Source organism: Serratia sp. SM04, assembly GCF_040280225.1.
Taxonomy (GTDB): domain Bacteria; phylum Pseudomonadota; class Gammaproteobacteria; order Enterobacterales; family Enterobacteriaceae; genus Serratia; species Serratia sarumanii.
Genome location: NZ_JBEOQT010000021.1, coordinates 686,528 through 742,891, shown reverse-complemented (window position 1 = coordinate 742,891; position 56,364 = coordinate 686,528). Strand labels below are relative to the sequence as shown.

Annotated in this window: 53 protein-coding genes and 1 tRNA gene (2 of these 54 only partly in view); 24 read left to right on the top strand and 30 right to left on the bottom strand. The window is 60.0% G+C overall.

What is annotated here, in order from left to right; translation table 11 throughout:
* The 4 genes from ABTW55_RS17945 to ABTW55_RS17930 all read left to right on the top strand — a co-directional run.
* Positions 1-815, top strand: the 3' portion of a protein-coding gene (locus ABTW55_RS17945) for a serralysin family metalloprotease (RefSeq protein ID WP_043147680.1). The gene continues 568 nt to the left of window position 1, outside the view; 815 of the gene's 1,383 nt are visible here — the last part of the coding sequence; the start codon falls outside the window, past its left edge; its stop codon occupies positions 813-815.
* A gap of 417 nt (positions 816-1,232) precedes the next feature.
* A complete protein-coding gene (locus ABTW55_RS17940) occupies positions 1,233-2,372 on the top strand; it encodes a tail fiber domain-containing protein (protein ID WP_039565187.1) in 1,140 nt (379 codons plus the stop codon).
* A gap of 242 nt (positions 2,373-2,614) precedes the next feature.
* Positions 2,615-4,699, top strand: a complete 2,085-nt coding sequence (locus tag ABTW55_RS17935; protein WP_230199925.1) for an S-type pyocin domain-containing protein — start codon at positions 2,615-2,617, stop codon at positions 4,697-4,699.
* 15 nt (positions 4,700-4,714) lie between these two features.
* Positions 4,715-4,990 (top strand): hypothetical protein, encoded by a 276-nt coding sequence (locus ABTW55_RS17930; protein WP_071796825.1) that lies wholly within the window; start codon positions 4,715-4,717, stop codon positions 4,988-4,990.
* Positions 4,991-5,157: 167 nt separating this feature from the next.
* Here the strand turns inward: ABTW55_RS17930 and ABTW55_RS17925 are convergent, their stop codons facing one another.
* The 6 genes from ABTW55_RS17925 to ABTW55_RS17900 form a co-directional block, all read right to left on the bottom strand.
* Complete coding sequence (locus ABTW55_RS17925) at positions 5,158-6,210, bottom strand: nitronate monooxygenase family protein (RefSeq protein ID WP_060421799.1); 1,053 nt, start codon at positions 6,208-6,210, stop codon at positions 5,158-5,160.
* Between the two features lie 96 nt (positions 6,211-6,306).
* Complete coding sequence (locus ABTW55_RS17920; RefSeq protein ID WP_060421803.1) at positions 6,307-7,917, bottom strand: MFS transporter; 1,611 nt, start codon at positions 7,915-7,917, stop codon at positions 6,307-6,309.
* Positions 7,910-8,335, bottom strand: coding sequence for a DoxX family protein (locus tag ABTW55_RS17915; protein ID WP_033635204.1), 426 nt, complete (start codon positions 8,333-8,335; stop codon positions 7,910-7,912). The genes ABTW55_RS17920 and ABTW55_RS17915 overlap by 8 nt, the downstream gene beginning before the upstream one ends.
* A gap of 9 nt (positions 8,336-8,344) precedes the next feature.
* Positions 8,345-9,175, bottom strand: coding sequence for an alpha/beta fold hydrolase (locus tag ABTW55_RS17910; RefSeq protein ID WP_060421806.1), 831 nt, complete (start codon positions 9,173-9,175; stop codon positions 8,345-8,347).
* A gap of 142 nt (positions 9,176-9,317) precedes the next feature.
* Positions 9,318-10,712 carry an MFS transporter gene (locus ABTW55_RS17905; RefSeq protein ID WP_181423047.1) on the bottom strand — a complete coding sequence of 465 codons (1,395 nt, stop codon included), beginning with the start codon at positions 10,710-10,712 and terminating at the stop codon, positions 9,318-9,320.
* A gap of 174 nt (positions 10,713-10,886) precedes the next feature.
* On the bottom strand, positions 10,887-12,077 hold the full coding sequence (locus tag ABTW55_RS17900; RefSeq protein ID WP_060421811.1) for a sugar transporter: 1,191 nt from the start codon (positions 12,075-12,077) through the stop codon (positions 10,887-10,889).
* Positions 12,078-12,345: 268 nt separating this feature from the next.
* On the opposite strand from ABTW55_RS17900, the gene ABTW55_RS17895 reads away from it, so the two are divergent.
* Entirely contained in the window at positions 12,346-13,032 is a 687-nt protein-coding gene (locus ABTW55_RS17895) for an aspartyl/asparaginyl beta-hydroxylase domain-containing protein (protein WP_033647951.1), read from the top strand.
* A gap of 29 nt (positions 13,033-13,061) precedes the next feature.
* Here the strand turns inward: ABTW55_RS17895 and ABTW55_RS17890 are convergent, their stop codons facing one another.
* The 5 genes from ABTW55_RS17890 to ABTW55_RS17870 all read right to left on the bottom strand — a co-directional run bounded on the left by ABTW55_RS17890 (position 13,062) and on the right by ABTW55_RS17870 (position 18,102).
* Positions 13,062-13,778: an ABC transporter ATP-binding protein gene (locus ABTW55_RS17890; RefSeq protein WP_033647952.1), complete on the bottom strand. Its 717-nt coding sequence runs from the start codon at positions 13,776-13,778 to the stop codon at positions 13,062-13,064.
* Entirely contained in the window at positions 13,775-14,650 is an 876-nt protein-coding gene (locus tag ABTW55_RS17885; RefSeq protein WP_033635209.1) for an ABC transporter ATP-binding protein, read from the bottom strand. The genes ABTW55_RS17890 and ABTW55_RS17885 overlap by 4 nt, the downstream gene beginning before the upstream one ends.
* The gene (livM, locus tag ABTW55_RS17880; RefSeq protein WP_060421814.1) at positions 14,647-15,933 is read right to left on the bottom strand and encodes a high-affinity branched-chain amino acid ABC transporter permease LivM; all 1,287 of its coding nucleotides are present in this window, start codon (positions 15,931-15,933) and stop codon (positions 14,647-14,649) included. The genes ABTW55_RS17885 and livM overlap by 4 nt, the downstream gene beginning before the upstream one ends.
* A 10-nt stretch (positions 15,934-15,943) precedes the next feature.
* Complete coding sequence (locus ABTW55_RS17875) at positions 15,944-16,858, bottom strand: branched-chain amino acid ABC transporter permease (protein ID WP_004928592.1); 915 nt, start codon at positions 16,856-16,858, stop codon at positions 15,944-15,946.
* A 125-nt stretch (positions 16,859-16,983) separates the two neighbouring features.
* Positions 16,984-18,102 (bottom strand): branched-chain amino acid ABC transporter substrate-binding protein, encoded by a 1,119-nt coding sequence (locus ABTW55_RS17870; protein ID WP_033647954.1) that lies wholly within the window; start codon positions 18,100-18,102, stop codon positions 16,984-16,986.
* 454 nt (positions 18,103-18,556) lie between these two features.
* Here ABTW55_RS17870 and ABTW55_RS17865 point away from each other — a divergent pair.
* Positions 18,557-18,632 (top strand) — tRNA-Asn (locus ABTW55_RS17865).
* A 73-nt stretch (positions 18,633-18,705) separates the two neighbouring features.
* On the opposite strand, the gene ABTW55_RS17860 is transcribed toward ABTW55_RS17865, so the two are convergent.
* The 3 genes from ABTW55_RS17860 to ABTW55_RS17850 all read right to left on the bottom strand — a co-directional run bounded on the left by ABTW55_RS17860 (position 18,706) and on the right by ABTW55_RS17850 (position 20,983).
* A complete protein-coding gene (locus ABTW55_RS17860) occupies positions 18,706-19,914 on the bottom strand; it encodes an aldose 1-epimerase family protein (RefSeq protein ID WP_041035902.1) in 1,209 nt (402 codons plus the stop codon).
* Between the two features lie 408 nt (positions 19,915-20,322).
* Complete coding sequence (locus ABTW55_RS17855) at positions 20,323-20,625, bottom strand: XRE family transcriptional regulator (RefSeq protein ID WP_033635213.1); 303 nt, start codon at positions 20,623-20,625, stop codon at positions 20,323-20,325.
* Positions 20,626-20,629: 4 nt separating this feature from the next.
* Positions 20,630-20,983, bottom strand: coding sequence for a type II toxin-antitoxin system RelE/ParE family toxin (locus ABTW55_RS17850; RefSeq protein WP_033647956.1), 354 nt, complete (start codon positions 20,981-20,983; stop codon positions 20,630-20,632).
* A gap of 440 nt (positions 20,984-21,423) precedes the next feature.
* On the opposite strand from ABTW55_RS17850, the gene ABTW55_RS17845 reads away from it, so the two are divergent.
* Both ABTW55_RS17845 and ABTW55_RS17840 read left to right on the top strand, forming a co-directional pair.
* On the top strand, positions 21,424-22,719 hold the full coding sequence (locus tag ABTW55_RS17845; protein ID WP_033647957.1) for an MFS transporter: 1,296 nt from the start codon (positions 21,424-21,426) through the stop codon (positions 22,717-22,719).
* A gap of 27 nt (positions 22,720-22,746) precedes the next feature.
* The gene (locus tag ABTW55_RS17840) at positions 22,747-23,553 is read left to right on the top strand and encodes a substrate-binding domain-containing protein (protein WP_060421819.1); all 807 of its coding nucleotides are present in this window, start codon (positions 22,747-22,749) and stop codon (positions 23,551-23,553) included.
* Here ABTW55_RS17840 and ABTW55_RS17835 read toward each other — a convergent pair.
* From ABTW55_RS17835 to ABTW55_RS17825, 3 genes are all read right to left on the bottom strand, one after another.
* Positions 23,528-24,427 (bottom strand): LysR family transcriptional regulator, encoded by a 900-nt coding sequence (locus tag ABTW55_RS17835; protein WP_060421821.1) that lies wholly within the window; start codon positions 24,425-24,427, stop codon positions 23,528-23,530. The genes ABTW55_RS17840 and ABTW55_RS17835 overlap by 26 nt on opposite strands.
* A 92-nt stretch (positions 24,428-24,519) precedes the next feature.
* Positions 24,520-24,912 carry a diacylglycerol kinase gene (locus tag ABTW55_RS17830; RefSeq protein ID WP_230200053.1) on the bottom strand — a complete coding sequence of 131 codons (393 nt, stop codon included), beginning with the start codon at positions 24,910-24,912 and terminating at the stop codon, positions 24,520-24,522.
* Between the two features lie 192 nt (positions 24,913-25,104).
* Positions 25,105-26,229 carry a hypothetical protein gene (locus ABTW55_RS17825; protein WP_033635219.1) on the bottom strand — a complete coding sequence of 375 codons (1,125 nt, stop codon included), beginning with the start codon at positions 26,227-26,229 and terminating at the stop codon, positions 25,105-25,107.
* 737 nt (positions 26,230-26,966) lie between these two features.
* On the opposite strand from ABTW55_RS17825, the gene ABTW55_RS17820 reads away from it, so the two are divergent.
* The 4 genes from ABTW55_RS17820 to ABTW55_RS17805 are packed head-to-tail and all read left to right on the top strand — an operon-like array spanning position 26,967 to position 31,068.
* Complete coding sequence (locus tag ABTW55_RS17820; RefSeq protein ID WP_033655213.1) at positions 26,967-28,706, top strand: fatty acyl-AMP ligase; 1,740 nt, start codon at positions 26,967-26,969, stop codon at positions 28,704-28,706.
* Complete coding sequence (locus tag ABTW55_RS17815) at positions 28,703-29,617, top strand: NAD(P)-dependent oxidoreductase (protein ID WP_049195347.1); 915 nt, start codon at positions 28,703-28,705, stop codon at positions 29,615-29,617. The genes ABTW55_RS17820 and ABTW55_RS17815 overlap by 4 nt, the downstream gene beginning before the upstream one ends.
* A 31-nt stretch (positions 29,618-29,648) precedes the next feature.
* Complete coding sequence (locus tag ABTW55_RS17810; RefSeq protein ID WP_015378483.1) at positions 29,649-29,909, top strand: acyl carrier protein; 261 nt, start codon at positions 29,649-29,651, stop codon at positions 29,907-29,909.
* Entirely contained in the window at positions 29,896-31,068 is a 1,173-nt protein-coding gene (locus ABTW55_RS17805; protein ID WP_004935542.1) for an aminotransferase class I/II-fold pyridoxal phosphate-dependent enzyme, read from the top strand. The genes ABTW55_RS17810 and ABTW55_RS17805 overlap by 14 nt, the downstream gene beginning before the upstream one ends.
* Before the next feature lie 69 nt (positions 31,069-31,137).
* On the opposite strand, the gene ABTW55_RS17800 is transcribed toward ABTW55_RS17805, so the two are convergent.
* Positions 31,138-31,869: an ATP-binding protein gene (locus tag ABTW55_RS17800; protein ID WP_041035915.1), complete on the bottom strand. Its 732-nt coding sequence runs from the start codon at positions 31,867-31,869 to the stop codon at positions 31,138-31,140.
* 373 nt (positions 31,870-32,242) lie between these two features.
* Between ABTW55_RS17800 and ABTW55_RS17795 the strand changes: the two genes are divergently transcribed.
* The 8 genes from ABTW55_RS17795 (at position 32,243) to ABTW55_RS17760 (ending at position 39,531) form a co-directional block, all read left to right on the top strand.
* Positions 32,243-32,968 carry a hypothetical protein gene (locus ABTW55_RS17795; protein WP_060421824.1) on the top strand — a complete coding sequence of 242 codons (726 nt, stop codon included), beginning with the start codon at positions 32,243-32,245 and terminating at the stop codon, positions 32,966-32,968.
* 30 nt (positions 32,969-32,998) lie between these two features.
* Complete coding sequence (locus ABTW55_RS17790) at positions 32,999-33,793, top strand: hypothetical protein (protein WP_060421827.1); 795 nt, start codon at positions 32,999-33,001, stop codon at positions 33,791-33,793.
* Between the two features lie 72 nt (positions 33,794-33,865).
* Positions 33,866-35,203, top strand: coding sequence for a lipopolysaccharide biosynthesis protein (locus ABTW55_RS17785; protein ID WP_033655209.1), 1,338 nt, complete (start codon positions 33,866-33,868; stop codon positions 35,201-35,203).
* On the top strand, positions 35,200-36,069 hold the full coding sequence (locus tag ABTW55_RS17780) for a hypothetical protein (RefSeq protein WP_060421830.1): 870 nt from the start codon (positions 35,200-35,202) through the stop codon (positions 36,067-36,069). The genes ABTW55_RS17785 and ABTW55_RS17780 overlap by 4 nt, the downstream gene beginning before the upstream one ends.
* A 20-nt stretch (positions 36,070-36,089) precedes the next feature.
* Positions 36,090-36,656, top strand: a complete 567-nt coding sequence (locus tag ABTW55_RS17775; RefSeq protein ID WP_033635227.1) for a YtfJ family protein — start codon at positions 36,090-36,092, stop codon at positions 36,654-36,656.
* Positions 36,657-36,684: 28 nt separating this feature from the next.
* On the top strand, positions 36,685-37,755 hold the full coding sequence (lptF, locus tag ABTW55_RS17770; protein WP_060421834.1) for an LPS export ABC transporter permease LptF: 1,071 nt from the start codon (positions 36,685-36,687) through the stop codon (positions 37,753-37,755).
* The gene (gene lptG, locus ABTW55_RS17765) at positions 37,752-38,831 is read left to right on the top strand and encodes an LPS export ABC transporter permease LptG (protein ID WP_060421837.1); all 1,080 of its coding nucleotides are present in this window, start codon (positions 37,752-37,754) and stop codon (positions 38,829-38,831) included. Before lptF ends, lptG begins: the two co-directional genes overlap by 4 nt.
* Positions 38,832-38,988: 157 nt before the next feature.
* Positions 38,989-39,531: a DUF3916 domain-containing protein gene (locus ABTW55_RS17760; RefSeq protein WP_060421839.1), complete on the top strand. Its 543-nt coding sequence runs from the start codon at positions 38,989-38,991 to the stop codon at positions 39,529-39,531.
* A 149-nt stretch (positions 39,532-39,680) separates the two neighbouring features.
* On the opposite strand, the gene ABTW55_RS17755 is transcribed toward ABTW55_RS17760, so the two are convergent.
* Positions 39,681-40,988, bottom strand: a complete 1,308-nt coding sequence (locus ABTW55_RS17755) for a serine hydrolase (protein WP_060421842.1) — start codon at positions 40,986-40,988, stop codon at positions 39,681-39,683.
* Between the two features lie 107 nt (positions 40,989-41,095).
* Between ABTW55_RS17755 and ABTW55_RS17750 the strand changes: the two genes are divergently transcribed.
* Complete coding sequence (locus ABTW55_RS17750) at positions 41,096-42,007, top strand: LysR family transcriptional regulator (RefSeq protein ID WP_060421845.1); 912 nt, start codon at positions 41,096-41,098, stop codon at positions 42,005-42,007.
* 309 nt (positions 42,008-42,316) lie between these two features.
* Here the strand turns inward: ABTW55_RS17750 and ABTW55_RS17745 are convergent, their stop codons facing one another.
* Positions 42,317-43,129, bottom strand: coding sequence for an abortive infection system antitoxin AbiGi family protein (locus tag ABTW55_RS17745; protein WP_072265029.1), 813 nt, complete (start codon positions 43,127-43,129; stop codon positions 42,317-42,319).
* A gap of 382 nt (positions 43,130-43,511) precedes the next feature.
* Between ABTW55_RS17745 and ABTW55_RS17740 the strand changes: the two genes are divergently transcribed.
* Entirely contained in the window at positions 43,512-44,516 is a 1,005-nt protein-coding gene (locus ABTW55_RS17740) for a LacI family DNA-binding transcriptional regulator (protein ID WP_043136352.1), read from the top strand.
* 6 nt (positions 44,517-44,522) lie between these two features.
* Here ABTW55_RS17740 and araD read toward each other — a convergent pair whose 3' ends face one another.
* The 8 genes from araD to ABTW55_RS17700 all read right to left on the bottom strand — a co-directional run bounded on the left by araD (position 44,523) and on the right by ABTW55_RS17700 (position 53,451).
* A complete protein-coding gene (gene araD / locus ABTW55_RS17735) occupies positions 44,523-45,215 on the bottom strand; it encodes an L-ribulose-5-phosphate 4-epimerase (RefSeq protein ID WP_033632583.1) in 693 nt (230 codons plus the stop codon).
* A complete protein-coding gene (locus tag ABTW55_RS17730; protein ID WP_060421848.1) occupies positions 45,209-46,078 on the bottom strand; it encodes an L-ribulose-5-phosphate 3-epimerase in 870 nt (289 codons plus the stop codon). Before ABTW55_RS17730 ends, araD begins: the two co-directional genes overlap by 7 nt.
* Positions 46,065-47,552: an FGGY-family carbohydrate kinase gene (locus tag ABTW55_RS17725; RefSeq protein WP_060421851.1), complete on the bottom strand. Its 1,488-nt coding sequence runs from the start codon at positions 47,550-47,552 to the stop codon at positions 46,065-46,067. The genes ABTW55_RS17730 and ABTW55_RS17725 overlap by 14 nt, the downstream gene beginning before the upstream one ends.
* An 8-nt stretch (positions 47,553-47,560) precedes the next feature.
* Positions 47,561-48,550, bottom strand: a complete 990-nt coding sequence (locus ABTW55_RS17720; protein ID WP_033655114.1) for an ABC transporter permease — start codon at positions 48,548-48,550, stop codon at positions 47,561-47,563.
* Positions 48,547-50,037: a sugar ABC transporter ATP-binding protein gene (locus ABTW55_RS17715; protein ID WP_033655112.1), complete on the bottom strand. Its 1,491-nt coding sequence runs from the start codon at positions 50,035-50,037 to the stop codon at positions 48,547-48,549. The genes ABTW55_RS17720 and ABTW55_RS17715 overlap by 4 nt, the downstream gene beginning before the upstream one ends.
* A gap of 54 nt (positions 50,038-50,091) precedes the next feature.
* On the bottom strand, positions 50,092-51,009 hold the full coding sequence (locus tag ABTW55_RS17710) for an ABC transporter substrate-binding protein (protein ID WP_015378502.1): 918 nt from the start codon (positions 51,007-51,009) through the stop codon (positions 50,092-50,094).
* 135 nt (positions 51,010-51,144) lie between these two features.
* The gene (locus tag ABTW55_RS17705) at positions 51,145-52,212 is read right to left on the bottom strand and encodes a zinc-binding dehydrogenase (protein ID WP_033655121.1); all 1,068 of its coding nucleotides are present in this window, start codon (positions 52,210-52,212) and stop codon (positions 51,145-51,147) included.
* A 285-nt stretch (positions 52,213-52,497) separates the two neighbouring features.
* Positions 52,498-53,451 carry a LysR family transcriptional regulator gene (locus tag ABTW55_RS17700; protein ID WP_060421856.1) on the bottom strand — a complete coding sequence of 318 codons (954 nt, stop codon included), beginning with the start codon at positions 53,449-53,451 and terminating at the stop codon, positions 52,498-52,500.
* A gap of 138 nt (positions 53,452-53,589) precedes the next feature.
* Between ABTW55_RS17700 and ABTW55_RS17695 the strand changes: the two genes are divergently transcribed.
* Together ABTW55_RS17695 and ABTW55_RS17690 are read left to right on the top strand one after the other, a co-directional pair.
* Complete coding sequence (locus ABTW55_RS17695; protein WP_060421859.1) at positions 53,590-54,771, top strand: M20 aminoacylase family protein; 1,182 nt, start codon at positions 53,590-53,592, stop codon at positions 54,769-54,771.
* Between the two features lie 22 nt (positions 54,772-54,793).
* Positions 54,794-55,582 carry an ABC transporter substrate-binding protein gene (locus ABTW55_RS17690; RefSeq protein ID WP_060421862.1) on the top strand — a complete coding sequence of 263 codons (789 nt, stop codon included), beginning with the start codon at positions 54,794-54,796 and terminating at the stop codon, positions 55,580-55,582.
* Positions 55,583-55,740: 158 nt separating this feature from the next.
* Here the strand turns inward: ABTW55_RS17690 and tmaR are convergent, their stop codons facing one another.
* The gene (tmaR, locus tag ABTW55_RS17685) at positions 55,741-56,058 is read right to left on the bottom strand and encodes a PTS system regulator TmaR (protein WP_004935612.1); all 318 of its coding nucleotides are present in this window, start codon (positions 56,056-56,058) and stop codon (positions 55,741-55,743) included.
* Between the two features lie 160 nt (positions 56,059-56,218).
* On the bottom strand, positions 56,219-56,364 hold the 3' end of the coding sequence (locus ABTW55_RS17680) for an FUSC family protein (protein ID WP_033647985.1). The gene runs 922 nt beyond the window's last position; only the last 146 of its 1,068 coding nucleotides appear in the window; the start codon falls outside the window, past its right edge; it ends in the stop codon at positions 56,219-56,221.

Sequence of the window (56,364 nt, the reverse complement as noted above, 5' to 3'; positions counted from 1 at the left end):
CGAAATATTATGAGGACGACCATCAATATTCTTTGATGAGCTATTTTAGTGAACAAAACACCGGCGCCGACTATAAAGGCGTATGGCCCTCGGGGCCGCAGCTGGATGATATTACCGCCATTCAGAAGCTGTACGGCGCGAACACCACCACGCGCACCGGTGATACCACCTATGGTTTCAACTCGAATACGGATCGAGACTTTTTGAGCGTTAAGGCGTCCACGGACAAAATCGTGGCGGCTATCTGGGATGCCGGCGGCAACGACACGCTGGATTTTTCAGGCTACAGCCAAGATCAGCGCATCAACATTAACGAAGGCTCATTCTCAGATGTGGGCGGATTGAAGGCGAATATCGCCATCGCCTATGGCGCGCAGATTGAAAATATCATCGGCGGCAGCGGCGCCGATATCTTAGTGGGCAACGCACTGAACAATACGCTCAAAGGTGGCGCAGGCAACGATATCATTTACGGTGCCGACGGCGCCGATCAGCTCTGGGGCAATGCAGGCGCCGACACCTTCGTCTTCAGCGCAGCCGACGACAGCCAGGCCGCCGCGCCGGACTGGATCCGTGATTTCCAAACGGCGGTGGATAAAATCGATCTGTCGTGGCTCAACCAGACGGTTAAGGCCGAGGGGGGCGAGTTGCACTTCGTCGATAATTTAAGCGGCTCGCTGTATGAAGCGGCGCTGAATTATGACTCGCAGCAGAATGTCACCGATCTGGCGATCAATCTCTCCGGCCATAACCAGCCTGATTTCCTGGTTAAAATCGTGGGGCAGGTCGACGCTTCCGCCGATATTCTCGTCTAGCCAAGAAATCCGCAGTCCGGCGCGAACGCCGGACTGTTTATCTCTTTTCAGGCCTGCCGATGGCGTTTTTTGCGCGGTTCCCACATCACCAAAGCAGTAAATGGGTGTGAGGAGCAACGGAACAATAAACGCACTTAAGCAGTCAATTTAAATGACTATTATTCTATAAATCAATAAGTTATTACGTCATCGCCAGAAATCATCCGTTCTTCTTTCTTGTCTCATCCATCACACAGCAAATGATAGTCATTATCATTTGATATCTATTCCTGATGCTCATAACCTACTGTTCATGCATACAGTTTTCGTAATTTTTAACCATCTTCGTCTTAAATGCGCAGCGTCGTTAACTGTCTGTAAAGCGTTACCATGTGCCATTTCCATGGCAGGAACTTATTAATAAACTGAGGAATTATCATGGCTGAACAAAAGAAAAATGCCCAGGTACAGAGTGGCGTCAACGACGACATCACCGAACTAAAGTCGCTGACTACACTGCGCAAACGGGTCGTCAGCGACGGTGAAATCGTCTCCAAATCTGCCAACGGCTTTCGACTGGCCAACGGCAACACCGGCGTAATGTTGCGTAACGACGGCAAGGATTTTTATGCCCTGACCACACCAACCGGACAGGCACAGGACGGGCAGTGGAACACGCTGCGCCCCTTTTCGTTCAATCTGGCTTCCGGTCGGGTGGCACTGCGCAACGGCGTAGATATCTCCGGCGGGGCGATGGTTTCGCATAATGCCGACATCTCCACTGCGACCACCGGCCCGGCTCCGCTTATCAACGGGCAGGTCTATAATGCGGCAACTATACATACCAAATTTACCAGCGGTAATATCACCACAACCATGCTGATGGGGTCACGCGTGGTCGCCGGCAAAGAGGATTATGGCCTGCTCTCTTACCGCGACTGGCAGGGAAACTGGAATGAACTCCGGGTCAAACCCAATGCCGAGCTGTCTGTTGGACAACTGACCAAGCGCAACGCTCACGGCTGGTTCACTGCAAGCCCGCCTGAGAATGTCGATAAATCGCAGGAATCCCTTACCAACGGGCTTTATTTACCTAATCCAGGTAATAAACACGTAAAAATTTATCACCACGACCATGTGAAGTACAACGAGCTGGTCATTAACGTGAGTGACGGCAATAAAAATAGCTGGTTCGTTTTCAAAGAAGACGGCTATGCCGTCACCGGCGGCGGGTGGAACATCAGCTCTGACGTCCGTATGAAAACGGAAATAACCCCAATCGACGGCGCCCTGGACAAGCTGGCCAACATCGGCGGCTACACCTACCTCAAACAGGGCGTGCCGGAAGCCGGCGTGATTGCACAAGAAGTGGAAGAAATTCTCCCCCAATCCGTGACCCAGACCGAGCTGAAACTCAATGACGGCAGCGTGCTGAAAGACGCCCGCAGCATCAATATCAACGGCGTAGTCGCGTTGCTGGTTGAAGCGCTTAAGGAAGAATGCTCACTGCGCGAAGCAGAACGAGAGGCTTTTGAAAGACGACTGGTTGCCTTGGAAAAAGGCATTGAGCGCGCCTGATTAACAATATTGGGGGGTTAGCACTGAATACCTCTCAGCGCCTTTACAGGCGAGTACCACGCTTACAACACGATGACGGAAAGGAACTCAATTATGAATGGATTTAATTACGGTGATGGTAAAGGAAGGGAGCGTCAAGGCGGTGTAAATGCAGAAGCTGCTTCCCGGTTCAATAATGTCTGCGTTATTCGCAGCTCGGCTGCGCGTCGATTACATCGTTCTATTTGAAGAGGGATCGGATTATGACACGATATGAAGATACAACGCAGTATGAACGCGATGTAATGACTTCAATGGGATACAAGTGGAATGGACATGGGTGGCAACGAGGGTTTGACTTATCAGATAGCAATATGGTTGTAGAAGCATGGGTTGGCGAGGGTTTACCTGATAGACAGAAGGAATTGAGTAATATTACCCATATCTGGGATCAAAAAATTTCCGATATTAATAAACCGATAAGTGCTTTTGCTCCTGAAGATGATGATATCACGCCATTCAGTAATGAAGCAAAAGAGAGTTACCGTGAGGATTCAGATACAGCCATTCAGTTTGCAGCTAATAAAGCAAATGAAATTGACAACCAAATTAAAGAAATTCAAAAGGATATTGACGCATTAAGCAAGAAAGCTGAAAGTAGTCAACTGACTGAGTTCGAGAAAGCAAACCTAAAAGTAATTATTAGCAAGTTAAAGGTAAGTAAAGAACGCCTTACCATTCTTCGAAATGAAGCTAATAAACGAAAAGTACATCAGGAATATTTAAAGCTGAATAATGAAGACTGGTTCTTCTCTAGAGAAAAGCCCACCTCCTGGGTTAGGGAGCAGCAATCATTAAACAGAAAGGAAATGGGTAAAAAACTGGAAGAAGAGAAGAGAATACAGTCAGAAATTGACACAGCCAAACAAAATATTGAACATTTAGAAAATGAACAGCGTGAGAAGGAAGAGGAAGTCCGCAAAGCTGAGGAAGCTCGCAAGGCAGAGGAAGCCCGTCGAGCTGAAGAAGCCCGCAAAGCCGAAGAGGCCCGTAAGGCAGAGGAAGTCCGTCGAGCTGAAGAAGCCCGCAAGGCTGAAGCAGCTCGGAAAGCGCTGTTCGCCAAAGCCGGCGTACTGGACGCCCCGGTCTATACACCCGGCATGATAAAAGCGGCCAATGCCGCGATGGCCACGGCCGGGGTCATGGTGCTCAACCGCGCGGGCGGTATGGTACAATTATCAACATGGATCAACAGCGTGATGACCAGCGCCAGTGAGCTGGCCGGCTGGGTATCCGGTGGAGTGTGGCGCGGCGCCGTCGAAGTTTCCCGGGTTACCACGCTCACTGCGGTAGCTCCGGCTGTCGGCGCCTTCGTTGTCGGATTCTGGCCGGGGAAAGCCGGTGAAAGTCAGAGCGATATTGATAAATTGCTGGGTCGTGATTTAACACAGATGTTTACCGTTCCGGCCAGCCTGGTTGCCGCAGGGAAAACACCGATTCAGCCGGAAATGACCACGGTCGATTTACCGATGCGCGGGTTTATTCGCAGAGGGAATAGCGGTCAGCAAGAGGTAATACTGGTCAAAACAGGAACGGGCGGCGTCTCCGCTACCGTGCCGGTGTATCGGCCGGTTCGCGATGAAAAAACCGGCCTGGACCGGATAACCTTGCCGGCGGTTGCCGGTGCGCCGGGGCGAACCATTTTGATAAACCCGGGCACCGCCCCGTCGGGTCCGTGGCATACCGGCAATCCTGCGTCTGCAGCGCCGGTAACGCCGGTGCATACCGGTACGGAGATAAAGCAGGCCGACAGTATCGTCACGACGACGTTCCCTGCAGATGACATGCCACTGCAGGATTTTATCTACTGGCAGCCTGATGCAACGGGAACCGGTGTTGAGCCTGTCTATGTCATGCTCAGTGGTATCTATGGTGAAACTAACGCTAAAGGGCAATACAGTGGTCGCGACTACAACACGGACAAGGCCGGTGGCCCAATTCAGAATCTGGACTGGAAAACCGCCACCATTGACCGCGCCGGCGTGGACAAAGTGAAGCTGCATACCGAGCGGTTTGGCGAATCTCCCGATAACAAGGTGATGATTGACCGCCTGGAAAATATCCTGAAGGGAGAAATACAGCCCACCGATACCGACAAGCGTTTTTACACCCACGAAATCAGGGAATTGGAGCGTTATAGAGCAGTTGGTGTTCCTGATGGAATATCACCTGATGACGATGGTGCTACATGGAATAACACTCATACGGCGACGTTGGAAGATTACAAATTAAGTAGCGATCGCTCTCTGTTATATACACCAGAAGCATTAAAAGCTGGTGATGAATAAATCTGGAGGTTATATATGATTGATTTTAAACCTATGTTTGAAAATGAACAAATCCGAGACATAGTTTTATTCTTGTCGGGACGAAAAGAAAACGGGATATCTCATCCTCAATTAGATGGGTATTGCACTATGTATGGTAATAAACGTATATCAAACATTGAACTGATTTCATTAGTGAAAAGCATGCGAGAAAAAGGGGATGTATCATCTAATGGAAAAGGTGGCTATAAAAGAGGTCCAAACTGGAAAGAACCCGCATTCGTAACCGAGAAAAAATACGGTATTGAGTAATTACCAGTGCCTTCCATAAGTGCGTTTTAAGCAGCGTCCAACAAACGAGAGTTTGTTGGACGTTTTCGTTGATGGCTAATTCCACGCCAGATTGGTTTTCAGTCCAGCCCTGGGGCAGAAAACAACGGTTTTGGCTCCGTTGCTCCCCCCAAATCGCGCAGACGAGCTCACACCGCCTCCAGCTCCGCCGCCAGGGTGGCGACCAGCTCCGCCGCCGGCATCGGCCGCGCCAGGCCCACGCCCTGCCCGGCCCACAGCGACATAAACTCTCCGCGCCCGGCCTTGGCCGCCGCCTGGCGGATATCGCCGGTGAGCGCGTTCTGCACCGGATAAGGCAGGATTTGCGCCTCTTCCGCGCGCATCTGGCGCATGAAATCATTGACGATGCCGCGCGCCGGGCGGCCGCTGAAGGCGCGCGTCAGGCGCGTGCTGTCATCGCCGGCGTTGCGCAGCGCCGCCCGCCAGGCTTCGGCGATGCCCGACTCCGGGCTGCACAGAAACGCGGTGCCCAGCTGCGCCGCCTGCGCGCCCAGCAAGCGCGCAGCCGCGATGCCGCGCCCGTTCATGATACCGCCCGCGGCGATCACCGGGATCTTCACCGCCGCCACCACCTGCGGCAGCAGGGCCATCAGGCCGACGCAGGATTGCTCGATATCGCCAAGGAAAGTCGGGCGGTGGCCGCCCGCCTCCGAGCCAGAGACGCAAACGAAGTCGGCGCCCGCCTCTTCCCAGGCGCGGGCTTCCGCCACCGTGGTGGCGGTGCCGATCACCCGCGAGCCAGCCTTCTTGAACTGCGTGACCGTGGCGCGCGGCAGCACGCCGAAGGTGAAGCTGGCCACCGGCGGCGCCGCCTCCAGCAAGGCCGCGATCTGGTCACGGTTGTTTTCGGCGAATTGGGTGGGGATCGGCGGCTCGCTCAGCCCCAGCGCTTCGCGGAACGGCCGCAGCAGGTGCTGGGCGCGCTTGAGCTCAGCGAGATCCGGGTGCTGCTCATCGAGCAGAAACAGGTTGATATTGAACGGCCCGGCGGTCTGCGCGCGGATCTGCTGCACCCGTTCGAGGATCACCGCCGGTGAAAACAGCGCCGCCGCGCACGAGCCCAGCGCCCCGGCGTTGCTCACCGCCACCGCCAACGCCGGCGGCGACGCGCCGTTCATCGGCCCCTGAACGATCGGATAGCGCAGCCCAAGCTCGCGGGCAAAAGCAGAAGGTGCCGTCATCAATGTGTCTCCCTGTGCTGACTACATTCGTCTTACGGCGGCCGCGCCGCCGAACCGACCAAAAGCATAGCACCTTCTCACCGCCTGGCCGTGCAGTTAATGCTTCACCTGCCGCCTGTCCAGCGACAGGAAGTGATGCACCACCGGTTTCTCCGGCCCGATATGGAAGCGCAGCGCCGACTGCTGCAGATCGGCGTCGGCGTGCGACACCCGCTGGTGCTGCCGCAGGTGCTCCGCCCAGGACTCCACCAGGAACCACTCCATGATGCATTCCGGATCGCCGGTGTGCTCGGTGATGCCCCAGGCGTAAGCGCCGTCGCGGCGGCGTGCCCGCTCCAGCATCAGCAGCGTGCGCAAGAACTGCGGCCGATCCTGTTCGCGGATGCGGTACTCCACCTGAATCATCACCGGGCCGCGATCGTTCTCGACCGGCGTGTTGACCAGCGGCTCCGGCCAATGGTTCGACGGCTGCAGATCGGCTTCGCCGGTCGGCAGCCGCAGGCGGTGGAACAGCAGCCCCGCCGCCAGCAGGCCGACGCCGCCGACCAGCAGCGTGGCGGCCACGCCCAGCTCCTGCGCCACCAGCCCCCACAACAGGCTGCCCGCCGCCATCGCGCCGTTGAACACCATCAGGTAGATGGCCAGGCCGCGGCCGCGCACCCAGTTGGGCAGCACGCCCTGCGCCGCGCCGTTGAGCGTGGTCAGCGCGATAATCCAGCCGGCACCCAGCACCAATAGCAGCACCACCGCCAGCCACTGCGGCGGCGCCAGCGACAGGGCCGCCATCACCACGGCGGTCAGCACCGCTGCCAGCAACACCAGCCCGTCGGCATTCAGCCGCTGGCGCAGGCGCGGCAGCGCGATCGCCCCGAGGATCGCCCCGGCGCCTACCGCCCCCAGCAGAACGCCGTAAAAACCGGCGCTGCCGCCCAGCATGCGGCGCGCCACCAGCGGCAGCAGCGCCCAGACCGAGCTGGAGAAGGCGAAGAACACCGCTGCCCGCAGCAGTACCACGTGCAGCTCGCGGCTGGAACGGGCATAGCGCAGGCCGGCGCGGAAGGCGCCGAAGAAGTGTTCCGACAGGCCGCTGTCCTCGGCCTTCGGCCGCTTCCACCACAGCAGCGCCGCGATCACCAGCACATAGCTCATCACGTCCGCGCCGTAGGCCGCGCCGGCGCCGAAACTGGCCAGCAGCAGGCCGCCGGCCGCCGGGCCGATGGAGCGGGCGATGTTGATGCCCAGCGAATTCAGCGCCACGGCGTTTTTCAGCTCGGTGCGCGGCACCAGCTCCGGCACGATCGCCTGCCAGGTCGGCCCCATCAGCGCCGCACCGATGCCGCCGACAAAGGTCAGCGCCAGCAGGTATTCCACCGTCAACGCACCGGTCTGCGACAGCAGCAGCAGGCTGCCGCTGACGCAGGCCAGCAAAATTTGCACGAAGATCAGAAAGCGCCGCCGATCGAGGATGTCCGACAGTACCCCGGCCGGGATCGCCAGCAGGAACACCGGCAGCGTAGCGGCGGTCTGCATCAGCGCCACCGCCGAAGGGTTGCTCGACAGATCGGTAATCAGCCACGAGCTGGCGACATCGCGCATAAAACTGCCGACGTTGCCGAGCACCGTGGCGCCCCACAGCACCGCAAATAAGGGGATTTTCAGCGGCGCGAAGCCGCCCGCCGCAGCCTTGTTTTCCGTCTGTTCAGCCATCCGTTCGCTCCTTCAAATCGTTAAATGCCACCAGCAACAGCGCGCCGGCCAGCCCGAGGTGTTCAAAAAATCCGTTCATCATCTGGCCGCGTTCCGCCCCGTCGAACTGCCAGAACGGATTGGCCATCAGCGTCGCCATCAGGGTGAAACCGGCCAGCGCCAACGCGCCGAGCCAGCGGTAAAAGCCGCTCAGGATCAGCGCCGACGCCGCCAGTTCCAGCAGCGTCACCAGCACGGCGAACAGCGCCGCCGGCTGCAGGCCGAAGTGGGTCATCTCGGCAACCGCGCCTTCGACGTTCAGCGCCTTGACCAACCCGCCCTGGATGTAGGCGGCGCAAATGGCGAGCAGCAGCAGCCAGCGCACCGCGGGCGCATGCAGCCGCTGCGCGCAGCGGGCGGCGATAGCAGTCAGGTTCATCGCGCCCCCTTAGAACGGCGAATTCTGGATAAAGGCCAGCAGATCGGCGTTGAAGCGATCGGGATCGACCTGCGCCAAGCCGTGAGCGCCGCCGGCGTAAACGTTCAGCTCCGCCTGTTGCATAAGCTTAGCGGCTTTCAGCGCCGAGGCGCCGATCGGCACGATCTGATCGGCGTCGCCATGCACCAGCAGCGTCGGCCTGTCGATCGCCAGCAGATCGGCGGTGAAGTCCACTTCGGAGAACGCGCTCACGCCGTCGTACTGCCCTTTCATGCCGCCCTGCATGCCCATCAGCCAGAAGTGGTCGATCAGCCCCGCATTGCTCTCCACCTCGTCGCAGTGGAGACCGTAGAACGGCACCGCCAGATCTTTGAAGAGCTGCGAGCGGTTGTCCGCCACGCCGCTGCGAATGCCGTCGAAGGCCGCCATCGGTGCGCCTTCCGGGTTGGCCGGCGTTTGCAGCATCAGCGGCGGCACGGCGCCCACCAGCACCACCTTCGCCACCCGATCGCTGCCGTGGCGGCCGATGTAGCGCGCCACTTCGCCGCCGCCGATGGCGTGGCCGACCAGGATCAGATCGCGCAGATCCAGCGTTTCGATCAGCAGAGCCAGATCGTCGGCGTATTGGTTGATGTCGTTGCCGTGCCAGGTCTGATCGGAACGGCCATGGCCGCGGCGATCGTGGGCGATCACCCGGAACCCGCTCTGGCCGAAAAACAGCAGCTGGTTGTCCCAGGCATCGGCGGACAACGGCCAACCGTGGGAGAACAGGATCGGCTGGCCGCGGCCCCAATCCTTATAGAAAATGCGCGCGCCATCGGGCGCGGTGAGGATGCTCATGACGTGTTCCCCGCTCGGTATTGAATTGGATTTTGTACCGGGTAACAGTACGGCAGGCGCAAAGGCAGTGATAACGGAATAATTTTCGCATGATCGCGAGTTTTTTTGCTGAAGAGGCCGGCGTCACCGCCGGCGCAAAACGTCAGATGTTTTCCAGATCGATACCGCGCGTTTTCGGGCCGAACAGCCCGATCACCAGCATCACGATCAGCATGCTGGCGACGATAAACGCGATCACCCCCAGCGAGCCGCCGTACTGCAGGATAATGCCGATGATGATGCTGCTGAACACCGTCGACAGCCGGCTGAAGGAGTAGCAGAAACCGACGGCGCGGGCGCGAATATGGGTCGGGAAGATCTCGGATTGATACGAGTGGTAGCTGTAGGTCAGCCAGGCGTTGGACCAGGTGATGAAGAAGCCGCACAGGATCAGCCACAGCGGGTTGTTCTGCAGCGCGAACAGCGAGCCGAAGACCACCGTCACCAGGCAAGACAACACGATCTGCCACTTATTCTCCATCTTGTCGGCGTAGAAGCTGCACAGCAGCGAGCCCAGCGGATAGGCCAGCGTGATGAAGAAAGCGTACAGCAGGCTGTGGGTGACCGATGCGCCCTTGCCCGACAGCAGCGCCGGCAGCCAGTTGCCGAAGCCGAAGAAGCCGATGGCCTGAAAGAAGTTCATCACCACCAGCATCAGCGTGCGATCGCGATACTGCGGCGCCCAGATGTCGCGAAAGCGGCCGCGCAGCGGCGCCCCCTCAGCATCGTCCACCGGGCGCGACGGGAAGTCCGTAGCCGCCACGCCGCAGCGCCGTTCCATATCCCGCATCACCTGCCGGGCCTGCGCATAGCGCCGCTGCTGCACCAGCCAGCGCGGCGACTCCGGCAGCCCCTTGCGCACCAGCCAGATCACCAGCGAGGCCAGCGCGCCGGCGATCACTACGTAGCGCCAGCCGCTCAGGCCCCAAATCGTCTGCGGCACCAGCCACCAGGACATCAGCGCCACCGCCGGCACCGACAGGAACTGCACGAAGAACGCGAAGGCGAAAGCCCGGGTGCGCAGATGCGCAGGCACCCACTCCGTCAGATAGGTGTCGATGGTCACCAGCTCGATGCCGAGCCCGACGCCCACCAGAAAGCGCAGAAAGATCACCCACTCCGCCTGCTGTTGAAACGCCAGCAGCAGCGAGAAGGCGCCATACCAGATCAGGGCGAACATAAATGTGGCGCGGCGGCCGAAGCGATCGGCGTACGGGCTCAGCAGGCTGGCGCCGACGAACAGGCCAAGAAAGGTGGCGGAGGCGAAGGCCGCCTGGTCCGATACGCCGAAGACGCCCTGCGCGCCGGTGTGGAAAATGCCGTCGGCGATAAGGCCGGTGCTGATATAGCCGGTTTGGAACAGATCGTAGAGTTCGAAAAAGCCGCCCAGCGACAGCAGAATGATAAAGCGCCACAGGCCGGCCGACGCGGGCAAGGCGTCGATTCTGGCCGCCAAATCCCGCGCATGGATCGGCGACGCCGCTACAGAGTCACTCACCGTTAACCTCGCATTAACATTTTTGATGACTTTCTATGCTAGCGAAGCGGCGTCGGAGTTAAATTTTTAATTAGCAGACTATGAAAAAAAGTTAAGCATAAAACGCTGCAGCAGCCTGTTTTATAGCAGGAAAATGCAACGCGGGATGCCGTAGCGGCATCCCGAATCGGTGGCTTAACGGCTGGGGTGCTGCTGCAGCCGTTCGCTGCGGTAGAAGCTCAGCAGGCACCAGCCGAGGGCGATCAGCGCCAGCGGCGCGGCGACGAAGCCGATGTTGCCCATGCCCAGATGCAGGCTCACCTGGTTGCCCAGCAGCGCGCCGCTGCCGATGCCGAAGTTGTACAGGCCGGAGAAGATCGCCATCGCCACGTCGGTGGCGTCCGGCGCCAGGCTCAGCACTTTGGCCTGCATCGACAGGCCGATGGCCATGATCGCCATGCCCCAGAAGATGCACAGCACCGTCAGGTGGCTTTCACTGCCGGCGGCCGGCAACAGCAGCAGCAGGCTCAAGGCCAGCAGCGCGATGGCGCCGATAAAGAAGCCGGAAGGAAAACGCTCGCTGTAGCGGCTGAACAGCAGGCTGCCGACGATGCCGGCGGCGCCGAACAGCAGCAGCATCAGCGTGGTGAAGTTCTCCGACAGCCCGGCCACGGTCTGGATAAACGGCTCGATGTAGCTGTAGGCGGTGAAATGCGCCGTCACCACGATGACGGTCAGCATGTACAGCGCCAGCAGCGCCGGGCGTTTGAACAGCAGCGGCACGCTGGCCAGCGAACCGGAGTGCTCGCTTTTCAGCACCGGCAGCAGGCGCCACAGCAGCACCAGCGCCAGGGTGGCGCACACCGCGATGCCGATAAAGGTCATGCGCCAGCCGAGCAGCTGCCCCACCACCCGCCCGAGCGGCAGCCCGAGCACCATCGCCAGCGCGGTGCCGCCCGCCAGCAGGCTCAACGCCTGGGCTTTCTTGCCCGGCGGCGCCACGCGGATCGCCAGCGAGGCGGTGATCGACCAGAACACCGAGTGCGCCAGCGCCACGCCGGCGCGCGAAATGACCAGCGTGGTGAAGTTCCAGGCCACGGCGGTCAGCACGTGGCTGGCGATAAACAGCATGAACACGCCGATCAGCAGCTTGCGGCGCTCGATTTTGCTGGTCAGCAGCATGCACGCCAATGAGGCGGCGGCGACGATCCAGGCGTAGATGGTGATGATCAGGCCGACCTGTTCGGTTTGCATCGAGAAGCTGGCGGCGATGTCGCTCAGCAGACCGACCGGAATAAATTCGGTGGTGTTGAAGATAAAGGCCGAGACGGCGAGGATAACCACGCGCAACCAGGCGGTTGAGCGCGAAACGGGAGCGTGTTCCATGGTAAACAAAATCCGGACAGGTGCGGGCAAGTCGCGATATTTTAACCAACCGGCCCGCTAAATGCGATACGCGTCACACTTTAATTGTGTGGTTTTTTTCGCCGCATTTCGACACATTCGCAGACACACGGTTGCACAAATGCTGTGCTAATCTATTGAAGCGTACCAATTTTTCCTGCCGCTCTTCCCCTCCGGCCGCCGCAGACAACGCGCCGCGCCGAAGAACCGCGCGCAGTGTCCATTTGGCGTTTTCTGAGGCGAGGTCATTATGTCCGCGATTTATGATTGGTCCGTGCTCGCATTGCGCAATGTTTACGATCGCCGCATTCAGGGCAAGCCGGTGCTCGACAGCGCCGCGCTGTTCCCCGACGCCGAACGTTTCACCGCCCAATGGCGGCAGATCCGCGAAGAGGCGCTGACCGTCGCCCACGATCTGCACAATATTCCCCGTTTTCACGAGATCATGATCCAGCAGGAATCGATCTCCGCCAACGACGCGCGCGACTGGCGTATGTTCATCATGAAGGCCTACGGCCAGCCGATCGCCCGCAACCTGGCGCGCTGCCCGACGCTGGCGGCGCTGATCGCCTCGTCGCCGGACGTGCTGTCCGCCTCGCTCTCTTTCCTGGCGCCCGGCAAGCAGGTGCCGCCCCACCGCGGACCGTTTCGCGGCATTCTGCGCGGCTATCTGGTGCTGGACATGCCCAAACGCACCGACGGCGCGCCGGCGGCGGTGCTGAAAGTGGACGGCCGCGAATACCGGCTGCACGAGGGGGAGTTCATGCTGTGGGACGACACCTTCGAACACGAAGTGTGGAACGACAGCCCGCAGGTGCGCACCGTGCTGCTGCTGGACATCCGCCGCCGCGACATGCCCGGCGGGCTGCGGCTGCTCTCCAGCGCCATCATCGCCCTGGTGCGGCTGAACGTGCGCTGGATGCAGAAACAGTTCTGAAGCGGGCCTCCCTGCCCCTGGGGCGGCGTTCAGCCGCCGCCCAGATAGGCCTTTCTCACCTCCGGATCGTTCAACAGCTCCTGGCCGCTGCCGGTGAGGCGGATCTGGCCGTTGACCATCACATAGCCGCGATCGGACAGCTTCAGCGCGTGGTTGGCGTTCTGCTCCACCAGAAACAGCGTCATGCCGCTGCGGGTCAGCTCGCGCAGCACGCCGAAGATCTGCCGCACCACGATCGGCGCCAGCCCCAGGCTCGGCTCGTCCAACAGCAGCAGCTTCGGCCGGCTCATCAGCGCGCGGGCGATCGCCAGCATCTGCTGCTCGCCGCCGGACAGGGTCATCGCTCGCTGGTTGCGCCGTTCCTTGAGGCGCGGAAACAGCTCGAACATGCGCTGCAGATCCTCCGCCAGATAGCGGTTGCCGACGGTGATGGTGCCCATCAGCAGGTTCTCCTCCACGCTCATGTCCGGAAAGATGCGCCGCCCTTCCGGCGCTTGCGCGATGCCGCCGGCCGCCACGTAGTGCGTGGAGCGGCGGCTGATGTCCTCGCCGCCAAACAGGATCTGCCCGCCGGCGATGCGCGGCTGGCCGAAGATCGACATCAACAGCGTGGATTTTCCCGCGCCGTTGGCGCCGATCAGCGCCACCGTCTCCCCGGCGTTGACCTGCAGCGACACCTTGCGCAGCGCCTGGATCGGCCCGTAAAACACGTCCACTTCGCGAAATTCCAGCATCGCTTCGCTCATCCCGCCAGCTCCTCTTCGTCCGCGCCCAGGTAGGCGGCGATCACCGCCTCATTGTGCTGGATCTCCTGCGGCGTGCCGCGGGCGATCACGTCGCCGTGATCGAGCACGATCACCCGATCGGAGATCTCCATCACCATGCCCATGTCATGCTCGATCAGCAGCACCGTGATGCCGTGATGCTGGCGCAGGAAACGGATGATGCGGCTCAGCGTGGCCGTTTCCACCGGGTTCAGCCCGGCGGCCGGCTCGTCGAGGCAGATCATCTCCGGCGCGGTGCACATGGCGCGCGCGATCTCCAGCCGCCGCTGCTGACCGTAGGACATCTCCCCCGCCAGCCGGTTGGCGCAGTCCACCAGATCCACCACCTCCAGCCAGTAGAAGGCGTGATCCAGCGCGGCGCTCTCCGCCCGGCGGTAGCCCGGCGTATTCAGCACCCCGGCGATCAGGTTGCGGTTGCTCTGCATGTGCTGCGCCACCAGCAGGTTCTCGACTACCGACATTTCGCGGAACAGGCGGATATTCTGGAAGGTGCGCGCCAGCCCGGCGCGGTTGACCAAATGAGTGCCGCCGAACATCTTGTAATAGAGGCGCGAGCCGAGCCGCTTCGGGCGTATCCAGTCGCCAGCGCGGAACTTCTGCCCCAGCACCTGGATCACGTCGGTCGGCCGCTTGTGAGTATTGAGCAGGATCGCGCCGCCGCTGGCGCGGTAAAAGCCGGTCAGGCAGTTGAACACCGTGGTCTTGCCGGCGCCGTTGGGGCCGATCAGGGCGGTGATGGAGCCGCGCTCTACCTCCAGATTGACGTCGTTCAGCGCCTTGATGCCGCCAAAGCGCATCATCAGGTGCTCCACCCGCAAAATGGCGTCGCTCATGGCGCCACCCCCTTGCGCTCGGCGAAGCTGGCGCGGCTGATGCGCACCAGCCCGCGCGGCCGCCAGATCATCATCGCCACCATCAGCACGCCGAACAGCAGCACCCGGTATTCGGCGAAGCTGCGCAGCAGCTCCGGCGCCACCGTCAGCACGAAGGCCGCCAGCACCACGCCGAGGGTGGAGCCCATGCCGCCCAGCACCACGATCGCCAGGATCAGCGCCGACTCGAAGAAGGTGAACGAGGTCGGGTTGACGAAACCCTGATAGGTGGCGAAAAACACCCCCGCCAGCCCGGCGGTGGAGGCGCCCAGCATAAAGGCCGACAGCTTCACCAGCACGTGGTTCAGCCCGAGAGAGCGGCAGGCGATCTCATCCTCGCGCAGCGCCTCCCAGGCGCGGCCGATCGGCATGCGCGTCAGCCGGTGCTTGATGTACAGCACCAGCAGCACCACCAAAAACAGCACCGCGTAGATGAAAATGAACTTGAGGTTGGGGTTGTAATCGATGCCGAGAAACTCGTGGAGCGGCACCCCGCCGTCTTTGGCGCGCCGGCCGAACTCCAGGCCGAACACCGTCGGCGCCGGCACCGAGACGCCGTTCGGCCCGCCGGTGAGCGACATCCAGTTGTTCAGCACCAGCCGGATGATCTCACCGAACCCCAGCGTGACGATCGCCAGGTAGTCGCCGTGCATGCGCAGCACCGGAAAGCCCAGCAGCGCGCCGGCCAGCGCCGCCATCAGCGCCCCCAGCGGCAGCATCGCCCAGAAGCCCAGCCCGAGGTACTGATAGCCCAGCGCCAGCCCGTAGGCGCCGATGGCGTAAAACGCCACGTACCCCAGATCGAGCAGCCCCGCCAGCCCGACCACGATGTTCAGCCCCAGGCCGAGCAGCACGTAGATCAGGCCGAGGATCGCCACCGTCAGCAGGTATTTGGTGGCGACGAACGGGAACAGCAGCGCGATCGCCGCCATCAGCGGCAGGAGCCAGCGCAGGTTGGATTTATAGCCCAGCGGCCGCACGTAAACGCCGTCGTTGCCACCGTCGAAGCGCGCCAGCACCCTGCGCCCCGGCGCGGTTTGCAGGAACAGGCTCAGCAGCAGCCGCCCGGCCATCACCGCGATGATAATCCACACCAGCCGGTGCGGTTCGAAGTTAAAGCTGTAGCCGTTCAGCACGATGCCGACGATCGGCCCGAACACGATCAGGGCGATCAGCCCGGCCAAGACGGCGTCCAGCAGGCTGCGTTTAACGTCCAGCCCGCCGTGGATCACGGATTGCGACATGGCGTTCTCCTTAAACCTTGGCGATCAGCGGCCGGCCAAGCAGGCCCTGCGGACGGAAGATCAGGATCGCCACCAGCAACCCGAAGGAGAACACGTCCTTGTAATCCGAGTTCACCATGCCGGCGAACTGCGCCTCCGCCACCCCGAGCAGCAATCCGCCCAGCATGGCACCCGGCAGCGAGCCGATGCCGCCCAGCACCGCGGCGGTGAAGGCCTTGATGCCGATGATAAAGCCGACGTAAAAATCGAAGGTGCCGTAGTTCATGGTGATCAGCACCCCGGCCAGCCCGGCCATGGCGGCGCCGATCACGAACACCAGCGAGATCACCCGATCGGTATTGATGCCGAGAATCGAAGCCATTTTGCGATCCTGCTGGGTGGCGCGGCAGATGCGCCCTAGCCGGGTACGCTGAATGATGTAGGTGAGGATCGCCATGCCGAGCAGCGACGCCACCAGAATAAACACCTTGGTGTAGGTGATCTGCACCACGCCGCCGTCGAACTCCAGGCGGAACACGCCGCTCAGCAGCGTTGGGATGCCCTGCTGGCGCGGCCCTTGGCTTATCTGCGCGTAGTTTTGCAGGATTAACGACATGCCGATGGCGGAGATCAGCGGCGCCAGGCGGGTGGAGTTGCGCAGCGGCTTGTAGGCGATGCGCTCGATCACCCAGCCGTACACCCCGGTGATGACGATGGTGAACACCAGCGTGCCGAGGATCAGCAGCGGGAACGAGTGCAGCCCGAAGAACGACAGCAGCGCCAAGCCGATGGCGCACAGGTAGGCGGAGATCATGTACACCTCGCCGTGGGCGAAGTTGATCATGCCGATGATGCCGTAAACCATGGTGTAGCCGATGGCGATCAGGCCATACACCGCACCGAGGGTCAGGCCGTTGATCAGCTGTTGCAGAAAGAATACATCCATAATGAGCAGTCTCGCCTGGTAAGGCCGCCAACGCAGTCCGACGCGGCCCAAAGGTCATCGCGGAACGGGCTCGCCAGAGCGGCGAGCCCGTCGGTCATAGGGTTACAACTTCAAGGTTCGGCCGTTTACAGCTGGTGATATTTGCCCTTGTCATCCCATTGGTAGACCACGTAGTCCGAGACCTTCAGGTCGCCCTTCTGGTCCCAGGCTTTTTTGCCCATCACGGTATCCACATCGTGCGACTTCAGCCATTCGGCGGCCTTGGCGCTGTCTTTGCCGCCGGTGGCGTTGAAGGCGGCGGCGATCGCCTGTATCGAGGCGTAGGAGTAGAGGGTGTACCCTTCCGGCTCAAAGCCGCTGGCGCGGAACTTGGCGATCACCGCCTTGCCTTCCGGGATCTGACGCGGATCGTTGCCGAAGGTCATCAGCACGCCGTTGGTGTACTGCGGCCCGCCGGCGGCGGTCACCAGTTCTTCGGTCACCACGCAGTCGCCGGAGAAGAACTTGGCGGTCACGCCCTGCTCGCGCATCTGGCGCACCAGCGGCCCGGCTTCCGGATGGCAGCCGCCGAAGTAGACCACGTCCGGCTTGACCGAGGCGATCTTGGTCACCAGCGCGTTGAAGTCTTTCTCGCCGCGCGACAGCCCCTCATACAGCACTTCCTTGACCCCGCGCTTGTTCATCGCCGCCTTCGCCGCGTCCGCCAGCCCCTGGCCATAGGTGTCTTTATCGTGGATCACCGCGATGCGCTTGGCCTTCAGGGTGTCCAGCATGTAGTTGGTGGCGATCACGCCCTGCTGATCGTCGCGCCCGCACATGCGGAACATGGTCTTCATGCCGCGCTCGGTGATCTGCGGGTTGGTGGAGCCGGGGGTGATGGCGATGATGCCGGCCTCGTCATACACCTCGGAGGCGGGCATGGTAGAAGAGGAGCAGAAGTGGCCGACCACCGCCGAGACCTTTTCCTGATCCACCAGCCGGTTGGCGACCGCGACCGCCTGTTTCGGTTCGCAGGCGTCATCCCCCTGCACCAGCTTGATTTTTTCCCCTTTGATGCCGCCGGCGGCGTTGATGTCCGCCGCCGCCTGCGAAGCGCCGCGCCAATACTGATCGCCATAGGTGGCGTTCGGCCCGGAGAACGGCCCGGCGACGCCGATGACGATATCGGCCTGCGCGGAAAACGCCGTACCTAAACAACCGATGAGCAAAGCAGCGAGCGGACTTTTTATCAATTTCGATGACATTGTTATCTTCCTCAGCACTGGTGTAGCGGAACGCCCTGGGGCGCGGAACTTTCACTTTATGTGTAGACGGGGAAAATAATTTTCTTGAGAGCGCAGTCGCATTCCCCAAAAATGGGTAAGCAAAAATCCAGCCATTGTGACGACGAATACATATTGTTTGCTTATTCATCCTACATATCAGTTGCGGCGCGGCGTTTGACGGGGTTAACGGGGGATAAGCCGTACGGCCAAGAGGGAAGGTGCAGGATAGCGAGAGTGACCCTGCACCATCGCCGTGCAACGGCTTGTGCAAACGACGTCAAAACGATTTGGGATGCAAAAATCAGCGCATAGCGATGAAAAATGCCGAAAAACAGCGCAAGGTGCTCATTCCCTCAGCAAACGCGCTTTTTTTGCAGTTTAGCGCTTTGACAAACCCCAGGCGCCCCGCTATTATTCGCCCCGTTCACACGATTCCTCTGTAGTTCAGTCGGTAGAACGGCGGACTGTTAATCCGTATGTCACTGGTTCGAGTCCAGTCAGAGGAGCCATATTTAGAAAAGCCCGCTCAGGGAAACCCGAGCGGGCTTTTTGCTTTAACGCTAAATGCGTCGACAGGAAACGTTACTCTTTGGCTATCGGCGCGGCATTTTCATCAATTTTTACCTTACCCTGAATATCAGCAATCTTCCTCTCCAGATCCGCCACCTGCGCTTTGCTGTGCAGCAAGGTATAGGTCAGATCAAACTGCGCACTGGCGCCAGGCTGCAATTGCTTAACGCGTTTTTGTTCGCGCTCGATGGTGACCGGGTAGGCATAGCTGGTGCCCGGCTCAATCCCCGTCACATATCCCTGTTTTAACGTATCGGTATTCTTCCACAGCGTCAGGACGGGCAATTGGCGGGTATCGAACTGAATCGCCACCCCTTTGTCGCCCGCGTGATTGACCAGCGCCGCCAGTGTCTGATGATTCGGATCCGATAATGGCTTAATGTTAAAGACCATTTCATCGAACCCTTTGGTGGGGCCGGCATAGGTTCCCCAGGTCTTCAACCCGGCTTTGGCATAGTCGTTAAACGGGCTGATGCTGGCCATCGGCGCCAGGAAGCGGGCGCCATTTTCCAGAATCGGCGCGCCGAAATTGCTGTGGTAGATAATCTGGTAGTCGTGGGGATAATCCGCCCGGTTGGTTAACACATCATGCAGGCTGAAACTGTTGCTGCCAGGTACGTAGCGCAGTTCGGTCAGGGTTTGCAGATCGGCTTTTTTGAATGTGCTCTCTTTGATCAGGCCGCGAATACGAATTTCATACGGCGCCGTATCCGCTACCTCGACCTCAACCAGTGAGGCCGGCGTATTGCCCGCTTTACCGTGCAAGGTGTAAATCTGCCCTCCTTCGGTCACCGGATGACCGGTCCACTCATAGCCGCAGCGCACCATCATCTCATTGAAACCTTCCAGCCAGCCGAGCCCATTGCGGCTTTCCAGGTTGATAAAGGCGGGGTTGACCACCTCTTTGACCGGAGAATCCCACCCCATTTTCGCGCCAAATCCTTCCGCCCGCAGGAGGTTCATGCCGCGCGTGGGACTCAGCGTGATGGTCAGGCCATCCTCGCTGCGGATAATCACGACTTTGCTGCCTTCTTGCTTGCCGCCGTGCAACACTTTCTGCTCAATGCTGAACGTTTTATCCTTAACCTTCAGCGCCTCACTCGAAATCTTCCAGTTTCCTTTCTCCACGCCATCTTCAGCGCTGGTCAGCACCCAACTCTGCGCCGCCACCTGCCCTGAAATCAGGGCCGAAAACACCGCCATAACCCACGTTTTCTTCATTTCCCTTCCCCTTTAGCTGAATCGATTTTTTTACTCACGAGAGAAATCTACTGTTAAGCAGGTTAAAGAAATGTGATGAACTTCACCGGGAGAATATTTGAATAAATAGTGCGATAAAAATACGAATTTGTTCGCAGTTTTAATGAAACACGTTGAGTTATTGCACGTTAAATGAGCGATTAATCAACATAAGTCGTATCGTTTCAGCTTTGAGCAGGGGATGGTTTATCGCGAAGATACGGCGGGTGGCTTGTTAACGCTATCTGGCTCAAACGGCAGCGCCCATACAGCCAGCACGCCTTGAGCCTCTTTGCTTTCACAGCTGCCTCCTGATATCGGGGGCGCCATATTGCGAACAGCCCGCTCAGGGAAACCCGAGCGGGATTTTTGCTTTTTTGCCGTTAGCGCTTACAGCACAAATTCGTAGTGAGAGCCGTCCGGCAGTTCAACATCCAGGCGCAGCTTGCCGCCGGCCGCCTCAACATAGCGTTTGAGCGAAGACAGTTTCAGATCGCGGCCCGGTTTTTCCATCACGGCAACGGTCGGTTGCCGGATACCCAGCGCCTGCGCCATTTCAACCTGCGTTTTCTGCACCTTCTCGCGCAGCTCGGCAAGGTGGATGTTCAGCATGATGTCAGCCGCCAGCGCTTGCGCTTTGGCCACGACCTCGGGCTTTTCATCCGCAATAAGCTGTTCCAGCGTTCTGCCCATCGCGTCACTCCTTCTCGTTTAATGTGTTCAGCCAGTTCGTGAATTCCCGATCGGCCGCCTGAATCATCCGATCGTAAAAACGTTTTTCATTACCGGCTTTATTGCCCGCGCAAAGTACAATGCCGATACGGTACGGATCGAAGGCGAAGAATGCCCGCAACGGTTCGCCACGGCTCTGAATGCGCAGCTCTTTCATATTGCTGTAACGCGAACCTTTAACCGTATCGGCATAGGGTCTGGGCAGCCCCGGCCCCTTTTCCCGCAGGATCATCAATGCGGCAAGCACGCCAGCCCGATCGGCATCGTGGAGTGAGCTAAACCAGTTATCAAACGCATCCGTTGTTTTAATTTCCCACACGGGACCTCCCTGCAAATATAGATCAACAACTATATAGATGTAAAGCTATAGCAGAGAGGCGTCAGAATGGCATGCAAAAGCATTCGTGGTTACTGCAAGGCTGAACGTACATCCGGACATTTTGCAAACGCAGTGCGAGACATTCACCTTTTTACGAGCGGTAACGGACAATCGGTCAGAGGGCACGGGGCGTTTCCCCGCCACCCCTTTATGAACCCTGTCACAAAATGCGCATAACGTTTTCGGCGCTCTGCGCCGCGGGCGGCGAGCGATAAGTTTGTTAACGCCACGTTACATCAGGTTAGGCAACATTGTTAACGGAGATTGATGCGCCAAACGCATCGCGCCATGCGTTTATTGCGCTTATTTAGTTTATTTTCCTGAGCGAGTCTTCAGCAACAGGCGCGGCGTCAGGCGCCCATAACAAACTGGAGATAAAGATGCATTCCTCTACCTCACCCATGACCACCCGGGCCAGAACCGGCGCGATCCTGCGCGTCACCTCCGGCAACTTTCTGGAACAGTTCGACTTCTTTCTGTTCGGCTTTTACGCCACCTACATCGCACACACCTTTTTCCCGGCCAGCAGCGAGTTCGCCTCGCTGATGATGACCTTCGCGGTATTCGGCGCAGGTTTTCTGATGCGCCCCATTGGCGCCATCGTGCTGGGCGCCTACATCGATAAAGTCGGCCGCCGCAAAGGGCTGATCGTCACCCTGTCGATCATGGCCGCTGGCACCTTCCTGATCGTGCTGATCCCCTCTTACCAGAGCATCGGGCTTTGGGCGCCGCTGCTGGTGCTGTGCGGGCGCCTGTTGCAAGGCTTCTCGGCGGGCGCGGAGCTGGGCGGCGTGTCCGTCTATCTGGCCGAAATCGCCACGCCGGGCCGTAAGGGCTTCTACACCAGTTGGCAGTCCGGCAGCCAGCAGGTGGCGATCATGGTGGCGGCGGCCATGGGCTTCGCGCTCAATGCGGCGCTGGAAGAAAGCGCCATTCGCGAATGGGGCTGGCGCCTGCCTTTCCTGTTCGGCTGCCTGATTGTTCCCTTCATCTTCTTGCTGCGCCGCAAGCTGGAAGAGACGCAGGAATTTACCGCCCGCCGCCACCACCTGGCGATGCGCGACGTGTTTAAAACCCTGCTGAAAAACTGGCCGGTGGTGATGGCCGGCATGCTGATGGTCGCCATGACCACCACCGCGTTTTACCTGATCACCGTGTATGCGCCGACCTTCGGCAAAAAGGTGCTGTTGCTCAGCGCCTCCGACAGCTTGCTGGTCACTTTACTGGTCGCGATTTCCAACTTCATCTGGCTGCCCATCGGCGGTGCGCTGTCGGATCGCTTCGGCCGCAAGCCGGTGCTGGTCGCCATGACGCTGCTGACGCTGGCCACCGCCTACCCGGCGCTGAGCCTGCTCGCCGCCGCCCCCAGCTTCAGCATGATGCTGGCCGTGCTGCTGTGGCTGTCCTTCATTTACGGCCTCTACAACGGCGCCATGATCCCGGCCTTAACCGAGATCATGCCAACGGAAGTGCGGGTGGCCGGGTTCTCGCTGGCCTACAGCCTGGCAACGGCGGTGTTCGGCGGCTTTACGCCGGTGATCTCCACCGCGTTGATCGAATACACCGGCGATAAGGCTTCCCCGGGCTACTGGATGAGCTTCGCCGCGCTGTGCGCCTTGCTGGCGACGCTGTATCTGTATCGCCGCATCGCCATGCCGCTGCAAACCGCACGCTAACGCGCCATCGCCATAAGGAATCATGCCATGCAAAAACTCACTCGTTCGATCCTCGCCGCGCTGGTGTGCGCCTCCTTCAGCACCGCGGCGCTGGCCAAAGACATGACCGTGATGATCTCCGGCGGCTTCAAGGCCGCGCTGGAGAAACTGGCCCCGGAATATGAAGCCCAAAGCGGCGACAAAATCATTCTGGTGTCCGGCCCTTCCATGGGGAAAACGCCGCAGGCGATCCCCGCGCGGCTGGCGCGCGGAGAGCAAGCCGATGTGGTGATCATGGTGGGCGACGCGCTGACCCAACTGGACAAAGGCGGCTGGATCCAGCCGGGTTCGCGCGTGGAGCTGGCCGATTCGCCGATCGGCATGGTGGTGAAACAGGGCGCGCCCAAGCCGGCGATAAAAACGGATGCCGAGCTGCGTAATGCCTTGCTGCAAGCCGACTCTTTCGCCTATTCCGACAGCGCCAGCGGCCGCTACGTCAGCGGCCAACTGTTCAAAAAGCTGGGCATCGAGGAACAGGTGAAAGGAAAAGCGCACATGGTTGAGCGCATTCCGGTGGCCTCTGAAGTGGCGCAGGGGAAATACGCGTTGGGCTTCCAGCAGGTCAGCGAATTGCTGCCCGTGGCGGGCGTCACCTTTATCGGCGAACTGCCGGAAAACGTGCAGTACATCACCCGCTTCGCCGGCGCGGTAATCGCCAAGGCGGAACATCGCCGCGAAGGCAAAGCGCTGCTAGAGTTCCTCGCCTCCTCTCAGGCACAGCCGACCATTCGCGCGACCGGCATGCGAAGCGTGCCGGCGCAGCAGCCGGTCAGGCAGAGTGATACTGTTCAGTAATCAGCTTTTCCAACTCGGCGGCGACGAAAGACTGCATGCGGCCGCCGCGCCGGATCAGGCCCACGGTGCGTTTCACCACCGGCTCGACCAGCGGCACCGACGTCAACACCGAATGCTCTGAAGCGGGCATCGACATGGCGGGCACGGCGGCAATGCCGATGCCCGCCTCAACCATGCCCAGCATGGTCGTCACATGGCGAGTTTCGCACACGCTGGGGCGCTCCGGCACGAGGTGTTCCAGGCGCTGATCAAGCAGATTGCGATTGCCGGAGGTTTTATCCAGCGACACGTAATCCTGCTGATAAAATTCCCGCCAGGTGAGGCTCTTTTTAGCGGCGAGCGGATGGTCGCGCCGGCAGGCGGCCACGTAAACGTCCCCCACCAACGGCACAAATTCAAGGTTAGGCTGCAGCCGCCCGGCAAAGCAGATGCCGAAGTCAGCCTGGCCGCCGGTGACCGCCTCAATCACATTGCCCGCGCTGCCGTCGATCAGCTTGACGCGCACGCGCGAATAGCGAAGCCGGAAACGGCGTATCACGTCGGGCATGAAATAGTAGGCCGCCGACGGCACCGTGGCGACGGTGACCAGCCCGGTACGCTCCTGGCTGACCTTATCGATATCGGCCAACACCGCTTCGACATTCATCAGCAGCTGATCCGAACGCTCGGCAAACGCCTGCCCGTACAGCGTCAGCGTCACGCGCCGGGTAGTACGATCGAACAGTTTGCTGCCCAGCGCGTTTTCCAGCTTCTCAATCCTGCGGCTCAGGGCCGACTGCGACAGGCAGATGGATTCTGCTGCCAGCCGAAAATTGCCGTACTCCACCAGCGCGCGGAAGGCATAAAGATCGTTGAGATCAAAATTCACGGGCATAGCGGCCGACTCTCCTTGCTGAACGCAAAACATCGATGATAACCGCTTATAGCACCATGGCAACCGGCCTGGCAATTGAGCCACCCAAGCCCTTATCGCCCCAGCAGCACCATTCCCCAAATAATGATAGTCATCACCACCGCCACCAGCTGCGCAGCGCCGCCCAGATCTTTAGCGCGTTTGGATAACGGATGTAATTCCAGCGAAATGCGATCGACCACGGTTTCAATCGCCGTATTAAGCAGCTCAACCACCAATAGCAGAAAACTGCAGGCGATTAATAACAGCCGTTCTATATTTGTAATATCTAAACCAAATGTAACAACCAGTAAAATGGCGTTAATAACCAATAATTGGCGAAACGCATCTTCGGTAAGCACGGCGTCAATAAATCCGGCCCAGGAATTCCTTATGCTGTAGGTTAATCGGCTTATTCCTTTTTTCTTTTCCACAGGCATGCAATCAGCTCTCGTCAATACTGCCACAATCACTCGTGAATAAATCACGCGGCGTGAATTTATCTCTAGTTTATTAATTAAAGGCCTTAACCGTTCTCTTTGCGGCGACGATGCATTCACTCACGCGCCGTCACCCTGCCCCTGAAACGGCACCGCCCGAAAATGCCCCGGCGCGGTTATTATTCTGAGAACGTGAAAAGGCGATGCGTTATCAGCCGGTTAAAGCGTTTTCTCGTACAAGCGGTAGCGCTTATAGGGAACCGCGCCGATGCGTTCTAAAATCGTCCGCATGCCGGTATTGGTTTCCAGGATCCACGACATTTCCAGCGCGTCGATATTGCGCTTGGCAAAAGGCTCGCGCAGCGCCTCAATCAGCAACAGCGCAATAATCGGCCCGATGCGGCTGAATTGATATTCCTGGCGCACGCCCATCAACGGCACGCGCGCGGTGCGCACGCCGCTGACTTTCAGCCGCCACAAGAGCTTCGCCCAGCCGAACGGCAATAACCGCCCCTGCAGATCGGCAATCGCTTCGTTGATGTTCGGCAGACCGACGATAAAGGCGCAGGGGGCGCCATCCACCTCGGCGATATGGATCATATCGTCGGGCACCAGGAACTTCAGCTGATCCCCCATGGTGGCGAACTCGTGCTCGGTGAACGGGACAAACCCCCAGTTATGCTGCCATCCGGAGTTGAACACCTCGCGCAGCACCTGCATCTCCTCGCGAAAGCGCTTGCGGTTGAGGCGGCGAACGGTCACCTTTTTGCGCACCTGATCCATCATCCGGGTTAACGACGGCGAAAAATGCAGGTCGGTTCTTTTCATCCAATAGGCAAGCAAATCAATCCCTTCGCTGTAGCCCTGCTGCGCTATTTGCGCCGCATAGTAGGGCTTCGCGTGCGTCATCAGGGCGGAAGGCGGCGTATCGAACCCTTCGACCAACAGGCCGCTTTCCTGATTGATATTGAGGCTGAACGGCCCGGTGATTTTGCGCGCGCCTTTCGACCTCAGCCACTCCTCCGCCACCGTGAATAAGGTGCTGAAAACAGCGGGATCGTCAACGGCGTCAATCATGCCGAAATGGCCGGTATCCTCGCCATGCAGCTCCCGGTGCAGAGCATCGATTTGCGCCGTGATGCGCCCAACGACTTTGCCCTGTTTTTTGGCCACCCATGCCTGCCATTCAATGTGGTCGGTGCCGGGATTCTTCTTTGACAGATGCTCTTCGCGCTCTACATGCAGCGGCTCAATCCAGTTCGGATCATCGCGAAACAGTTGCGAGGGGAAAGCAATAAATTCTTTAAGTTCGCGTTTACTCAGAACTTTCTCAACACGGATCATAAATAGCCTTACGTTTTAATAAAATAATTAAATAAGCACGCGACAACGCCTTTAGCATTTTTTATGCTGTTCTCATTTATTGGATTGTGTATTGCCTCCGGTTCAATGATAAGAAAAACCGAATATTACCCCCTGTGAAACAGCGCATTATTGCGCCCGACATTCACCCTGTGATGTCCGTAATTGATAAAAAAAGGAAACAGAAAGCGGCGCAGCCAGGCTACGCTAATGGTGCTCTTTTATTATTTCGTGCTGTTACGGCAAAAGAAACTCGCCGCTTTTAGTGTACCGACTTTAATCAGGAGGTGTGCCGCCATCTTTACCACTTAATGCTCTTTTTAAGATTAGCCTTAAATGAATCGTTCACTTTTGGATTTCTTGCGGCATACTGTTTAGGAAGTGTTTAAGTTCCAAGATAGCCATGCATGAGGTCATAACCTATGAGCCGACAGTTATTTCCTGCCCGAAAGAGACAGGCTAAAGAACGGCGCAGCCCGGATATTACAATAGTCTCACGTATATCGCCAGGGTGCCGCTCAAGGCTGACAACACGGGCTACTCACGCTCTGCCCGGTTAATAACCGGCGTGCCCTCAAGCACGGCAATATACGCTGTTCGCGGAATGAAGATGGTTGAATAACAAACTTATTCAAAACCTATTCATAGTAAAACATCAATTACCTCGCCAAGAGTGATTTTCTCTTTTGGTGATTTTTAATCTATGGCTAAGTTTGTCTATGTCTGAAACAAGTTCCGTTCATTCTCTTCCTATGCGCTATGCGGACTTCCCCACTTTAGTGGACGCGTTGGATTACGCGGCGCTGGGCAATACGGGAATGAATTTTTACGACCGTCGCAATCAACTCGTGACCGTTCTCGAATATCGCACGCTGCAGCAAAAAGCGATCTCGGGCGCGCGGCGTTTATTGTCCCTGAAACTCAAGAAAGGCGATCGCGTGGCGCTTATCGCCGAAACCAGCGCGGGATTCGTCGAAGCCTTTTTCGCTTGCCAATACGCCGGCCTGGTGGCGGTGCCGCTGGCGATCCCGATGGGCGTGGGCCAGCGCGACTCCTACACCGCCAAGCTGAAAGGGCTGATCGCCAGCTGCAACCCCGCGGCGATCGTCAGCAGCGAAGAGTGGACGCCGCTGATCGCGTCGGCCACGGAAAACACCTCGGCGCTGCACATCCTCAGCGACGCGGACTTTAACGCCTTGCCGGAGCCGGAGATCGCCTTGCCGGCGCCTTCGCCCGACGATATCGCCTATCTCCAATACACCTCGGGCAGCACCCGCTTTCCACGCGGCGTGATCATTACCCAGCGGGCGGCGATGGCGAACCTGAACGCGATCAGTCGCGACGGGATCAAGCTGCGCGCGGGCGACCGCTGCGTTTCGTGGCTGCCCTTCTATCACGATATGGGCCTGGTCGGTTTCCTGCTGACGCCGGTGGCGACCCAGCTGTCCGTCGATTATCTGCGCACGCAAGATTTCGCCATGCGCCCGATGCAGTGGCTGAAACTGATTGCCAAGAATCGCGGTACGGTGTCCGTCGCCCCGCCGTTCGGCTACGATCTGTGCCTGCGCCGCAGCAACGCCAAAGAGCTGGCCGATCTGGATCTTTCCAGCTGGCGGGTCGCGGGCGTGGGCGCCGAGCCGATCCCGGCCGAGCTGCTCGGCCAGTTCGGCGAACACTTCAGCAGCATCAACTTCGACAGCAAAGCCTTCATGCCGTGCTACGGCCTGGCCGAGAACACCCTGGCGGTGAGTTTTTCCGATCCCTGCTCCGGCCCGCAAACCAACGCGGTCGACCGCGATATTTTGGAGTACGAGGGTAAAGCGGTCGCGCCCGGCAAGAAGACCCGCGCCGTCTCGACCTTCGTCAACTGCGGCCGAGCGCTGCCCGGCCACCGCATCGAGATCCGCAGCGAAACCGGGCAACCGCTGCCGGAACGCCAGGTCGGCCATATCACGATCTCCGGCCCCAGCCTGATGAACGGCTATTTCTGCGACGACGAGTCCCAGCAGCAAATTCAGGTGACCGGCTGGATGGATACCGGCGATCTGGGCTACCTGCTGGACGGCTATCTGTACGTCACCGGCCGCAAGAAGGATTTGATCATCATTCGCGGCCGCAATATCTGGCCGCAGGATATCGAGTACGTCGCGGAATCCGAACCGGAAATCCGTTCCGGCGATGCGATCGCCTTCGTAACCGAAGAGCACGATGAAGCGGCCAGGATCATTTTGCAAATCCAGTGCCGAGTCAGCTCGGAAGAACGCCGGGAACAAATCGTGCGTTCGCTGAGCGCGCGCATTCAAAGCGAGTTCGGCATCGCGGTGGACATCGAGCTGCTGCCGCCGCACAGCATTCCCCGCACGTCGTCGGGCAAACCCGCGCGCGCGGAGGCCAAAAAACGCTGGCTGAGCGCCTCGCTCTACCCGCACATGCCGCAGCTGGCCGGTTTCGCGCAATGAGCGGCACGGTGGCAGTGACGGGCGCGACCGGTTTTATCGGCCGGCACATCGTCCAGGAACTGCTGGCGCAAGGGTTTAACGTGCGCGCCCTGACGCGGCACGCGGGAAAAGCCGCCGCCGATAACCTGCAGTGGATCCCCGGCGCGCTGGAGGATCGGCCCTCGCTCACCGAGCTGGTGCGCGGCGCGGAGTGCGTCGTGCACTGTGCGGGCCAGGTGCGCGGGCATGCGGAAGCGGTGTTCACCCGCTGCAACGTCACCGGCAGCCTGAACCTGATGCAGGCGGCCAAACAGAACGGCCGCTGCCGTCGCTTCTTGTTCATGTCGTCGCTGGCGGCCCGCCATCCGGCGCTGTCCTGGTACGCCCATTCAAAACAGGCCGCCGAGCAGCAACTCATCGCCGCCAGCGGCGAGATCGCGCTGGGGATTTTCCGCCCAACGGCGGTTTACGGGCCCGGCGATAAAGAGCTGAAACCGCTGTTCAACGGACTGCTGCGCGGCGTGCTGCCCCGGCTGGGCGCGCCTGACGCCAGGCTCTCTTTTCTGCACGTGAGCGATTTGGCCAAGGCGGTCAGCCAATGGGTGCAGGCCGAACCCGCGCAGCCGAATATTTACGAACTGTGCGACGGCGTGGCCGAAGGCTATAACTGGCTGCGCCTGCGGGACATCGGCGCCGCCGTGCGGCACGGGCCGGTGCGCCTGGTGGGCATTCCGCTGCCGCTGCTGAAAGCCCTGGCGGATATCAGCGTGGTGTGGAACCGCCTGGTAAAACAGGAGCCGATGCTGACGCGCAGCAAAATACGCGAATTAACCCATCACGACTGGTCCGCCAGTAATCACGCGCTGTCGCAACAGATTAATTGGTTTCCACAGGTAAGTTTGGAGCGCGCGCTGCGCGAAGGGCTGTTTTAATTATTCCAAATAGAGGTGTGTCAACGTTCTTATGCTAAATCGCGATGCTGTAATGGATTATATCCTGACGTGTTTGCAAGGTATCGTCGAAGGCGGAGTGGAAATAAAACCTGATAGCGATCTCGTCAATGATCTTGGCCTGGAATCCATCAGAGTCCTGGATCTGCTGATGATGCTGGAAGATGAATTAGATATCTCCATTCCTATCAATATATTGCTTGATGTCAGAACGCCTGAGCAACTGCTTGACGCGCTGCGCCCTTATCTGGAGAAAAACCATGGGACTGTATGATAAGTTTGCGCGCCTCGCCAATGACCGCGAACAATTTCAAACGTCCGGTCTGAATCCGTTCGGCACCTGCATCGACGAAGTCTATTCCGCCACCCAGGGCCGCATCGGCGATCAAAAGATTGTCCTCGCCGGCACCAATAATTACCTTGGCCTGACATTCGATGCGCAGGCGATCGCCGCCGGCCAGGCGGCCCTGGCCGCGCTCGGCACCGGCACCACCGGCTCGCGCATGGCGAACGGCAGCTACGGATCGCACCTGACGCTGGAGCGGGAGCTGGCGGAATTCTTCGATCGCCCTAGCGCCATCGTGTTCTCCACCGGCTACACCGCCAACCTGGGCGTCATCAGCACGCTGGCAGGGCCGGGCGCCGTGGTGTTGATCGACGCGGACAGCCACGCAAGCATTTACGACGCCTGCGCCCTCGGCGGCGCGGAGATTATTCGCTTCCGCCACAATGACGCCGCCGATCTGGAGCGCCGCATGGTGCGCCTGGGCGAGCGTGCGCGCGAGGCGATCATTATCGTGGAAGGCATCTACAGCATGCTGGGCGACGTCGCCCCGCTGGTGGAAATCGTCGACATCAAGCGGCGGCTCGGCGGGTATCTGCTGGTCGACGAAGCGCACTCCTTCGGCGTGATGGGCGAGCACGGCCGCGGCCTGGCCGAAGCGCTGGGCGTCGAGCAAGACGTGGATATCATCCTGGGCACCTTCAGCAAAAGCCTGGCTTCGATCGGCGGTTTCGCCGTCGGCGGCAAGGGAATGGACGTGCTGCGCTACAGCAGCCGGCCGTATATCTTTACCGCGTCGCCGTCGCCGTCGAGCATCGCGTCGGTGCGCACGGCGCTGCAAAAAATCGCGCGCCATCCCGAACTGCGGGAAAAGCTGTGGAGCAACGCGCACCGCCTGTACCACGGCCTCGCCGAACTGGGGTATACCCTGGGGCCGCGCATCAGCCCGGTGGTACCGGTGATGATCGGTTCGAAGGAAGAAGGGCTGCGTTTCTGGCGCGAGCTGATCGCCCACGGCGTGTATGTAAACCTGGTGCTGCCACCGGCCGCGCCGGCGGGCGTTACCCTGCTGCGCTGCAGCGTCAATGCCGCGCACAGCGATGAAGAGATTGACACCATCGTGCGCGCCTTTGCGGCGCTGAAAAAATAAAGCCTTCCCTCTCGGCCGCGGCGGCGGTGCCGAAAATGGCATCGCCGCCCTGCCGAACCGATGCGCGCCTCAGTGCGCAGCCGTTGATACTTCATCAGCGGAATAGCGATAACCCTGCGCCGCCATAAATTCCGCGATGGCTTTTTCCGCCGCCGAAAGCACCTCCTCGATCGGCCGATCGGCATCGAGATCCACGATGTCGGCGCCTTCGAACGTCAATAACGGCGTGACGGCGATCTTCTTCTCCAGCGCCGCTTTGCGGTGATCGGGTTTGCGCGCGCAGGCCACCGCCAGACTGACATTCAGCTTGAGCACCAGATCCGGTTTTTGCCCCGCCATCCATTGGAACGCCGCCCGCTCGCGCGCCGCCAGCCAACGGACGAAACGGCTCCCTTCAACGTCGACGGGAAAAACCGTGCCGTCGTAAGCGCCGGGGATCTGCGCCTGCGGAAAACGGTCGGTCAACACGATGAACCCTTGCCGCCGATACGCCAGCATGCGGCGAAACCGCAGCAGCCGCCGCCCCACGAAAGCGATGATCACCGCCGACGGCAGCAGGCCAATGCGGGATTTTTTCGTTTTGACTTTTTTGGTATTGCTCTCGATAGCCTTGCCCACCGAGCGCCCGAGCAGCGGCAACTTCGCCGCCGCGCGGCCGACGTTGCCCGCCTGTTTGCCCAGATGCACCTGCACCGCCGGGCCATAATGTTTCATATACGCGATCAGATGTTCACAAACGGTGGACTTACCCGATCCGTCGCTGCCGATAACCGCAATCAGCGGCGGAAATTTTGCACTCATAATAAGACTCTCTTTCAATACACCAGAAACGGCGTGCCATATTTGAAGCGAACTACCGCTTATCATTGCCGTGGTGGCCGCGTGGAAAAAATTTTCCGTAACGCGACGCCAAAAAAGCACAAAACATTAAGCGAAAATTGAAAAGCCCTGCTCTTTTTTCGCCGTTAGCCCGGCCGGAAATTAACATAAAAAGCGAAACCGGCCCACGCACCAACAATTAGCACAAAATAACAAGAACGAACGCTATAAATATCAATTCAAATAACGAACAGGAATACCCATCTCATTATTTTATCGCGGCAAAGCACAATAAATATCTTGAACCCAAGGCGTATTGGAATACAATAGTTTTTTTCGCATTGGATCAATTATTGTGAGTCAGCAGATAAGACCTTCATCTGATCGCTCGCCCGTGCGCGTAATAGCGATAACCGGCTGTGACGGCTCGGGAAAATCCACGTTAGCCGCCCGCCTGGTCAACGCCTTATCGGCACAAGAACCTGCCGAACTGCTTTATCTCGGCCAGTCTTCCGGGCGCATCGGCGAATGGATCAGTTCGCTGCCGATTATTGGCGCCCCTTTCGGACGTTATTTATTGAAGAAGTCGGAGCGCGTGCATGAGCACCCTTCCACGCCGCCGGATAATGCCACGGCGCTGGTGATTTTTTTACTTTCCTATTGGCGCGTTTATAAATTCCGTCGCATGCTGAAGAAAAGCCGCAGCGGCGCATTGCTGATCACCGATCGTTATCCGCAGGCCGAAGTGGCGGGGTTTCGTTTCGATGGCCCACAGCTGGCTAAAACCGCCGGCGGCAATCGCTGGATCCGCTGGCTGAGAAAGCGCGAACAAAACCTCTACCAATGGATGGCGTCTTATCAGCCCTTATTATTAATTCGGCTGGATATTGACGAACAAACGGCCTATTCACGCAAACCCGATCACTCGCTGGCGGCGTTGCGTGAAAAGATCGCCGTCATCCCGCACCTGACGTTTAACGGCGCTAACATATTGGATTTAGACGGCCGCGAACCGGCCAATCGTATTTTCGACGAGTCTCTGCGCGCCGTTAAAATATCGCTGAGGGCCGCCAATGCCTAGCCGCCAAATAACCTTTTCGTACCGAAATAGATGAAAAAAAATAAACTCACCGCCGAACAGAATACCTCTTCCACCTGCATCACCGGGCTGATTGCCGTGGTGGGCAGCGACGGCACCGGCAAGTCCACGCTGACCGCCGATCTGGTCAAGAACCTGCAGCAGCATCGCCCCACGGAGCGGCGCTATTTGGGGCTGATCTCCGGCGAAGACGGCGACAAAATCAAGAAATTGCCGTTCATCGGCGTGTGGCTGGAACGGCGCCTGGCGGCCAAATCCGATAAAACCCAGCGCATGAGCAACAGGCCGCCGGCGCTGTGGGCGGCGCTGATCATGTACGGCTTTTCGCTGTGGCGCGCATCCAACCTGCGCAAGGTGCGGCGGCTGGCGCAGAGCGGCATGCTGGTGATCAGTGACCGTTACCCGCAGGCGGAAATTTCAGGTTTTTACTACGACGGGCCAGGCATCGGCGTGGAACGCGCAAAAGGCTGGCTATTGAGCCGCCTGGCGGCGCGCGAACGCCGTTTATATCAACGCATGGCCGTCTATCGGCCGGAGCTGATCATTCGCCTCGATATCGACGTCGATACGGCGTTTTCCCGCAAGCCCGATCACAGCTATGAAGAGCTGGAAGACAAGATTTCCGCCATGGTGCGCCTGCAGTACAACGGCGCGCGCATCATCGAGCTGGACGCCAGAGCCCCTTACGACGAGGTGCTGAGCAACGCGCTCAACGCCATTTCCGCCGTGGTGAACCCCGCGAAGCGCCCACAGAGCGACATCGGGCAACCCGGCGAAAACGCCGGCGAAGAAACTCAGGTTTATTAAACGCATACAGGGCAAGCGCATGACAGCGGAACACAAGATGCAGAAAAACAATGATAACGGCTGGTTTGGGTTATGAAACGGTGGTTTTCCGATGGCGCGTTTCGCTCCATTTTACGTAATGCCGCCTACTTAGGCTCCGGCAGCGTGGCCAGCGCGCTGCTCGGCCTGCTGGCGCTCTCCTGCGCCGGTAAAGGCATGTCGCCTGAAATGTTCGGCGTGCTGGTGGTGATCCAGGCCTATACCAAAGCGGTCAGCGATTTCATCAAATTCCAGACCTGGCAGTTTGTGGTGCAATTCGGCACCCCGGCGCTGGAGCATCAAAACACCGGGCGCTTCCGCGACGTCGTCGCCTTCTCCTTCGGGCTGGATATCGCCAGCGGCGTCATCGCCGTGCTGGGCGGCATGATCATGCTGCCGTTCTTGTCTCACGCCCTGGGGCTGGACAGCGAAAGTTTCTGGCTCGCCATGCTGTACTGCACCCTGATCCCGTCGATGACCTCGTCCACGCCGACCGGCGTGCTGCGCGCCTTCAACCGTTTCGATCTCATCGCCATCCAGCAGGCGATCAAGCCGTTCCTGCAGGCGGTGGGCAGCGTCATCTCCTATTATTTCGATCTGGGATTCCCCGGCTTTATCGTCACTTGGTACGCCTCTAACCTGATCGGCGGCACGCTGTTCTGGTGGTTCACCGCGCGCGAGCTGCGCCGCCGCGATATCCACGGCGCGCTGAGGCCACGGCTGTTCAACGTCGCGCGCCGTATCGAGGGCGCCTGGAACTTCGTCTGGACCACCAACATCGCCCATACCATCTGGGCCGCGCGCAACTCCTGCACCACCGTGCTGGTGGGCGTGGTGCTCGGGCCGGCCGCCGCCGGGCTGTTCAAGATCGCCATGACCTTCTTCGATGCGACGGGCACCCCGGCCAAGCTGCTGGAGAAAAGCTTCTATCCGGAGATCATGCGCCTGGATCCGCGCACCAAGACCCCGTGGCTGCTGGGCCTGCGCTCCTCGCTGCTGGCCGGCGGCATCGGTCTCGCCGTCGCGGTGTTGATGCTGCTGGTGGGTAAACCGCTCATTTCCGCGGTGTTCGGGCAGCAATACCTGGAAGCCTATGACCTGATTCAAATCATGCTGGGCGCGATCATCGTCTCCATGATGGGCTTCCCGCAGGAATCCTTACTGTTTATGGCAGGCAAGCAGCGCGCTTTCCTGATCGCGCAGGCGACGGCCTCGGCGGCCTACATTGCGCTGCTGGTGTCGATGGCGTATGCCTTCGGCGTGCAGGGTGCCGCCTTCGCTTATTTACTGGGGCAATGTTTAGACGTTCTGTTATCCCTGATACCGACGATCGGCGCCTACCGCAATCGCTTTATGTTGGGGCTGAATGCGCCCAAAGAGAGTAATCAATGACCGCTCACGATAATTGGAAGAAGTTCTCCGCCGAAACCACCCAGGCGCTGTTTGTCGCGGTGGAAGAAGACGACCTGGTTGAGGCGAATATCAGCCTGCCGCAGCAGATCGATCTGGAATGCTCCCCCGAGAGCATCCGGGACAACTACGCGCTGTGCCTGCAGTTTTGGGAAGACGGCTTTTCCCGCCGCGAGCTGCTGCAACTGGTGAACGGTTTCCTGCAAGACCCGCAGTTGGCAGCGCCCACCCGCATGCGCTACAAATATATCCGCGCCCGCTACAAGCACCTGCGCTTCGCCCAGCAGCTGTACGGCGCGCCCCACCGCGCCAACCGCCTGTTCCACACCACCACTGTGGTGCTCGGCCATTTTCAGGACGCGTTTCGCAACGGCAACCAGAAGAACCTGACGCTGTACGGCAACCTGCTGCGGCTGCTGCTCAGCAAGCCGGTATGGTCATATGTGCGCTATGCGCTGCGCCACACCCGGCTGGAAAGCGCACAGGGCTTTATCGCCTACCGCCAGGAGCAAATGCGCCAGCTGCAGACGCTGATCGCCAGCCCGGCGCTGACCGGGCACCAGTTCCACAACGTGCGCAAAATCGTCAGCCGCCAGGTGTCGTTTTACGACACGCTGAGATCGATCGACCCCGACAATCGCGAAGCCCGGCAGATCTCGCGCTTCCTGGCGGCGATTAACGGCCTGATGGGCGACCGGCACGACGTGATGGTGGCGGACAAACTGGCCGGCGGCGATATCTACGATCGGCCGGCGATCCTGGATATCGACATTCGCCAGCGCCTGGAGCTGCTGCTGGCGCGCTTTCCGCTGTCGTTTTCCCCGCCGGCCGTCGCGGCGGGCAGATAAGCGCGTAGCAAGGAGCCATGATGACGTTGCGTCGCTTGCTGATCTTCACGCTGCTGCTGTCGCCGCTGGCGGCATCCGCGCATAACTTCGTGCAGGGCCGGCCGGTGGCGCCGATCGCCATCGCCGATCGCGGCGAACTGCTGCTGCGCAACGGCGATTTCAGCTACCGGCCGTGGAACAGCGCAAAACTGGCGGGCAAAGTGCGGGTGATCCAATACATCGCCGGGCGCACCTCCGCCAAGAAGAAAAACTCGCTGCTGATCAACGCCGTCAAGGACGCGAACCTGCCGGGCGATCGCTTCCAGCCCACCACCATCGTCAACACCGACGACGCGATCCCGGGCTCCGGCTTTTTCGTGCGCGGCAAGATCGAGAAAAACAAGCGGAATTACCCCTGGGCGCAGTTCATCGTCGACAGCGACGGGCTGGGGCGCATGGCCTGGCGGCTGCCAGAGGAGAGCTCCACCATCGTGGTGCTGGACCAGGCCGGGCGCGTGCAGTGGGCGAAGGACGGCGCACTCACCCCGCAGGAAGTTGACCAGGTGATCGCCCTGCTGCGCGCGCTGATCGCGCGGGAGACGCCATGAAGCGCACGCCGCCGGGAGCCGATGACGCATGTCTTTGATCGAACGCTACATCACGGTTGAGATCCGCCGCCTGGTGATGATGATCGCCGGGTTTCTGATCTTTATGTTCGCCAGCTACTCCGCCCAGCGCTACCTGACCGACGCCGCCAACGGCACGCTGGCGCTGCGGGTGGTGGCCGACGTGGTGTTCTATAAGTCGCTGATCGCGCTGGAGATGATATTGCCCGTCGCGCTGTATGTCTCGGTGGCGGTGGCGCTGAGCCAGCTGTACAGCGATGCGGAGATCACCGCCATGCTGGCCGCCGGCGCCAGCCCGCTGCGGCTGTACAAGGCGGTGCTGATACTGGCCGTGCCGCTGGCGATAGCGGTCACGCTGCTGTCGCTGTATGGCAGGCCCTGGGCGTACGCCAATATTTATCAGCTGCAGCAAGAGTCGCAGTCGGTGCTGGACGTGAGCCACCTGCAGGCCGACAAATTCAACGTCAGCGGCAACGGCCGCATGATCCTCGCCAACCACGTCGACAAAACGGCCAACCACCTGACGGACGCCCTGATTTATGTGCGCGGCGGCCATCATACCAACCTGTACCGCGCGCAGTCGGTGGAGGTGCTCGACGCCTCCCCCGCCAGCCCCGCCGTGCGGCTGAAAACCGGCACCGCCTATGTGCTGGATCGCCAGGGCACCGACGACAACGGGCAGAATTACGACAACTTCGACATCGCGCTCAAACCGTTCGTACCCAGCGCCGAGAGCCGGCACAAATCGGCCTCGCCGGCGGAGCTGGCGCGCTCCGCCGATCCAGGGGACGCCGCCGAACTGCAATGGCGCGAAAGCCGCGGGCTGACCACCGTGCTGATGGTGCTGCTGGCGATCCCCTTTAGCCGCATCAAGCCGCGACAGGGGCGCTACGCCGCGCTGCTGCCCCTGACGGTGCTGTTTACCGCGATTTTCTATGGCGGCAACATTTGCCGCACGCTGGTCGCCAACGGCTCTGTGCCGACGATCCCCGGCGTTTGGCTGGTGCCGCTGGCGATGGCTGCCGGCATCGCCCTGCTGCTGGCGCGCGACTTATCCCTGCTGCGGAAACCCTCCCGATGACTATTTTTAGCCGTTACCTGATCCGCAACGTGTTCATCGGCTTCGCCGCCGCGGCCGGGCTGCTCATTCCGCTGTTCACCACCTTTACGCTGATCAACGAGCTGGAGGACGTGACCCCGGGCGGCTACCGCTGGCAGCAGGCGCTGCTGGTGACCGTGCTGACCCTGCCGCGCAGCCTGGTCGATCTGGGGCCGTTTATCGCGCTGCTCGGCGGCATCGTCGGGCTGGGGCAGCTATCTAAAACCCTGGAACTGACCGCGATCCGCTCCGCCGGGATGTCGATATTCCGCATCGCGCTGGTGATGCTCGCCGCCGGGCTGCTGATGAACCTCTCGCTCGGCGCCCTCGATGAATGGGCGGCCTCGCCGCTGCAGCAACGCGCGCTGCAGATGAAGAACAACGCCCTGGCGCAGTCGAACGATAACGACGTCACCGTGAACCCGCTGTGGGCGCGGCGCGGCAACGAGTTTGTGACAGTGAAGACCGTCGATGAGAACGACCAGCCCCACGGCATCGAGATCTTCCGTTATCAAGCCAACCGCGCGCTGGAATCTTATATCTACGCCGACAGCGCCAGCACCGCCGCCGACGGCAGCTGGCTGCTGCACAACGTGATGCTGAAAAGCTGGCAAGGCAGAAAAGAGACGATTGCGCGGCAAGATAGCCTGCTCTGGCGCTCGCTGTTCGCCGTGCCGAGCCTGAAAGAGCTGACCCTGCCGGCGGGCAGCTTCTCGCTGCAACAGCTGGAGCGCTATATCGATTACCTGCAGGGCTCGGGGCAGCCGAGCACCGAATACCGCCTGGCGCTGTGGAAAAAACTCGGCCAGCCCCTGCTGGTGCTGGCGATGATTTTGCTGGCCATCCCGTTTACCTTTACCGCCCCGCGCGCCCCCGGCATGGGCAGCCGATTAGCGCTCGGCGTGATCGTCGGGCTGCTGACCTACATCGCTTACCAGATCGTCCTCAACCTGGGGTTGCTGTTCGCCCTCAACGCGCCCTTCACCGCCCTCGCCCCGCCGCTTTTACTTCTGGCGCTGGCGTTAGTGCTGGTTTATCGGTTTGATCGGCGGGGTTAGTTAGCCTGGGAGCTAGATAGAGCGACCTGAGCTGACATTAAGCAGGGCGGCTGGTTGAAAACAGTGTAACTACATGGAGTTAAGAAATCTGAAACAGAAGCACACCAAATATGAGACGATGGCGTAAATTCATGAGTAGACACGGAAATTGCAGCACATGAGTAGACGCTTAAACAGAGATTACCGCACAAAAATAAGAAACATTCCCCGCCGTATGAAGGCACTTAAGCGTTGGTCTGAAACCTTCCATGATCCAGCACGAGCTGACTTTTCTGAGGACAGTCATTACTGGAATTACAAAATACCTGTAGAAATCAACCTGGTTGAAGGAAAGCACAGTAACAAAAAAATTAAGGCTGACTGTGCGCAGGCCTTGATAAATGCCTGTGCTAATTTGATGCTCGCAACAGCAGATTGCGACGACAACCCGCGAATTACTGCCGTCATCTGCCTCCCGGACATGTTTACCAGCGAAATCTGTTTGTACCATTCAGATGAGTACTTTCAGGGTTTTATTTCAGAAGACAGTTCTGACAATGGTTCATCGATAATTTTAAAAGAACGCAGCCTTGCTAAAGAATGGGGACTTATTCTTCCTGATGGCGTGCAAGAGTTAGGTGTTGCCATTGAATACCATGGCGGTGATGACCCCGATGAGTGGTTCACTGGCGAACGTTGGCATTATGGTCAACTACAATAATTCAGACATTCACTCTCCCATGCTTTAAGAAATGAGTCAGGAATATGTTTAGTTTAAAGTTTTGAATGGTGGGGATAAAGAGTAAGCAAAACAGGGTGATAGCGAGTAGCATTCAGATAAGCCCATCTGCAAAGATGGGCTTATCGACGTTAACGCAATTCCTTCGCTATCGCACTAAACATCAGCGATGCCTCCAGCGGTTGGGCGCTGAAAGAAGGCTCCGCCTGCGGCCAGGTGGACCACTGGACGATCACCAGATTCTCCGCCTGATTGACCATGATCATCTGGCCGAAGATCCCCAGCGCCCACAGGGAATGCTTGAGGGAAGCCTGCGGGGCGGGTTCCACGTTGGTCGCATTCACCGGCACTTCGTTGTTCCACCACTGGAAGCCGTAGATGCCGTTTGGATGCGCCGCCGACACCGACCCTGCCGCCCGCGTCCAGTGGGACGACTGGGCTACCCAATCAGCCGGCAAGATCTGTTTGCCGTTCGGCAACGTCCCGTTATGCAGAATAAATTCGCCGAAGCGCCCCCAGTCTTCCAGCGTGGCGTTAAAGCCGTGCGCGCCTACGTCGTGCAGACCTTTGACGTAAGCATGCCACACGCCGTCGCTCGCCATGCCGTAGGGCTGCCAGATGCTTTGCTCAAGATAAGCCGCCAGCGGCATGCCGGTGGCGCGCTCCAGCACGTCGCCCAGCAGCCACGCGCCGCCGGAGGAGTAAGACCAGTTCTGCCCGGCCGGATGCGCACGCTGCAAACCGGCTACCAGCTTGCGCACGCAGGCATAGGCGCCGGGCCTGGCTTCACACTCGGTCAGCTGCGCGAAGTCCGATTTCGGGTTGGTGTAATCCTCATTCCACGCCACGCCGGAGGCGTGAGTGATCAGCTGCCTGAGGGTCACGCCGTCCCACGCGGTGCCTTTCAGATCGGGTTCGTATTGCGTGATGAGATCGTCGAGCGAGCGGATCTTGCCCTGTTTAATCGCCACGCCCACCAGCGTGGCGACCACGGATTTGCCCACCGAACGCGACGTCCACAGGGTAGCGTCGGTATTACCCTCTCCCAGATATTTCCAGGCGATTTTGCCGTCTTTCAATACCAGCATGCCGCTGACGTTCTGGCGCTGCAGGTAATCCTGCAGGCTGTAGGTTTTGCCATTCACCCGATAGCTGGCATTCGTTAGCTGTTTAGCAGCAGTAAGCAGCGGCGCAGCGTTACCGTGGTGAAATACATCCCCCGCATAGTTGCGGTAGTCGTTACGAAAACCGATCACCCGGTCGCTCTGGCTCCAGGTGAGCATCTTGTGCGTGTCCGGCAATTGCGCATCGAAAGGCGCGGGACAGGCACCGAGTTCGGTGCCCGCACAGGCGGCCAGCGCGGCGGGCGCCAACAGGCCGCTGCAGAGACTGATGACAACGCCCGCCAGCAGGCTGCGGTTAAACACTTTGCTTTTCATATTTTTTCTCGCTTGGTTCAGGAAGGCGTTCAGCTTAAAAAAACGCGGCCTATAATAAAAAACGCCTGATGGGGGAAAATCCCCCGCAAAATCGACGGGAGAACCGCGTGCCGAGCCTGATTTATTCCTTTGCCCAACTGGAAGCCTTCACCGCCGTGGCCGAGCACGGCAGCCTGGCGAAAGCCGCGCTCAAGCTGGGCAAAGACCGCACGACGCTGCGCGATTTGATTGATTTTCTTGAGGATGGCTTGGGCTATGCGCTGTTCCTGCGCGAGGGGCGCAGCCTGCACCTGACGCCGGAAGGCGAACAACTGCAACGCCAGGCGCACCTGCTGATGCACCAGGTGAAAGCGTTTGAGGCGTTTGCCAAAGACGTGCCGAAGAGCGCGACGCAGGAAATTTCGCTGGTCTACGATCCCTTCACGCCCCGCGCGCTGCTGCAGGCACTGATTGCCACCATGGCCCAACGCAACACACGGCTGAGCCTGATTAACGCCTCGCGCGACGAAGCTGAAAGCCTGCTGGCAAACGGCCAGGCCGATCTGGGCATCTGCCAGGCACGCAACCGCAGCGTGGGCGACGCTATGGAGTGGCGCGCCTTAGGGGCGATAGCGATGGATTTTTATGCGTCTAAAGCGCTTTTTCCCGGTGCGGAACAGCCGCTCTCGCTGCTGGAACTTTCGCTAACACCGCAGGTGATTATGCACCCAGACTCTGACGAACCGGTGGCGCGCCGCCTGCAAATTTCGGGGCACACTATCTTCACCAACGAGCTGGAAATGCTGCGCGCCTTGCTCGAACAGGGCTGCGGCTGGGGATTCCTGCCGACGCACATGCATGCGGAACAGTGGAAAAACGTCAACACGCTGCGCACCGAAGTGGGCAGCCAGGGGATCAGCCAAACCATGGTGACCATCTGGAAGCCGGGCAATGACCGACGGGCGCTGATTGATGAGACGTTGGCGCTGTTGCCGGAGTTGTGGCGGGAGGTTGGGGGTGAAAAGTTGCTGCTAGATTAGCGGTGTTGTTATCGGTAGTCGATCGTGGGACTCATCGTCCGCGTTGCTTTTCGATTGTTCTTTAGCGTGGATTGCTGTTTTCTCCCAGTGAGTCCTTTACCGCCGTCGCTCCAGCGCTACTGGCGCTGGTTTATTGATTTGAATGGTGGCATTTGAAGGGCGGCTTTGAGCGAAAAGCGGACATTGCTAATAGCAGCCTATGTGAAACACAGAGAGCAGGTTAGCTTTAGCGTTAAACACAATAAGAGCACGATAAAGTATCAAAAAGGAAGCATTGCATAAATAATTTAAACCCAAACGGGGATTTAATTACATATCATTCGCTATCAATTCAGTTGAGAGAACCCTTGGAATCAAGCTACTTTTTGAACCATACTTTTCATGCAGAAAGTCCATCATCTTTTCAACATCACTTTCATGCTTTACAATGACATATTTAATATCTTTATGAGAAAATGGTAACCTGTCATTATCATAATATTCGTTATACTTTTCCTTGCCATCTTGAGTTGATATGTTTTTCGAAGCAGCAATTATTGGTTTTCCAATTGACTTTTCTATACCTGGAACAAATCGCCACTCCCTCTCATCTGCAAAAATATAGTTAGGCACCTCCGGGCGATTGCGTCGTTTCAAAGTTGCCTGGTAATTTTTCATGTATCGCAAAGGATCTACAGTTTTCTTGTAACTTAGAAGCGCCGAGTTATATTTCCGCTTTGCATTAGTTAATTGAGCTTTTGTACCTGAAGATTTCATTTCTTCTAAGTGCTTTAATAACTTATCAATCTCTGATTTTAAACTCCTAATCTCTAGATTATAATTATCGAAAACGGAAGAGTGCTTGGACATGTAAATTACTGGATTAAGCCCATTTTCGTTTGCCCAATCTTTAGATAATCCGATGCCATAATGTCCATAACTTTCAGTATGCTGGGTAAGCTGTGTTAGCCTGATATCGCAAAATGAAACCATCGGTATACCGAAATTTCTATTCGTGCTCTGGCCTTGTATAAATTCTCTAGCGAAAGAAATTCGAAAATCACTTGAGTCAAGTATCTCAAATAAGGTATCTAACTTTTCAGTAAAATGAAACAAGGTAGTTGGGTATAAGCTATGTGACATAATGATCATCCATAATGTTTGATGTATGAACTAAGCGCCAAAAATTAAGGTTATCAGTACTTTGCATACATCAGCAAGCGGAATTAGCGATAGTGACCTGCTCCTCGTTAATGAACACTAAGTGCTGTTAGCTACTTCCGTTTTTGGCACAAAGCAGTCATTGTTACCTAACGTCGACCATGAAACACACCTTACCAAATTCTCCGTCAACAAAATATAGCCACATAAAATGATTTAATTCGCAATTAATAAACCAACGACATTATTACATCTATTTTTATTCCATTATTTTCCCTCCCCCAACTCCCAACTCCCCCCTAGCACCGCCCTCGCCCTTTCCCTACAATAAGGGATCTGTTGAGGCATAACGCAAGGAAAGACGGTGTCGAAAGCCAATCCCAATGCCACTATCGTGGATATCGCCCGCCGCGCCAGGGTGACCAATATCACCGTTTCCCGCGCCTTCAATAAGCCCGAGCTGGTCAAGCCGGAAACCCGCGAGCGCATTCACGCCATCGCCAAAGAGCTGAACTATGTGCCCAACGCGTTCGCGCAGGGGCTGAAAAGCAGCAGCAGCCAGATTATCGGCATCGTCACCAGCAGCATGTACAACCCGTTCTATTCCGGCCTGATCAAGACCGTGTCGCGCATTGCGCGTCAGCAGGGCTACCAGATCATGCTATTCGACACCGACGGCAGCGAGGAGGCGGAAATGCGTGCCATTCAGGCGCTGTTCGGCTACAAGGCGCGGGGCATCCTGCTGTCGGCGGTGCGCGACGACAAGCGCTACCGCCCCGCCTATCTCGAGCTGGCCGAGGTGTACGGCGTGCCGCTGATCCTGATCGACCGCGATCTTTACGATCAGCAGCTGAGCGGCGTGTTCCTCGACAACCGCGAGATCGGCGTGCTGGCCGGGCGCTATCTGGCGGAGCAGCCGGAGCAGAAGCTGCTGATTATCGGCGGCCCGGCGGATTCGGAGATCACCTTAACGCGCACCGCCGGCATCGTCGCGGCGCTGCAGGGCAGCGGCCGTGAGATCCATATCATCAACGGCGACTATGATTTCACCTCGCAAGAGAGCGAGGTGCGCGCCTATCTGGCGCAGCCGGAGAACCGCCCGGATTACATCATCGGCCTGAACGGCATCATCACGCTGGGCGCCATCGCCATCTGCCACGAGATGGGGCTTTATGAGCAGGTGAAGTTCTTCTCGATAGACGAACCGCCGCGCGCCGGCGCTTACGGCCTGCATATTCCGGGGGTGTATCACGATACGCAAAAGCTGGGGGAGATCGCCGCGGAGCTGCTGTTCAGCGCCATTCACAGCCCGCGCGGCGAGCTGCCGGTGCGCAGAGAGTTCTTCACCGGCTCGCTGTTGAATCGCTGACGGGCGCTATTGCCCGTAGTAGGCGTGTTTGCCGTGCTTGCGCAGGAAATGTTTGTCCAATAGCTCCGGCTGCATCGGGGCGATGGCCGGCGCCAGCTGGCGTGTCGCCATCGCCATGATCGCCACCTCTTCCAGCACCACCGCATTGTGCACCGCATCCGCCGCGTCCTTGCCCCAGGCGAACGGGCCGTGGGAGTAGACCAGCACCCCCGGCACCTGCTGCGGATCGCGCCCCGCCTGATTGAAGGTCTCGATAATCACCTTGCCGGTTTCCCCCTCGTAATCCCCGGCGATCTCCGCCTCGCTCATCGGCCGGGTACAGGGAATGTCGCCGTAAAAGTAGTCGGCGTGGGTGGTGCCCAGCGCCGGGATCGGCTGCCCGGCCTGCGCCCAGATGGTGGCGTTGCGGCTGTGGGTGTGCACCACGCCGCCGATATCGGCGAAGGCGCGGTACAGCGCCAGGTGAGTGGCGGTGTCGGATGAGGGTTTGCGGTGCCCTTCGCGCACCTTGCCCTCCAGATCCACCACCACCAAATCCTCCAGCGTCATCGCCTCGTAGGCGATGCCCGAAGGCTTGATCACCACCAGCCCGCTCTGGCGGTCGATCGCCGAGACGTTGCCCCAGGTAAAGGTCACCAGCCCGTATGCCGGCAGGCTGAGGTTGGCGGCCAGCACCTGCCGCTTGAGTTCGTTCAGCATGCGATGCCTCCATCATTCATCTGTTGTTCGATCCAGGCCTTGGCCTGGGCAATGCGTTGCTTGTCCTGCCCGTCTTCGCGCGCCCACATCTCCAGCAGGTAGGGGCCGCGATAGCCGAGCGCGTTGAGCACGGCAAAGGCGTGGGCGAAATCCACGCAGCCCTCGCCGAACGGCACGTCGCGAAACTGCCCGGCGCTGCTCGGCCCCACCGCGACGGTGTCTTTGAGGTGCACGGCGGTGATGCTGCCGATGCCCAGCGCCAGCTCGGCGGCGACGTCGTTGCCCCAGGCGCTGAGGTTGCCGAGATCGGGATACACCGTGAACCACGGGCTGTTGACGTGGCGGGCGATGTCGCGCCATTTGCTGATGCTGTTGATGAACGGCGTGTCCATCACCTCCACCGACAGCATCACCTGCGCCCTGGCGGCCTGCGCCGCCGCCCACTGCATGCCCTCGATAAAGCGTTCGCGGCTGTGGCGATCGGCGGGTTCGTAATAGACGTCGTAGCCCGCCAGCTGGATGTTGCGGATGCCGAGATCCGTCGCCAGTTCCAGCGCCTTGCTCATCAGCACCCGCGCCCGCTCGCGGGTGGCGGCGTCGGCGCTGCCGAACGGATCGCGCCGGTGCGCCGACAGGCACAGGCTCGGCACCTTCACCCCGCTGTCGAGCCGCGCCTGGATAAACGCCAGCCGCTGGCGGCGATCCCAGTCCAGCCGCTGCTGGCGCGCCGGCTGTTCGTCGATCGACATCTCCACAAATTCAAAGCCCAGCTCGGCGGCGGTGGCCAGCCGCTGCGGCCAGCTCAGATCGGCGGGCAGCGCCTTTTCATACAGCCCCAGACAGGCGGCGTTAGTCGTTTGCATCAGTCACCTCACTCAAAGCCTGGGCGACCGCCAGATAGCGCGCCTGCTGGGCGCGCAGGCGCCGGTGGGCGGCGGTCGCGGGATAATAACAGCGCAGCTTGGGCGGCGCGGCGGCGATCGCTTCGGCGAACCCGGCGTACTCCCCGGCGCCGACGGCGGCGCACAGGGCGGCGGCGCGGCAGCCGCTTTGGCGGGTTTCCACCACCTCAAGCGGCAGGTTGCCGGCGTCGGCGTACATCTGCATCCACACCTCGGACTGCGTCGGCCCGCCGGTCATGCGCACCCGTTCGATGCGCGGGTTCAGTTGCACCATGCGCTCCTGATGGATCAGGTGCGAGAACACGATGCCCTGGTAGATCGCCTGCACTACGTCCGCCATCTCGTGGTGGGCGCTCAGGCCGATCAGCCCGCCCGGCGTGTTGCCGCCGAGGTTGGAGCCGTACAGATAAGGCAGGAACAGCAGCCCGCTGGGCTGCTCGCGGCGCTCGGCCACCCAGGCGTTGAACTGGGCGTAGCGCTGCCGATCGTCGGCGCAGAACTGGCGCAGGAACCAGGCCAGGTTGCCGGCCGAGGTCGGGCTGCCTTCGTGCACGAAATAGCGGCCGTCGATGCAGTAGCGCCCCCAGGCGTAAGGATAATCGGCGGGCATGATGCGCTCGGTCACGCAGGTGGCGATCGACCAGGTGCCCGCCACCGCGCTGAGCGTGCGGTCGTCCGCCACGCCGGAGCTGAGCGCCGCGCCCACCACGTCGAACAGGCCGCCGTACACCGCGGTGCCCGCGCGCAGGCCGCATTGCGCCGCCGCCGCGGCCGTCACCCGCCCGGCCAGCTGCGCCGAGCCTATCACTGGCGCGGTTTTCTCCTGCGCCTCTTCGATGCCGAAGGCCGCCATCAGCGCCGGATCGTAAGCGCCGCTGTGCTGATTGAACAGGTTGCTGCCGGAGATGTTGGTCACTTCGGCCGCCGCCTCGCCGGTGAGGCGAAAGCGCAGGTAGTCGTGCGCCATCAGGATGCGATCGACGGCGGCGTACTGCGCCGGTTGCCGCTGCTTCAGCCAGCGCAGCAGCAGCGCCGGGTGGCTGGGCCACAGCGGCTGCAGGCTGCGCGGGTAGGTCTGCGCGTCCACGCCGGCGCGGCGCAGCTCAGCCGCCGTGGCCGCCGCGCGGTTGTCCGAAGAGAGGATGCCGTTGCCGACCGGCTTGCCGTTGCGGTCGATGGCGTACAGCCCTTTGCCGTGCGCCGAAAAGCTGACGCCGCGCACCTGCCCGGCCTCCAGCCCCGCCGCGTGCAGCGTCTGGCGGATCGCCGCGCAAACGTCATCCCACAGCGCGTCCATATTGCGTTCGCTGAAGCCCGGCTGGGCGGCAATCGCCGCGCCGTCGCGCTCGGCGATCGCCAGCTCTTCGCCGCTTGCCCGGTACAGCCCGGCCTTGATCACCGTGCCGCCGACGTCTATGCCAAGAAAGACTGACATCGCGCCTCCTATTTGCGCCGCACGGAGCTGAGGTAGATGGCGGCCAGGATGATGCCGCCCTTCACCACGTTCTGGATATACGGCGACACGTTCATCAGATTGAGGCCGTTGTTGAGCACCCCGAGCATCATCGCCCCCACCAGCGTGCCGACGATGGCGCCGCGCCCGCCGGAGATCGCCGCCCCGCCCAGCACCACCGCGGCGATGGCGTCCAGCTCGAAGCCTTCGCCGGCGTTGGGCTGCCCGCTCATCAGGCGCGAGGTCAGCACCAGCCCGGCCAGCGCGGCGGTCAGGCCGCTGATCACGTACACCAGCATCTTGTAGCGCGGCACGCGGATGCCGCTCAGCCGCGCCGCCTCTTCGTTGCCGCCCATCGCATAGACGTAGCGGCCGAACGGCAGTTGGTTGAGCATCAGCCAGGCCAGCACGTACACGCCGAGCATGATCAGGATCGGCACCTGGATGCCCAGCACCGTGCCGCGGCCGAAGAAGGAGAAGACGTCGGGCAGGCCGGAGATCGGGTAACCGCCGGTATAGAGCAGCGCCAGGCCGCGGGCGATGCCCATCGACGCCAGGGTGACGATGATCGGCGGCATGCGCAGATAGGCGATGCAGGCGCCGTTGGCCAAGCCGAACAGCGCGCCGACCGCCAGCGCCGCCACCATCGCCAGCGGGATCGGCACCGCCGCCAGCATCAGCCCGGCGGCGACCGAACCGGCCAGCGCCATCACCGGCCCCACCGAGAGATCGATGCCGCCGGTCAGGATGGCGCAGGTCATGCCCACCGCGATGATGGCATTGATAGACACCTGGCGCGCCACGTTGGTCAGGTTGTTGACGCTTAGGAAGCTGTCGTTCAGCAGGCTCATCAATACGAACAAGATTACGAAGCCGATAAACGGCAAGACCGCCGGGTGATGCAGCAGTTTTTCCCAGCGCTTGCCGAGGCTGGGGCCGGCGGCGCGGCGCGCCACGGCGGGTTGTTCAATTCCGATCATAAGGCACTCCCGGTCGCGTGAAGCATGATGTGGTTGGATTCGATGTCGTCGCCGGTCAGCTCGGCGACGATGTGGCCGCCGCGAAACACCAGCACGCGGTCACACACGCCGATGATCTCCGGCAGTTCGGAGGAAATCATGATGATGGAGATGCCCTGCTGGGTCAGTTGCTGCATCAGCTGGTAGATCTCGGCCTTGGCGCCCACGTCGATGCCGCGCGTCGGTTCGTCGAAAATCAGGATGTTGCAGTCGTTGTTGAGCCAGCGGGCGATCACCACCTTCTGCTGGTTGCCGCCGCTCAGGGTGCTGACGGCGGTCTCGGCGTCCGGGGTTTTCACCCCCACGGCGCGGATCAGCCGCTGCACCACGTCGCGATCCTTGCGGGCGCTGACGAAGATCTTGCCGCGCCGGTGGTGCCGGTTGAGGGTGATGTTCTGCGCCACCGAGAACGGCAGCACCAGGCCCTCGGTTTTGCGGCTCTCCGGCAGCAGGCCGATGCCCTGCGCCAGCGCCTGCGCCGGGGAGCGCAGCGCCGCCGGTTGGCCGCCGAGGCTGACGCGTTTGCGGTGGCAGCGGCTGGCGCCGATCAGCGCCGAGACGGTCTCGGTGCGCCCGGAGCCCACCAGCCCGGCGAAGCCGAGGATCTCGCCCTTGTGCAGGTGGAAGCGGTCGGTCGCGCCGTGCTTCTCGCGCTGGATCTCCGCTTCCAGCAGCACCGTCGCGGTATCGACCGGGTGCTGTTTCACCGGGAAGGCGTTCTCGATTTTGCGCCCGACCATCAGCCGCACCAGCTCTTCCACGTTGGTGTCGCCGGTAGCCAGCGTTTCGATGTAAGCACCGTCGCGCAGCACGGTGATGCGATCGCAGATGGTGAAGATCTCGTCCAGGTGGTGCGAGATAAACACCATGCCGACGCCCAGCAGCCGCAGATCGTTCATCACGCTGAACAGGTGCTCGGCCTCGCCCGGCGTCAACGTGGCGGTCGGCTCATCCAGCACCAGCACCCGTGCCTCCAGCGACAGTGCCTTGGCGATCTCAACGAACTGCTGCTGCGCCACGCTCAGCTGCTCCACCGGGCAATCGAGATCGATAGCCACCGTCAGCCGCTTGAAGATCGCCTCGGCCTTGCGCCGCATCGCCCGCCGATCCAGCAGGCCCCAGCGGTTCCTGATCTCCCGGTTGAGGAAGATGTTGTCGATGGCGCTCATGTAGGGAATCAACGAGAATTCCTGAAAAATAATGCCGACGCCGGCCTCGATCGCCTGGCGATAGTTGTTAAAGCGGCGCTGCTCGCCGTCGATAAAAATATCGCCCTCGTCCGGCTGATAGATGCCGCACATGATTTTCACCAGCGTCGATTTGCCGGCGCCGTTTTCGCCCAGCAGGGCGTGCACTTCGCCGCGTTGAATGGCCAGATCGATGCCGTCCAGCGCCTTCACGCCGGGAAAGCTCTTCTTTATTCGCTTCAGTTCCAGTAAAGGTGTCACCGCATTGCCCTCCGCGCCGAACGCCCCGCCGCAGCGGGGCAAACCTGGCCGCTGTTACCAGCTAAAGCCGGCCGCATTGCTGCGGTCGATCAGCTTCACTTTCACCGGCACGGTTTTCGGCACCGTGGCGCCCCAGTAGCGGGCCAGCGCAATGCCGAGCGCGATGCGCAGCTGGTCGCGCGGGAACTGCGCCGAGGTGGCGATGAACGGCGAGTTCGGCTTGAGGATCTCTTTGATGGCTTCCGGCTGGCCGTCTACACTCACCAGCTTGACCTTGGCGCCGTTGCTTTCGATCGCCGCCAGGGCGCCGAGCGCGCCGACGTCGTTGACGCTGAAGATGCCCGCCAGATCCGGCGCCGACTGCAGCATGTTTTCGGTCACGGTCAGCGCGGTGTCGCGCTCCTGCTTGCCGTTTTGCTTGGTGACAATCTTGATGTCGGGGTATTTCTTCATCGCAGCTTCAAAGCCGCGCACGCGCTCCAGGATCGGCACCACCGGGATGCCGTCGAGGATCGCCACCTTGCCTTTGCCGCCCAGCGCTTTCGCCAGGTATTCACCCGCCTGGAAGCCGGCGTCGTAGTTTTCCGAGCCGACGAACGAGTCCAGCGGCCCTTCCGCCTGCGCGTCGATCGCTACCACCACCGCGCCGGCCTTATGGGCGGAGATCACCGCCGACTGCACCCCCACCGAATCGGTCGGATTGATCAGCAGGATGTCCACCTTCTTCTGCAGCATGTCTTCCACGTCGCCGATTTGTTTGGCAACGTCATGGCGCGCATCGGCCACGTACACCTTGGCGCCGATATCCGCCGCCGCCTGATCCAGCGCCTGCTTCATGGTGACGAAGTAGTCGTTGTTCATTTCCTGGAACGACATACCGATAGTGATTTGCTTGGCCAGCGCCCCATGGCTGGCCGCCAACATTCCACCGGCGACGATAAAAGGCAGGGTCTTTTTGAATAATGAAAACATAGCCAATTCTCCTGTAGGGAAGCTTCTTGTTGTGGTTATCAGAGCAACAGCATGTCTTTACGTTTGGCCGACCGGCCGGCCCCCCATTGCGAGCGGGCCGGCGATCGTGACTGCAACAGCGGTACAGCGGGAGGGTCAGGGAACCAGGATCACCTTGATGGAGTCGGTCGAGTCCGCCAGGGCGAAGGCTTCGTCCCAGTCGTTCAATGCATAGCTGTGGGTAACCACGCCATTGGAGGTCACCAGCCCGCGCTCGAACAGATCGATGGCGATTTCGTAGCTGTAGGGCGCCAGGTGCGCGCCGCGAATGTCCAGCTCTTTGCGATCGCCGATGATCGACCAATCGACGGTGGTTTCCTTGCCGAACACGCTGAACTCCACGAAGCGGCCCAGCTTGCGGATCATCTGCAGCCCCTGGGTGACGCCGATCGGCGCGCCGGTGGCCTCGATGTAGACGTCGCAGCCGTAGCCGCCGGTCAGCGATTTGACGATCTGGTCGGCGTCTTCCTTCAGCGGGTTGATCACCACGTCGGCGCCGAACTCCTTCGCCAGCGCCAGCCGCTCGTCGATGGCGTCGATCACGATCAGTTTCTTCGGCGTCTTCAGGCGCGCCACCTGCACCATGCACAGCCCGAGCGGCCCGGCGCCGGCCAGCACCACCACGTCGTCCAGCTGGATGTCGCCGCGCGCCACGGTGTGGATGGCGCAGGCCATCGGCTCAATCAATACCGCATCTTCATGGCTCAGGCTTTCCGGGATCTTGTGCACGATGGCGTTTTCGGAAAAGCGCATGTACTCCGCCATGCCGCCCTCCGCCACGTCTTTTTGGAAACCGTAAATGTTATGCGTCTCACACATCCAGTAACTGCCGGATTTGCAGTAGCGGCACTCCCAGCACGGCACGATCTGCTCGGCGATCACCCGCTCGCCGAGCTGGTATTTGCCTTCCGCGCCCTCGCCCAGCGCGGCGATGCGGCCGTAGAACTCGTGCCCCGGCACCACCGGCGGTTTGACCCACGGGTTTTCCCCCCAAAACATCTGCGCGCCGTTCTTGCACTTGCAGTCGCCGGCGCAGATGCCGCAGCCTTCCACCTTGATCACCAGCTCGCGCGCCTTCGGCAACGGCGTGGGCACCTGTTCGAAACGATAATCCTGCGGGCCGTGGCAAACGACCGCGCGCATTTTTTCCGGCAACTGGCTCATCTCTTCCTCCAATACACTCGTTAAACGCTTGAATTTTCTTAATGTTGACGTTGTCATTTTTATCCAACAAAAAACCACAAACGTTATAAAGTGATAAATTTCAATTGATTAATCATCAAACACCCAAGAAAACTCAAAATGACAACGTGAACATAGAGCGACATATAACCAAAGCTGCAAAAATAATTATTTGAGCAAAATCACATATCGTTAACATCGCGGCTAAAAATGCTACAAATGCGGATCGCGATCCCATTTGCGGGATCGGCGATCCGGGGAGATCCGCTACATCAGCAGGCGCACGCGATCGTAGATCTGACGATCTTCCGGCCGCGACGATCGCGCCTGCTGGCGCAGGGTGCGCACCAGCGTGTCGATAAACGCATGGGCGGCGGCGCTCAGAATGCTGTTGCGCCGGGTGACGATATTCAGCTGCGCCGGCCGGCAGCTCTCCCGCAGCGCCAGCGGCTGCACACGGGAGGCGAACTGCGGCAGCGCGACGATCGGCCGCGGGCACCAGGTGCACATCTCGGCGGACTCCACCAGCGCCTGCAGCATGCCGAACGAATGCGCCTGGATAATGCGCTGGCGCGGCAGGCGCGCGCCGTGGCGGTGAAACACCTCGTCGAGCAGCGCATCGAAACTTTCCGAGGTATAGCTCATCACCCAATCCTGCTCCAGCAGCTGATGCAGCGAGGTACTGTGCGCCAGCGGGTGGCCGCGCCGCACCATGTACGCCGTTTCATACTCCAGCAGCGGCTCACAGTGGAACTCCTGTGGCGCCGACGACGCCGGCAGCGGCGTGATGGCGAAATCCATCGTGCCCTCGCGCAGCTGCGACTGGGCGTTGGCCATCAGGCTTTCCGACAGTTCCAGCCGCACCGCCGGCACCTTGCTGCGAAACGCCATCACCGCCGGCGGCAGCACCGTCAGCATCAGCCAGGGGGTGATCGCCGCCTTGACCAGATCCGCCGCCCGCCCGCGCAGCGCCGCCATTTCCCCCTGCGCCTGCTCCAGCTGGTTCAGCACCAGCCGGGCGTGCGCCAGCAGGGTTTTGCCGTAGGGGGTAAAGCCCAGCCCGGTCGGCGTGCGGATCAGCAGCGGCAGCGCCTGTTCCTGCTCCAGTTCGCGCAGCGCGCGGGTCACCGCCGCCTGCGACAGCCCCAGATGTCGCGCCGCCGCACGAATGCTGCCGCTGTCGGCGCTGGCCACCAGCGCCTGCAGTTGGTGCAATTTCATGTTCACCTCCTGACAATCATAGGTTGTCAGCATAACCGAACGGCGGCTACCCGGCAAAAACGGAGTTTGCTAGTCTCGATGCCTACCCCTCTGCCCCATTCCCCGCCCGTTGGCCGGGACCCTTTGCCGGAGACCGTGATGAGCCCTTCACTCGTACTGCCTGAGATCGCCGCCGTTCATGATGAGATGGTCGCGCTTCGCCGCCACATTCACGCCCACCCGGAGCTGGGATTTAAGGAGTTCGCGACGTCGGATCTGGTGGCGCAGCGTCTGGAGGAGTGGGGTTACCGCGTCACGCGCGGCATAGGACAAACCGGCGTTGTCGCCACATTGCAGCGCGGGCCGGGAAAATCGCTCGGCATCCGCGCCGACATGGACGCCCTGCCGATCGCCGAAACCACCGGCTTGCCGCATGCCAGCACCCATGCCGGGGTGATGCACGCCTGCGGCCACGACGGGCACACCGCCATGCTGCTGGCGGCGGCGCGCTGTCTGGCGCGGCAGCCCAACTTCAGCGGCACGCTGCACCTGATCTTTCAGCCGGCGGAAGAAGGCGGCGGCGGCGCCAGAGTGATGATTGAAGACGGCCTGTTTGAGCGCTTCCCCTGCGACGCGGTGTTCGCCATGCACAACGTGCCCGGCTTCCCCACCGGCCACCTGGGCTTCGCCAGCGGCCCCTTGATGTGCTCGGCCGATACGGTGCACATCACCCTGCACGGCCACGGCGGCCACGGCGCGGTGCCGCAAAGCACCGTCGATCCGGTGGTGGCCTGCGCGGCCATCGTCATGAGCCTGCAAACCATCGTGGCGCGCAATATCGATCCGCAGGAAACGGCGATCGTCACCGTGGGAGCGATGCAGGCCGGCCAGGCCGCCAACGTAATCCCGGCGACCGCCACCCTGACGCTCAGCGTGCGCGCGCTGACGGCGGTGGTGCGCGCGCGGCTGGAACAGCGCATCACCGAGCTGGTCACGGCGCAGGCCGCCAGCTTCGGCGCCCGCGCGGAGATCGACTACCAGCACGGCTACCCGGTGTTGGTGAACCACCCGGCAGAAACCGAGCTGGCGCGCGCGGTGGCGCTGGACTGGGCCGGAGAGAGCCAGGTTATCCCCACGCTGCGGCCGTTTACCGCCAGCGAAGATTTCGCCTTTATGCTGGAGAAGTGCCCAGGCAGCTACATCTCGATCGGCAACGGCCCCGCCACGCCGGGCAATTCCCTGCACAACCCCGGCTATGACTTCAATGACGACAACCTGTCGGTAGGCGCCACCTACTGGGTCAAATTGGTCGAGCGCTTTTTGGCTCGCCCCACTGTTTAATCGCCAACGCTGAGGAAATGACATGAAAATCATCAAAGGGCTGTTGTTGTTGCTGCCGCTGGCCGCGAGCTTTCCCGCGCTGAGCGGCGAATTCAGCGGCAAGGTGATCAAGCTGGGCATCGATCCCACCTTTCCGCCGCTGGAATATAAAAACCCGCAGGGCAAGCTGACCGGCTTCGGCGTCGATATCGCCCAGGCGCTGTGCGACCAGATGCAGGCCAAATGCGTGTGGGTGGAAAGCAGCTGGGACGGCATGATCCCCGGCCTGCAGGCGAAGAAATTTGATGCCATCGCCTCGTCGATGACCATCACACCGCAGCGCCAGCAGCAGATCGCCTTCTCCAGCAAAGTCTCCAACGCCCCGGCGCGGCTGGTGGCGCATAAGGGCAGCAGCCTGCAGCCTACCGCCGCCTCGCTGAAGGGCAAATCGGTCGGCGTGCAGCAAGGCTCCAGCCAGGAGGCCTATGCCAACGCGCTGTGGCGCCCGGCCGGCGTTAACGTGGTCGCCTACCAAAGCCAGCAGGAGGTGAACGAAGATCTGGCCAACGGCCGTCTGGATGCGTCGCTGCTGGCCAGCGTCAGCGCCAGCGAGTTCTTCAAAACGCCCGGCGGCAAAGATTTCGCCTTTATCGGCGCCGAACTGAACGACAGCAAATACTTCGGCGTCGGCGACGGCATCGGAGTGCGCAAAGAGGATACCGCGCTGCTGAACGCCTTCAACACCGCGTTGCAGGCGATCCGCGCCAACGGCACTTACAAGAAAATCAACGACAAGTATTTCGACTTCGACATGTACGGTGCGAAGCAGTAACCAGCGTTCCCCGGCGGTCACCTGCAGATCCTGCAGGATGGGGAGGCGCCTTCGGCCGCCGGGGAACGCCCCAACGGAAACGGCAGCGTCGGCAAGAACGGAAAATCAGGCGGGATAAGGATGCGGGCCAGGCAGGACGCCCGGCCCGCTAAAGCGGGTTACTTCACTTCGCCCATCGCTTTCAGCTTTTTGGACAGCTCGCGGCGTTCTTTGGACAGATCGGCATTTTTGATGATGTAGTCATCAACGCGATCTTCGTAGTCGCTGCGCATGTTGGCGATGATGCCCTGAATGTCTTCGATGCTCATGCCGGGCTTGATGTACTCACTCAGGTTGTCGAGCAGCAGCACGCGCTTCTGGTTATCACGAATTTTCTTTTCGTTGTCGACGATCTCGCGTTGCAGTTTGTTTTTGCGGCGGAACATACGCACAAACTCCAGCACGTCCTGGAAACTCGGCTTATTTGCATTATCCATCTTTATACCCTTGCTTTAGTAATACACAGATTCATTTGCTTACGGCCACATGGCACCAAGATACAGGTTTGTGGCGGTCCGGCACAACAGTGATTGCCTTATCTTACCCACTTTGCCCCGGCGGCCAAAACCCAAAGCGCCGCCTTCATGATCTGACCCCTTATTCGCGCCCGGCGGCGGTGCAGACCAGGAGCAGATCCCCCAGCTCTTCCAGTTGCTGCGCCAGCTCCATGCTGAGCCAGACATAGCCGTAAATCGGCGCTTCGCCGTGCTGGCCGAGGCTGACCTCCTGCATCAGCGTTTTCA

Excerpts from the sequence above, each read along its gene's own strand:
- ABTW55_RS17730 (WP_060421848.1), bottom strand. The coding sequence starts at position 46,078 with ATGCAAACGACTAACGCCGCCTGTCTGGGGCTGTATGAAAAGGCGCTG.
- ABTW55_RS17775 (WP_033635227.1), top strand. The coding sequence starts at position 36,090 with ATGACGTTGCGTCGCTTGCTGATCTTCACGCTGCTGCTGTCGCCGCTG.
- ABTW55_RS17935 (WP_230199925.1), top strand. The coding sequence starts at position 2,615 with ATGACACGATATGAAGATACAACGCAGTATGAACGCGATGTAATGACT.
- ABTW55_RS17910 (WP_060421806.1), bottom strand. The coding sequence starts at position 9,175 with ATGAGCATCCTCACCGCGCCCGATGGCGCGCGCATTTTCTATAAGGAT.
- ABTW55_RS17785 (WP_033655209.1), top strand. The coding sequence starts at position 33,866 with ATGAAACGGTGGTTTTCCGATGGCGCGTTTCGCTCCATTTTACGTAAT.
- ABTW55_RS17745 (WP_072265029.1), bottom strand. The coding sequence starts at position 43,129 with ATGTCACATAGCTTATACCCAACTACCTTGTTTCATTTTACTGAAAAG.
- tmaR (WP_004935612.1), bottom strand. The coding sequence starts at position 56,058 with ATGGATAATGCAAATAAGCCGAGTTTCCAGGACGTGCTGGAGTTTGTG.
- araD (WP_033632583.1), bottom strand. The coding sequence starts at position 45,215 with ATGCTGAACGAACTCAAGCGGCAGGTGCTGGCCGCCAACCTCAGCCTG.
- ABTW55_RS17835 (WP_060421821.1), bottom strand. The coding sequence starts at position 24,427 with ATGCCCGTGAATTTTGATCTCAACGATCTTTATGCCTTCCGCGCGCTG.
- ABTW55_RS17805 (WP_004935542.1), top strand. The coding sequence starts at position 29,896 with ATGGGACTGTATGATAAGTTTGCGCGCCTCGCCAATGACCGCGAACAA.
- ABTW55_RS17705 (WP_033655121.1), bottom strand. The coding sequence starts at position 52,212 with ATGAGCCAGTTGCCGGAAAAAATGCGCGCGGTCGTTTGCCACGGCCCG.
- livM (WP_060421814.1), bottom strand. The coding sequence starts at position 15,933 with ATGTCGCAATCCGTGATCCACGGCGGGCTGGACGTTAAACGCAGCCTG.
- ABTW55_RS17700 (WP_060421856.1), bottom strand. The coding sequence starts at position 53,451 with ATGAAATTGCACCAACTGCAGGCGCTGGTGGCCAGCGCCGACAGCGGC.
- ABTW55_RS17815 (WP_049195347.1), top strand. The coding sequence starts at position 28,703 with ATGAGCGGCACGGTGGCAGTGACGGGCGCGACCGGTTTTATCGGCCGG.
- ABTW55_RS17885 (WP_033635209.1), bottom strand. The coding sequence starts at position 14,650 with ATGAGCGACGCCATTTTGCGGGTGGAGCACCTGATGATGCGCTTTGGC.
- ABTW55_RS17725 (WP_060421851.1), bottom strand. The coding sequence starts at position 47,552 with ATGTCAGTCTTTCTTGGCATAGACGTCGGCGGCACGGTGATCAAGGCC.
- ABTW55_RS17860 (WP_041035902.1), bottom strand. The coding sequence starts at position 19,914 with ATGAAGAAAACGTGGGTTATGGCGGTGTTTTCGGCCCTGATTTCAGGG.
- ABTW55_RS17925 (WP_060421799.1), bottom strand. The coding sequence starts at position 6,210 with ATGACGGCACCTTCTGCTTTTGCCCGCGAGCTTGGGCTGCGCTATCCG.
- ABTW55_RS17690 (WP_060421862.1), top strand. The coding sequence starts at position 54,794 with ATGAAAATCATCAAAGGGCTGTTGTTGTTGCTGCCGCTGGCCGCGAGC.
- ABTW55_RS17760 (WP_060421839.1), top strand. The coding sequence starts at position 38,989 with ATGAGTAGACGCTTAAACAGAGATTACCGCACAAAAATAAGAAACATT.
- ABTW55_RS17855 (WP_033635213.1), bottom strand. The coding sequence starts at position 20,625 with ATGGGCAGAACGCTGGAACAGCTTATTGCGGATGAAAAGCCCGAGGTC.
- ABTW55_RS17895 (WP_033647951.1), top strand. The coding sequence starts at position 12,346 with ATGTCCGCGATTTATGATTGGTCCGTGCTCGCATTGCGCAATGTTTAC.
- ABTW55_RS17780 (WP_060421830.1), top strand. The coding sequence starts at position 35,200 with ATGACCGCTCACGATAATTGGAAGAAGTTCTCCGCCGAAACCACCCAG.
- lptG (WP_060421837.1), top strand. The coding sequence starts at position 37,752 with ATGACTATTTTTAGCCGTTACCTGATCCGCAACGTGTTCATCGGCTTC.
- ABTW55_RS17755 (WP_060421842.1), bottom strand. The coding sequence starts at position 40,988 with ATGAAAAGCAAAGTGTTTAACCGCAGCCTGCTGGCGGGCGTTGTCATC.
- ABTW55_RS17875 (WP_004928592.1), bottom strand. The coding sequence starts at position 16,858 with ATGGATGTATTCTTTCTGCAACAGCTGATCAACGGCCTGACCCTCGGT.
- ABTW55_RS17790 (WP_060421827.1), top strand. The coding sequence starts at position 32,999 with ATGAAAAAAAATAAACTCACCGCCGAACAGAATACCTCTTCCACCTGC.
- ABTW55_RS17820 (WP_033655213.1), top strand. The coding sequence starts at position 26,967 with ATGTCTGAAACAAGTTCCGTTCATTCTCTTCCTATGCGCTATGCGGAC.
- ABTW55_RS17810 (WP_015378483.1), top strand. The coding sequence starts at position 29,649 with ATGCTAAATCGCGATGCTGTAATGGATTATATCCTGACGTGTTTGCAA.
- ABTW55_RS17920 (WP_060421803.1), bottom strand. The coding sequence starts at position 7,917 with ATGGCTGAACAGACGGAAAACAAGGCTGCGGCGGGCGGCTTCGCGCCG.
- ABTW55_RS17695 (WP_060421859.1), top strand. The coding sequence starts at position 53,590 with ATGAGCCCTTCACTCGTACTGCCTGAGATCGCCGCCGTTCATGATGAG.
- lptF (WP_060421834.1), top strand. The coding sequence starts at position 36,685 with ATGTCTTTGATCGAACGCTACATCACGGTTGAGATCCGCCGCCTGGTG.
- ABTW55_RS17800 (WP_041035915.1), bottom strand. The coding sequence starts at position 31,869 with ATGAGTGCAAAATTTCCGCCGCTGATTGCGGTTATCGGCAGCGACGGA.
- ABTW55_RS17915 (WP_033635204.1), bottom strand. The coding sequence starts at position 8,335 with ATGAACCTGACTGCTATCGCCGCCCGCTGCGCGCAGCGGCTGCATGCG.
- ABTW55_RS17900 (WP_060421811.1), bottom strand. The coding sequence starts at position 12,077 with ATGGAACACGCTCCCGTTTCGCGCTCAACCGCCTGGTTGCGCGTGGTT.
- ABTW55_RS17940 (WP_039565187.1), top strand. The coding sequence starts at position 1,233 with ATGGCTGAACAAAAGAAAAATGCCCAGGTACAGAGTGGCGTCAACGAC.
- ABTW55_RS17845 (WP_033647957.1), top strand. The coding sequence starts at position 21,424 with ATGCATTCCTCTACCTCACCCATGACCACCCGGGCCAGAACCGGCGCG.
- ABTW55_RS17710 (WP_015378502.1), bottom strand. The coding sequence starts at position 51,009 with ATGTTTTCATTATTCAAAAAGACCCTGCCTTTTATCGTCGCCGGTGGA.
- ABTW55_RS17890 (WP_033647952.1), bottom strand. The coding sequence starts at position 13,778 with ATGAGCGAAGCGATGCTGGAATTTCGCGAAGTGGACGTGTTTTACGGG.
- ABTW55_RS17825 (WP_033635219.1), bottom strand. The coding sequence starts at position 26,229 with ATGATCCGTGTTGAGAAAGTTCTGAGTAAACGCGAACTTAAAGAATTT.
- ABTW55_RS17930 (WP_071796825.1), top strand. The coding sequence starts at position 4,715 with ATGATTGATTTTAAACCTATGTTTGAAAATGAACAAATCCGAGACATA.
- ABTW55_RS17720 (WP_033655114.1), bottom strand. The coding sequence starts at position 48,550 with ATGATCGGAATTGAACAACCCGCCGTGGCGCGCCGCGCCGCCGGCCCC.
- ABTW55_RS17840 (WP_060421819.1), top strand. The coding sequence starts at position 22,747 with ATGCAAAAACTCACTCGTTCGATCCTCGCCGCGCTGGTGTGCGCCTCC.
- ABTW55_RS17870 (WP_033647954.1), bottom strand. The coding sequence starts at position 18,102 with ATGTCATCGAAATTGATAAAAAGTCCGCTCGCTGCTTTGCTCATCGGT.